Raw genomic sequence first — 56,163 nt, 5'->3', positions numbered from 1 at the left:
CATGTCGGTGGTGGCATGCTGCATGACTTCCCCATTCAATCGGGTTTCGAGTGTAAGAACTTCGTTTTCGCCTACCTCGCTGATATCGACCAGGCATGGGCCGAATCCGCCCGTGGCTTCGAAGTTCTTGCCGGGAGTCCACTGGGACGTGTGGGTTTGCCAGTCTCGCACGCTTGCGTCGTTATAGCAGGCGAATCCGGCGATATGCTGGAACGCTTTGTCTTCCGGGATGCGGCGCCCCTTCTTGCCGATGACGACGGCGATTTCGCCTTCGTAGTCGAGCTTGTGGGATTCGGGCGGCAGGATGATGGGCTGCCCATGCCCCACTTGCGATTGGGCAAGGCGCAGGAACAGGACGGGTTGCGCGGTGCGTTCGCGATTGGTTTCCCTGACATGGGCATCGTAATTCAGGCCCACGCAGAAGATCTTGCCGGCGTCGGCAACCACGGGACGGTAGGCTGTAATGTCTTCTATGGAAAAGTCGCCGGTATGCTGGCTGGCAAGATTCTGCAGCTTATCGAGGCCGTGTTGAAGCAGGGCTTCGCCGAGATCGGCCAGCCCGAGCCGGGCGCCCAGGTCAATGACGTGATCATTGATCTGGACGCCGAAGCCATTCGATTGCGCAGTCGCGAAACTGACGAATTTCATTTTGCCTCCTTTAATAATTATCTTATTGTGATAATAGCACTCGATTTATACGTCTATCAATGAGTTTTTTGCCAATAAATGTTATATTTGAATTTTTTGTCAATTTATTTTCCAGTGCTTTTTTATAAGTCACGCCAATGTCCAGTCTCTCCAAGATGCTTTCGATCCTCGACCTGTTTACAGTCGATAAGCCTGTCTGGTCTGCGGAAGGTATTTCAACGGTCATAGGCTGTTCGGCTCCCACCGGCTATCGTTATGTGCGCGAACTGGTCAGCGCGGGGCTTTTGCTGCGTCTGGGCACCGGGAGCTATTCGCTCGGCCCCCGGGTCATCACACTGGACTATCAATTGCGCATGGGCGATCCGTATTACCACGCGGGCCAGCCTCTCATGGCGGCGCTAGCCAACCAAACCGGATGCGATTGCGTCATGTCGCGCCTGTTCGACGACCAGGTTATCGACACGCATCGGGAAGCCGGGCCCGACGGCCTGCAGTTCGCATATGGACGAGGGCGCCCGCGCCTGCTGTTTCACGGGTCTGCGCCCAAAGTGATACTGGCCACTTTGCCGAAGGCCAAGCTGAAGCGCATTTACAGAGATCACGCCGATGAAATCATCTCGTCGGGCCTGGTTGCCGACTGGGATGATTTCTGGCGGATGCTGCAGCAAACGAAGAAAGCGGGGCATTATGTATCCAGGGGCGAACTGGAGCCCCAGCTCGGCTCGATTGCCGTGCCGTTTTTTGGCGATTCAAGCCAGGCCATAGGCGCATTGACCCTGGTCATACCGGTTCGACGGCTCGACTTCATGAATCACGAGAAGCTGCTGGAGCTGCTGCTTAAAGTGGCAGCGACATTGAGAGCGAATGTGCATGACAGTGCTTCGGCTACGCTATAGCCGTCCCGACGGCTTGCAATGCCTTGAGAGGGGCGAGCAAGTTTTGCACGGCATCTAGGCCACCGGCATATCCCATTAGGTAGCGGTCGGGCCGGATCACCGCCGCCTTTGCATTCGCTTCTTGCAGCCAAGCCCGGGCTTGCGGCGTATCGGCTTCAAGACAAACCACTCTGACGGGCAGGGGCGCGCACAATTCCCGCAGGCTTGAAGGATGGAAAGCCTCGGGCAGGCTGATGATTACAAAATGCTGTCCCACGATGTCGTCCATGAGCTTGCCGGATCCAAGCAGGGGTTGCCGTGACAACAGGCCGGCACCGTCTCGACCATTGTTGAGCAGGCTGCGCCCGAGCCTTAGATCGAGATTGGTCATCAGTTTGGGGTGTTCCGATAAATGCTTGTCGCGTTCCGCCACGGCCTCGGGCTCGCGCGCCTGAATCAGATTGCCCATTTGCACCGCCTGTTCAATATATTTCGCAGTATGGGGGCGACGCTCGGCTTGATAGGTGTCCAGCAGGTTTTCATGTAGCTGACCTCGGATGACGGCCCGCAGCTTCCAGGCAAGGTTGGCGGCATCGCGGATGCCCGAACAAAGGCCCTGTCCCAGAAAAGGCGGCGTCTGATGGGCGGAGTCGCCTGCCAGCAGCAAGCGCTTCTTGCGCCATTGATTGGCAAGCACAGAATGAAATGTGTAAACCACGCCACGCTCGAGATCGGCGTCCTGGGGGGTGATCCACCTCGACAGCAATGTCCAGATCTTCTCGGGGCGGACGATCTCGCCGGCGTCGTCGTCGGGTAAAAGCATGATTTCCCAGCGCCGCCGGTTGCCCACGCCTCGCACATAGGTGGTCGGCCTGGAGGGGTCGCAAAACTGGACAGTGTGATCGCCCAATACGTTCCAGGGGCGTTTCAAGAGCGCATCGAATACCAGCCAGCGTTCATGAAGACCCAGATCCTGCATTTCCGATCCGATAAAACGCCTCACGATGGAACGCGCTCCATCGCAACCCACTACGTATTTAGCTTGCAACGAATGCAGCTTTCCGCAGGACAGGTCTTCGTAGCGCAGCGTGACGTGACGTTCGGACTCTTCCAGCGAAAAGACGTCGCAGCGATAGTTTCTCTGAATTGAAGGAAGCTTCGGAAGAGCGAGGCTCAGGACTCTTTCCAGATCGGGTTGATGGAAGCGATAGCTGGCGTGCCAGCCCTGTGGCCCCACGTCCCAGGAGCGCGGCCAATCGACCAGCAGCTTGCCTTCGGCGTTGACGTACTTCATTCCCGGTGTGAGCAGGGTGTGCGGAAGTATTTCGTCGGCAATGCCGATGGCCTGGAACACCCGCATGCTTTCCCCGTCGAAGTGAACCGCCCGAGGCAGGGGATAATAAGAGGCCTCGCGTTCGAAGACGGCCACGGACAAGCCGAGCTTGCCGAGTAAGCCGGCCAGGGTGGCGCCTACCGGGCCCAGACCGACGATTGCCACATCCACCAGCATGTATTCCTCCTGATGAGCTATTTACTTGATTGCGGCGGGCAGCCATAGCGCAAGAACGGGAAATGCGAGCAGCACGCCCAGGCGCAGGAAATTGGCCAGCAAATAAGGCGTGACGCCTCGATAAATTCCGGTGAGGGGAATGCGCTTGTCGGCCACGCCATACACGACGAACACATTCATGCCCAGCGGCGGCGCCAGCATGCCGATCTCGATGAGCACCACATTGATCACGCCCCACCAGATCGGGTCGAATCCCCAACTGATGACAAGAGGCAGTACGAAGGGCATTGCGATCACCATGGCGGCCATTTCATCGAAGAAAGCGCCGGCAATGATGAACATCACCACGATGATGGACAGGGCCAGCCAGACGGGGATTTTCGAGTCGTGTACCGCTGTGATAAGCGCCTGGGGCGCCTGGGTTATCGCTGCGAAGTAGCCGAACAGCGAGGCGCCTATGATCAAGACGTAGATCATTGCCGAGGTCGCGGCCGTTCCGGTCATGACCTGGCGTATGCCGGCCAGGGTCAGCGTGCGCCTGAAAGCGGCGAACATGAAGGCCAGGGTGGCGCCCACCGCCGCGGCTTCGGTGGCGGTGAATACGCCGAAAGCCATGCCGCCCACCACCGCGATGGCCAGCAGGATCACCTGCCAGCTTTGGCCGGCCGCCTGCAGGCGTTCGGCCATGCTTGCTTTCTCGCCGACGGGGGCATGCTCCGGGCGCCAGCGGGTGTAAAGATGAATTGCGGTGAAATAGAACACAATGGCGATCGCCGCCGGCAGCAAGGCCGCGACATACATGGTGACGATCAGCTCCTGAGCGAGCACGGCATAAATCACGATCACCGACGAGGGTGGAATCAGTATGCCCAAGGTTCCGCCGGATGCGACGGTGCCGGCGGCGAAGCCGGGGTCATATCCCCGCCTGAGCATCGATGGCAGCGAAGCCTTGCCGAACGTGGCGGCGGTTGCGACGGAGCTGCCGCATACGGCCCCGAAGCCTGCACAGCCTCCGATGGTGGCCATGGCCAGGCCGCCACGCTTGTGTCCAAAAAGGGCGTACGCCAGTCGGTATAAGTCTTCAGAAAGACCCGCCACGTTGGCGAAGGCGCCCATCAGTACAAAGAGCGGGATTGTGAGCAGATCGAGCGAAGAAAATGTATTGGCGGCTTCAGAGGCCATCATGGCCAGCGCGGGCGGCCATCCCGCCAGCAATGCAAAGCCGCCTACGCCGGCTACGCCCATGGCTATGCCGATAGGGACATGGAACAGAACCAGCGCAAAGGTGACAGCCAGCCCGATTATCGTCAGCGTGACGGGATCGCTCATGCGCGTCTCCTGGCCTGGAGCCCGGGCCGGCCGATCGCTGTGCTCCTTGTGGGCGCCGGGCACATACTCATGCAGCCTCCTTTTCTTCAAAGAGGGTGGCCAGCGCAACCAGCGTGGTCAGCACGATAAAGGCGGCGACCAGCGCCCACCAGGGCCAGACCGGCCAGCGCAGGATCGCCATGACTTCGCCGGTGTTTTTCATGTCGATGGCGAAACGGATGCATTGCCAGGCCAGTAAGGCAAAAAAAGCGGTGGTCACGATGGCGCCGAACAGATTGAGCCCGCGATGGAATCTGCCGCCCAGCAAACGGCCAAGAAAGTCGATCATGATGTTGCCGCGGCTTGTCACGACGTAAGGCATGCAGGCGGAAAGCAGTACTGCCGCCATCAACGCGGAAACGTCGACCAAGCCCCGTATCGGACTGGCGAACAAGTAGCGCAGCAACACGTCCACAGTTGTCAGCATCGCCAGCCCCAACAGCCCAACCACCGCGCATGTGGCCAGCAGTTCGGAAAAAACGCCGGCTCGGCGGTGTAGTGTCGATGCGCTCATGTCTGCTCCTTTGCGTTGCCCTTCTTGCTCCCGTCCAGTGCGCTCAGAGGTCGGTTTTCATGCGAGCTTTTTGTTGGTGTCTCGATTTTATGAATTATCATAGGTTGAGATTGTTTTGGAAAAACCAACTTAGGTCAAGAGTGGTTTTTCAATGTGGTCCAACGGCATAACCTCTTAAACCACACGGTTTTTTAACGGGTTTTCCCCAGGTTGACGATGCTGTTAAAGAAATCTAGCCTAAGCTAAATTATCGTAATTTGATATTTCAGCTTATTGGATTACACATGAACGAAACCGCAACGAAGCAGGCCGCCAATGGGCGCCATACGCATCCGGCCAATCCGGTGACGCAACAGGATATCGCCGACTTCCAGCGCGATGGCGTCATCTGCCTACGCGGCATGTTCGGGCCCGAATGGTGCGACATGCTGCGGGATGCATCGCTCGAGGCCATGGAGAACGGCGCCGGCCGTGTGCGCGAACCCAAGACCGAACCAGGCAAGGGCCGTTTTTATTCAAATGTCTATCTATCGGATCTGGACGAGCGTTTTCGCCTGCTGCGCGATGCGTCGCCCGCCGCGGAAATCGCCGCCACGCTCCTGGAATGCGACAGCGTGCGTTTTTATTATGACCAGCTCTTCATCAAGACTCCGGGCACGTCCGCTCCCACGCCTTGGCACAACGATCTGCCATTCTGGCCTTTCCGCGGCAATGATCTGATCTCGCTCTGGATAGCTCTGAGCCCAGTGTCGGCTGAAACCAGCGGTGTGCAATATGTCGCCGGTTCGCATCGCTGGAACAAGATGTTCCGCGCCGTGACGCCCGACTACGACCCGCGGTTCCTGGACCCCGAGCTGGAAGAGTGCCCCGACTATGGGTCGCCCGACACCCCCTCGGCGGGCACGGTCCTGAGCTGGAATATGCAACCCGGCGATGTTCTCTGCCATCATCCATTGACGGTGCACGGCGCTTCGGGCAATGCTTCGGCAACCCAGACGCGCATCGGTCTGTCCATCCGTTATCTGGGCCGCGACGTACAGTGGGATCCCCGCCCCCACACCATGAAGCTGCGCCGGGCCCCCGAAGTGGCCCAGGGCGAGTACCCCGCCGACGACATTGCATTTCCCATCATCTGGGATCGCCGGCTCGGCCATCTGCAACCCGACGGCCCGGCCGCCTGAATTTCCGCGCGCTCTTGCATGCCCGGCCTTCCGGCTTTTCAACGGTATCCACAGACGAGACACTCATGAATTTTGCCCGTTTCACTCGCCGTAAATTACTTGGTGCTTTGGCCCTGGCAGCCGCGGCCTCCATGGGAACCGCCGCGTTGGCCGACACGGTCAAGCTCAAGCTTTCCAGCTTCGAGTCACCGCTGGGCAACATCACCTCGAACGTCTTGACGCCTTTCGCCCGCGATGCAAGCGCCGCCTCGCAAGGTGCGCTCCAGATCGATGTATTCGCCGGCGGCACGCTGGGACGCAGTCCGGCCCAGCAGCTCAAGCTGGTTACCGACGGCATTGCCGATATGGCGTGGGTCGTGCTGCCCTATACTCCAGGCCGCTTCGACGATGCGGAGGTGGTGGGCCAGCCTTTCATCACGACTAATTCAACCGAGGCAAGCGTAGCGCTGCATCGCATGTACGACAAGGGCATGCTGGGTGGTTTCGACGGCTTGAAAATGCTGGTCCTCGGAGTTACACCGCCCGTGACCATTCACGCCATGATGCCGGTGCACACACCGGCGGACCTTAAAGGCAAGCGAGTGCGGATTTCGGGCGACCTGCCCACCCGGCTGGTCGAGTCTCTGGGCGGCGCTCCGGTACAAGTGGGCGGGGGTCAGATCGCGGATGCGCTTTCGCGGGGCGTGGTCGACATGACGTTCAATAACTGGGGCTTCGTCAGCGACTTCAAAGTCGATGAAATCGCCAGGCATCATCTCGACATTCCGCTTGGCGCGGTCGCGGTGGGCGTCGTCATGCGTCAAGACCGCTATGACGCGCTGCCGGAGCAGGCTCGTGCCGCCATCGATAAAGTCAGCGGAGAACAGTTGGCCTACAAATTGGGGCAAGCCTTCGACAACCAGGATACCGATGTTCGCAAGCGCCTCAATGCTTCGTCCCGTAATAAAATCATCACGCCCACGCCGGAAGAGCTGCAAGCATGGCAACAAGCCGCCGAACCGATCAATGCGGCATGGCGGCAGGCCAAGCCAGACAACGAGCGCATCAATAATCTATTCGCCGAAGAGCTTGCCCGAGTGCGGGCGGACGGCGGCGCTGCGGCAAAAAACAATCAGTGATCGGGGCTAATCACCTTTCTTTTCGGCCTCGGATTCGGCCAGGGCGTTGGGCATGACGTGGCCGCATTCTTTGCAGGTGCGATGTTCTTCGGAATCGAAGAAGCGCCGGTAGGCCTTGCCGACCGGATCCACCGCATAATCGCTGACGGTGAATTCTTCTTCGTGTAGAAAGGCATCGCATTCCGGACAGTACCACTGGAAGCGGTCCACCTCGCCTTCGCGCCGCTTGCGTTCCAGTACCAGGAGGTGCGCATCGGGCGGGAAACGAGGTGAATGCGGTATGCCGGCGGGCGTGTGGATGACCGCGCCTTCGGGAAGCACGGCGATTTCTTCCTTGCCTTCGGGCGTGCGGTAATGCAGGTTCATCTGGCCCTTGATCATGTACATCACTTCATCAGTGGGGTTGATGTGGAACTCGCTGCGGTAGGACCGGCCGCGCGCAACGAAGACCAGCGACTCGGGCTGCTGCCACAGGACGCTGACATAGCGTCCTGTTTCGTCGAGCATTTTGCCTTCGCCTGGAAGCGAAACAATGGGCATTTTGTACATGGTGTCTCTTCTCTGTATGGAATGAGTGTTGCCAAGCAGCGGGCGATCAGCCCAGGTAGGCGACGCAGTCTACTTCGACCAGTACGCCCTGCCGGTGCGGCGTGCCGCCGGTGCATGTGCGGGTGGTTTTCTCGCCCTGCATGAACTCGCGGAATTCTTCATTGAAAGCGGGAAAGTCGGATACGTTGCGCAGGCATACGCGCATGTTCACCACGTTGGCGATCGTGGCGCCACCCGCTTCGAGCACCGCGCTGAGGTTGCCGAGCACCTGCCTCGTCTGCGTGCGGATGTCGTCGGAGACGACCTCTTTGGTGGCGGGATCGAGCGGCCCCTGACCCGACACGTACAGGAAGTCGCCCGCGCGGATGGCCTGCGCCAGCGGCGAGGGCGTGTTTTTGTCGGTGAAGCCCGTGGTGGGAGCAGCTTGGCTGTGGACGATGACTTTAGGCATGGGTATCCTCTGTTTGGCGGTCGATATTCCGACTTCGATAGCAAATTTTGTCGTTATATCGATTTTATAGGGAAAATCGATATTTCAATGTAGCCCAGAACATCTCCCTTGTCCACGATCGGCCCGCTTGGACGGCCGGTAAAATGGGGTCTTGTCATCCACTGCTTGAAAGAGGCCATATTGGCGGCGTCCGACGATGAAGGGGGCAAGCTCGATGCACAGTCTCTGGCGCCCCACCTGAAGCAGCTTCGTTCCGTGCTGGCGGTGTGTCGCGCGGGCAGCACGGCCCGGGCCAGCCAGGCGCTGCCATTGTCACAGTCTGCCATCGCGCGCGCCATACGCCAACTGGAAATCAGCCTTGGAGCGCCCCTATTCGAGCGTGGCGCGCGCGGCATGCTGCCCACCGCCGAAGGCCGCTTGCTGGCCCACCGCGCCGGCCGCGCCCTGGCTCAACTGGAACTCGCCGAGGCCGAGGCGGCACGACTCTCCGACCTGGGGGCCGGCGGCGGCTTCGAGGCGCGGCGAGGGCGCTTCTCGGGCGCATGTTCCCACAGGCATCTGCAGACCTACATCGCATTTTGCGAAGCCCACGGAGAATCCGCCGCCGCACGGCGCCTGGGCGTCAGCCAACCGGCGGTGAACCAGACGCTGCGCCAGGTCGAACATATGCTGGGCGTCAGCTTGTTCCAGCGCTCTTCGCGCGGCATGCGCCTGACCGAGAGCGGCGAAGCGGTGTTGCGGCGCGCCAAGCTGGCCGTGAACGAATTGCGTCATGCGCGGGAAGACCTCGGCGCCCTGCGCGGCAGCATGGGCGGGCGTGTCATCATTGGATCGCTGCCCTTGTCGGCCGGCGTGCTGGTGCCCCGTGCCGTCGACCGGGTGCTGGCGCGCCATCGCGATCTTCACGTGGCCATCGTCGACGGCACCTACGATGCCTTGCTGAATCAATTGCTGCATGCCGATGTGGACGTCATCGTGGGCGCATTGCGTCCCTGGGCCGCCGGCCCCGAAATCGTGCAGGAGACGCTCTTCACCGATACTTTGTCGGTGGTGGCGCGCCGGGGCCATCCGCTGCTGGCGGAGCCGCCGCGGAGCTTGCGCGATCTGGTGGACGCGCCATGGATCGCGCCGCTGGCGGGGACGCCGGCGCGCGAGGCCTTCGAGCGAGCCTTCGCGGCCGACGGCCTGCGCGCCCCGCAAGGGCTGCTCGAAGCCAACAGCGCTGTCGTCGTTCAGGCCCTGCTGGCGGACAGCGACCGCCTCGCCTTGCTGTCCCGCAGACAGATCGTGCGGGGCGTGTCGGCCGGGGTGCTCGCGGTCGTCCCGCTCGAAGTCAAGGACACGGCGCGGCAGATAGGCCTGACCATGCGGGCGGACGCCGATCCGGGGCCGGCGCTGCGCATGCTCCTGGACGAGATCCGCGTGTTGGCAAAAGACGGCTTATAAGTAAAACGCCTAGCTGGATGGGCAATGTCACTGGTGCGCGGCGGAAGGTTTTGACACACTGGCGTCACGAAGCAGCGCTTTATTGGTCAAACATCCACACAGGAACCCTTCATGAACGCAAGCACAGAATCCACTCCTCGCGCCGGGCTGGTCGTCAGCGCGCATTCGGCCGATTTCGTCTGGCGTGCGGCCGGCGCCATCGCCAGCCATGTGCGCCAGGGCTATCGCATGAAAGTCGTCTGTCTGTCTTTCGGCGAACGCGGCGAATCGGCCAAACTGTGGCGCAAGGGCGAGATGACGCTCGAAAAGGTCAAGGCCGCCCGCCGCGAAGAGGCGCAGAAGGCCGCCGACGTGCTGGGCGCCGAGATCGAATTCTTCGACCTGGGCGACTACCCCATGCGCGTCAGCGACGAGGCCCTGTTCCGCCTTGTGGACGTATACCGCGACGTGCAGCCGGCATTCGTGCTGAGCCACTCGGTGAAGGATCCCTATAACTTCGACCACCCCCTGGCCATGCACGTGGCCCAGGAGGCCCGCGTCATCGCCCAGGCCGAGGGCCACAAACCCGGCCAGAAGGTCGTGGGCGCGCCGCCGGTCTACGCCTTCGAGCCCCACCAGACCGAGCAGTGCGAATGGGTGCCCAACACCTTCCTGGACATCACCGACGTCTGGGACCTCAAGCGCCAGGCCATCGAGTGCATGGCGGGCCAGGAGCATCTGTGGGCTTACTACACCCGCGTCGCCCAGCAGCGCGGCGTCCAGGCCAAGCGCAACATCGGCATCACCGCCGCGCGCAACATCGAATATGCCGAGGGCTATATGCGCCTGACCCCGGCCGTCGTGGGAGACCTGTCATGATACGAGGCGTTGTCGTACGAAACATTCCCCGGGCTGACGTTGCCGATATTGCGATACTGCGCGAGGCCGGCGCGGCCACGGTGCACGAGGCACAAAGCCGCCTGGGCCTGCTGGCGCCCTATATGCGCCCCATCTGGCCGGGCGCGGCCATTGCGGGGTCTGCCGTCACGGTGCTGGTGGCGCCTTCGGACAACTGGATGATCCACGTGGCCGTCGAGCAGTGCCAAGAGGGCGACGTGCTGGTGGTGGCGCCCACCTCGGAATGCCTGGACGGCTATTTCGGCGAACTGCTGGCGACTTCGCTTGCCGCCCGCGGTGTCCGCGGCCTGATCATCGACGCCGGCTGCCGGGACGTCAAGGCGCTGAAGGAAATGGGCTTTCCGGTATGGTCCAAGGCCGTGTCGGCCCAGGGCACGGTCAAAGAAACCCTGGGCTCGGTCAATGTGCCCGTAGTGTGCGCGCAGCAGATCGTCAATCCGGGCGACGTCATCGTGGCCGATGACGACGGCGTGGTGGTGGTGCCGGTCGCCAACGTGGCCGAAGTCGTGCGCGCTTCGCAGGCCCGCCTCGACAAAGAAGCCGTTACCCGCAAGGCGCTGGCTTCCGGAACGCTGGGGCTGGACTACTATAAGATGCGCGAAAAGCTCGAGGCGAAGGGCCTGCGCTATGTCGACTCGCTGGACGAACTCCGAGGCCAATGATGCAAACCCGTATTCCCTGCGTACAGATGCGCGGCGGCACGTCCAAGGGCGCCTACTTCCTGGCGTCCGACCTGCCCGCGGAGCCCGGCTTGCGCGATCGGGTGCTGCTGGCCGTGATGGGGTCGCCTGACTCCAGGCAGATCGACGGCATCGGGGGCGCCGACTCCCTCACCAGCAAGGTGGCCATCGTATCGCCGGCCACGCGCGGCGACGCCGACGTCGATTACCTTTTCGCCCAAGTCCTGATCGACGAGGCGCGGGTCGATTACGGCCAGAACTGCGGCAATATGCTGGCCGGCGTCGGACCCTTCGCGATCGAGCTGGGCCTGGTCCCGGCCCAGGGCGAGACCACCCGTGTCAGCATACATATGGTCAATACCGGGCAGGTGGCCATCGCCACGGTGTCGACGCCCGATGGACGGGTGGAGTACGACGGCGACCAGCGCATCGACGGCGTGCCCTGCACGGCGGCGGCCATTCCGCTCGAATTCAAGGACACGGCGGGTTCGTCATGCGGCGCCCTGCTGCCCACCGGCAATGTGCGCGACCTCATCGACGGCGTCGAGGCCACCCTCATCGACAACGGCATGCCCACCGTGGTGCTGCGGGCTCAGGACCTGGGCCGAACGGGTTACGAAAGCCGCGAGGAACTCGATGCCGACGAGGAGCTCAAGGCGCGCATCGAGGCCATACGCCTTGCGGCCGGCCCCATGATGAACCTGGGCGACGTCGCGCGGCGCACGGTGCCCAAGATGTGCCTGGTCTCTCCTCCCCGGCAGGGCGGCGCGCTGAATACGCGCAGTTTCATTCCCTATGTGTGCCATGCCTCGATCGGCGTGCTGGGTGCGGTCAGCGCCGCATCGGCCGCGGTACTGCCCGGCAGCGTGTGCGACGGCGTGGCGCAGCTGCCGCCGGGCGACAGTCCCGTGCTGGGCATCGAACATCCCAGCGGCGAACTCAGCACGCAGATGCATCTACAGCGCGAGGGAGATGCCGTCACCATCACGAGCGCGGCCCTGATACGGACCGCCCGGTGGCTGTTCGACGGCCACGTCCACATACCCGGACGTATCTGGAACAAGGCCGGCTGACGTTGAAGGGCGCCAGCGGCGGCTGCTTCTTTTATAGTGTCAACGGCCTGATTGGAAAAAAGCATGGCAACAGAACAAATCGTTTTTCTTCCCGGCCTGATGTGCGACGCGGCGGTCTGGACACATCAGCAAAGCGGGCTCGCGCCGCGCGCCGAGTCCTTCGTGGCCGAATACCACGACGTCGACTCCCTGCCGGCCATGGCGGCCAAGGTGCTGCGCGATGCGCCCTATGACAGCTTTTCGCTGGCGGGCCATTCCATGGGCGGCCGTGTGGCGCTCGAGATCGTGCGCCAGGCTCCGCAGCGTGTGCGCCGGCTGGCGCTGCTGGACACCGGCTACGAGCCCCTGGCCCGGGGCGAACCGGGCCGGCAGGAGGAGGCCAAGCGCATGGCGCTGCTGAAGTTCGCCCGTGAAAACGGCATGCGCGAAATGGGCAAGACGCTTTGGGCGCCGGGCATGGTGCATCCTGATCACCTGGGCACGTCCTTGTTCGAAGAGATCCTGGCCATGATCGAACGGCGCACGCCCCAGCAGTTCGAAGCCCAGATCAAGGCGCTGCTGGCCCGGCCGGACGCCGAGCCGGTGCTGAGGTCGCTGTCCTGTCCCACTTATGTGATCTGCGGCCGCCAGGACGCCTGGAGCACCTACGAGCGCCATGAGGTCATGAACGGGCTGATTCCCGCGCCCTACGCCACCCTGGTGGCCATCGAAGAAAGCGGGCACATGTCCACCATGGAAAGGCCGGACGACGTGACCGCCGTGCTGGCGGAATGGCTCGACCGCTGAGTGCCGCGCGCACGTCCTACCGATTATCCGTCTGATGGGAACGCCATATGAATGAAACGATCGCCCCCTCCCTGCAAACCGTCGCCCTGGTGGGCTTCGGCGAGGCCGGGTTCTTGTTGGGCCAGGGCCTGGCCGAAGCCGGCGCGGCAGTCGGCGCCTACGACATCAAGGTGCATGACGCCGGCCACCGGCCGGCTTTGGAGCTGCGCGCCCAGCAGGCCGGCGTCGCGCTCCATGCCAGCCTGTCCGCCGCCCTGCAGGATGCCGACCTGGTCATTTCCGCCGTGACCGCCGGCTCGGCGGCCAAGGCGGCCGTCGAGGCGGCGCAGTGCCTGCGCGCCGGCCAGTACTTCCTGGACATCAATTCGGTGTCCCCCGCCACCAAGCAGGCCGACCGCGATGCGATCGACGCGGCGGGCGGCTTCTACGTCGAGTCGGCCGTCATGGCGCCCGTGCCCCCCTATGGCCTGAAGGTGCCCATGCTGCTGGGCGGGGCCCGCGCGGCGGAGTTGTCCGTAAGCCTCAATCAGCTCGGCCTGCGCACCAAGGCGGTGTCCACCCAGGTCGGCGTGGCCTCGGCCATCAAGATGTGCCGCAGCGTCATGATCAAGGGCCTGGAGGCGCTGACCGTCGAATGCATGACGGCGGCGCGCCGCTACGGCGCCGAAGAGGCGGTGTTGGCCTCGCTAAACGAAACCTTTCCCAGCATGGGCTGGACCGAGAACCTGCCCCACTATCTGATCAGCCGCGTCGCCGAACACGGCCGGCGCCGCGCCGCCGAAATGCGCGAGGTCATGGAAACCCTCCAGGACGTCGACGTCACGCCCCTGATGGCGCAGGCCACGGCTCAAAGCCAGGATGCGCTGGTCGACGCCATGGAGGCGGCGGGCCTGGCCTACGACACCGGGAGCGAGTTCGTCTGGCAGGAACTCATCGATCAGCTGAAGAAGGCCTGAGCGCCCGTCCTGGCCTACAATGAAAACAATCTTTGGAGACGCCTATGCCCGGCCTGCTTCCCGACGTCGATCCTGACGGCCTGCTCGAATATTCCGTCGTCTATACCGACCGCGCCCTGAACCACATGTCGAATGTTTTTCAAGGCGTCATGAAGGACATCTCGCGCACCCTCAAGCAGGTGTACGGCGCGCAGGCCGCCATCGTCGTGCCGGGCAGCGGCACCTTCGGCATGGAGGCCGTGGCCAGGCAGTTTGCCACCGGCAAGCGCTGCCTGGTCATACGCAACGGCTGGTTCAGCTACCGCTGGACCCAGATCTTCGAGGCCGGCTCTATTCCGGCCGAAGAAATCGTCCTCAAGGCCAGGCCGATCGAAGCGGGCGCGCAAGCGCCCTTCCAGCCGCCGCCCATCGAAGAAGTCGTCCAGGCCATCGCCCGCGACAAGCCCGATCTGGTCTTCGCCGCGCATGTCGAGACCGCATCGGGCATTCTGCTGCCCGACGACTATCTGCGCCAGGTCGGCGAAGCCGCCCGCGCCGCCGGCGCGCTGTTCGTGCTCGACTGCATCGCCTCGGGCACTGTCTGGGTCGACATGGGCGAAGCCGGGGTCGACGTCCTGATCACCGCGCCGCAAAAGGGCTGGACCGGTTCCGCCTGTTGCGGGCTGGTCATGCTCGGCGAGCGGGCCCTGGAACGGATAGGCGAAACCACCAGCACCAGCTTCGCTTGCGATCTGCGCAAATGGCTGCAGATCATGCAGGCCTATGAGCAGGGAGGCTTCGCCTATCACGCCACCATGCCGACGGATTCGCTGGCCGTGCTGCGCGACGCCATGGCCGAAGCCCAGGCGGAGGGCTTCGAGGCCCTGCGCCGTGCGCAGTTCGAGCTGGGTACGCGGGTGCGGGCGCTGCTGCGCGAAAAAGGCTTCAAGAGCGTTGCCGCCCCGGGCTTCGAAGCGCCCGGCGTGGTGGTCAGCTATACCGACGACGACGGCATCCAATCGGCGCGCAAGTTTGCCCAGGCGGGCATCCAGGCGGCCGCCGGCGTGCCGCTGCAGTGCGACGAGCCCCCCGGCTTCAAGACTTTCCGCCTGGGCCTGTTCGGCCTGGACAAGCTGCGCAACGTGGATCGCAGCGTCGACAACCTGGCAAGGGTGCTGGACCAGATCGTGGCTGCCTAGCACGGCGCAGGCAAGGCGGCTGTTGCCCGCCTGCCCGGCGCCCGATAGCCGCTTCTGTCGGCAAAAAATGTGCGGCCGGAAGGCCGCACATTGCATTGATATGGGTCAGCCGTCAAGCCGCCTTGCGCAAATGCCCCAGCTGGTTGTGGGGGTCGATCACGAATTTCCTGGGCGCGCCGGCGTCGAACTCGTGATAGCCGCGCGGGGCGTCGTCCAGGCTGATGACCTGCACGCCCACCACTTCGGCGATGTTGATGCGGTCCCACAATATGGCCTGCATGAGGGCGCGGTTGTACTTCATGACCGGGGTCTGGCCGGTGAAGAAGCTGTGCGACTTGGCCCAGCCGAGGCCGAACCGCACGCTTAGCGACCCGTGCTGGGCGGCCTTGTCGACGCCGCCCGGGTCTTCGGTGACGTACAGGCCGGGGATGCCGATTTTGCCCGCGGCGCGGGTGATGTCCATGAGCGAGTTCAGCACGGTGGCGGGCGCTTCGGTCTGCGAGCCCGAATGGCCGTGGCCGCGCGCCTCGAAGCCGACCGCGTCGATGGCGCAGTCCACCTCGGGGGTGCCCAGGATCTGCGCGATCTGCTCGCCCAGCGAGGCATCCTGGGAAACGTCGACGGTTTCGAAACCCACTTTGCGCGCATGCGCCAGGCGCTCGGGATTCAGGTCGCCCACGATGACCACCGCCGCGCCCAGCAGGCGGGCCGAGGCGGCCGCCGCCAGGCCCACCGGACCGGCGCCGGCCACGTAGACCGTGCTGCCGGGCCCGACTCCGGCGCTGACCGCGCCGTGGAAGCCGGTGGGCAGGATGTCGGACAGGCAGGTGAGGTCCTGGATTTTCTCGCGTGCCTGGTCCTTGTCGGGGAACTTGAGCAGGTTGAAGTCGGCATAGGGCACCATGACGTATTCGGCCTGGCCGCCTATCCAGCCGCCCATGTCCACATAGCCGTAGGCGCCGCCGGCGCGCGAGGGATTGACGTTCAGGCACACGCCGGTGTCCTGCTCTTTGCAGGTGCGGCAGCGCCCGCAGGCCACGTTGAAAGGCACCGAGACGATGTCGCCTTTCTTGAGGAATTCGACGTCGCCGCCGGCCTCGAGCACTTCGCCGGTGATTTCATGGCCCAGGATCAGGCCGGCCGGGGCGGTGGTGCGGCCGCGCACCATGTGCTGGTCCGAGCCGCAGATGTTGGTGGAGAGAACCTTGAGGATGACGCCGTGGTTGGCTTTCTTGCCCGCGGGGTTGACCAGTTCGGGGAAGGGGATGGATTGGACTTCGACCTTGCCTGGCTCGACGTAAGCCACACCTCTGTTTGATGCCATATCGTGCTCCTTGGTGGTGGAAAATGCCAAGCCGTCCGCGGGGGCGGGCGGCTCGTTTCGACGCTGCTGCTTCAAACTGGAAAACGGGGCGGGGCGCCGCCGGGGTCAACGCGATTCGGGCACCCTGCGCGTGGCCATGAACTCTTCGAAGGTTTCGCCGCGCATCATGGCATAGACCTCGAGATTGGTCTTGCGCACGACGCGCGCGAATTTTTCGATGACGAAGAAGCAGGCTCCGTACTGGACGAGGCCGAGCCAGTCTTCGTTGCGCACCAGGCTTTTCTCGGTGTCGTTCAGGCCGGCTTCTTCCATGACGGCCTCGGGGTCGGCCTTGTAGCGCTCGCGCCATTCGGCGCGGATCATGTTCCAGAGGAAGCGGTTGAGCTTGAGGGCCTTGTTGCTGGTGCGGATGTCGAAGGCATAGGTGCCCTCGATGTTTTCTATGCCTTTGAGTTGCGGATTCATGTGTTTGGCCTGCTCATGCGGATGCGTTGTCGAGGACCCGGCCGGCCGCCGCGGCGGCCGAGGGGGCGGGTTCTTCGCCTTCTTCGTACAGCGCGAGGGTCATGGCGGTGGTGGTGGCCAGGTAGTAGTTCAGATGCAGCCTGCGGATTTTCTCCGGCATGGCGCCCCGCATGGCCAGCCACATGATCTGCTCGACACTTTCGGCGCCGCCCAGGCGGACGAAGTCGGCATGCGTGAGTTGAGTGAGTTTTTCGGGTTCGAACTGCAGCAGGCGCAGGAACTCGCGGTCCCACTCTTCGTTATTGAAGCCGGTGCGCTCGCCGTGAATCTGATGCGAAAGCCCGCCCGTGCCCACGATGACCACCTTGAGGTCCTCGGGGTAGGACTCGATGGCGCGGCGCACGGCCTGGCCCAGCTTGTAGCAGCGCTTGGCGGTGGGCAACGGGTACTGCAGCACGTTGATGGCGATGGGCACCAGGGCGCCCGGCCAGTCGGGGTCGTGGGGCCACAGCAACGGCAGCGGCGACGCGCAGCCATGGTCGATGGGCTTTTCCTGGAAGATGGTGAGGTCGAATTCGTCGTTGACCAGGGATTCGGCGATATGGCACTGCAGGTCGACATTGCCCTTGATGTCGGGCAGGTTGCGCAGGCCGGCGCCCTCGTCTGCCACGGGGAAGCGTTCGCCCACGCCCAGTGCGAAGGTGGGATACATGTCGAAGAAGAAGGTGGTGGCATGGTCGTTGTAGAAGAAGACCAGCGCATCGGGCTTTTTCTCGGCCAGCCACTGCGCTACAGGCTTGTAGCCGTCGAACAGCGGGGCCCAGGCGGGATCGGCCTGGCGGCCTTTGTCGTAGGCGACGCCAATGGTGGGCACGTGCGAGGTGCCGATGCATCCGATTATCTTGGCCATGATGATGTCCTGTGTAGGGGTCGGGCGAACGGGTATCCGGCGCGCGGTGGCGACCGTACGATGATTATACTTTTTGGATCCCTAAAGTAGAACTTAGGGTTGATACTAGGCATTATCCATTATTTTGGGATCCAAAAAACGAGCCGATCTTGTTACTATTGGCACGATGGTTCGTGCTCGGAAGCGCCGGCATTTCGGGTTTGGACGCGGCCCCTGTGTTGCGGTTTCTTTCGGATGAGGCATATGGCTCAACAATCAACGGTTACCGTGCGCTTGCGCGAAATGATTCTTCGGGGCGAAGTGCTGCCCGGCGAACGCATGAAAGAAGCCGAACTCGCGACGCGCCTGGGCGTGTCGCGCACCCCCGTGCGCCAGGCCTTGCCGGCGCTGGCCCAGGAAGGCCTGCTGGTTCCCGCCGGCAAGCGCGGCTATTCGGTGCGCGCCTTTACCATGCAGCATTCGCTCGACGCCCTGAAGATGCGGTCCGTCCTGGAGGGGGTGGCGGCCCGCACTGTCGCCGAGCGCGGCGTCTCGAGCGTTTTCCTGTCCAAGCTGAAGGCCTGCCTGGCCGAAGGCGATGTGCTGTTCACCGAGCGCCGGCTTCAGGACGACGACGAATTGCGCTATGCGCAGATGAACGACCGTTTCCACGAGCTTATCGTCGAAGAGGCGGGCATCGCCTTGCTGAGCACTTTGATAGAGCGCTGCAACGTCGTGCCGTTCACCGCGCCGCTCAGCGTCGCGTTTTCAAGCACCAGCAAAGAAAAAATGTTCGATCTGCTGTTCTACGCCCACAGGCAGCACCACGCCATCGTGGGCGCCATCGAGGCTCGTCATGGCGACCGTGCCGAATTCCTGTTCCGCGAGCATGCCCATACCCAGGTCGAAAGCCAGACCATGAGTATGGCGGCGGGCCTGCAGGCCAAAGGCATGCAGGCCGCCTGAAAGGCCTTTAGGCATTAAACTTGAGGCCAATGGCGCCGCGCATCGCGGCGTTGAATGGCCACGCATGACAGATTCCGTACAAACCCCAGCGGCGGCGCGCCGCATCGCTCACCTGGACATGGATGCCTTCTATGCTTCGGTCGAGCTGCTGCGCTATCCGGAGCTGCGCGGCCTGCCGGTGGTGATCGGCGGACGCGGCGAACCGCCGCCGCAGCTGCCCGACGGCAGCCGCAGTTTTGCCCGCCTGGGCGGCTACGTCGGCCGCGGGGTCATTACCACCTCTACGTACGAGGCGCGCAAATTCGGCGTTTTTTCCGCCATGGGCATGATGAAGGCCGCCCGGCTCGCGCCCCAGGCCATACTGCTGCCGACCGACTTTGCCGCCTATCGCGACTATTCGCGCCGCTTCAAGCAGGCGGTGGCGCAGGTCGCGCCGCGCATCGAAGACCGGGGCATCGACGAAATCTACATCGACCTCAGCGATCACGAAGAGGCCGACGCGCAAGTGGGGCGTCGCATCAAGGATGCCGTCAGGGCGGCGACCGGCCTGTCCTGCTCGATCGCCATCGCGCCCAACAAGCTTCTGGCCAAGATAGGTTCAGAGCTGGACAAGCCCGACGGCCTGACGCTGCTGGGCATGGACGACCTGCCCCTGCGCATCTGGCCGCTGCCGGCCGCCAAGATAAACGGCATCGGACCGAAGTCGGCGCGCAAGCTGGCGGCGCTGGGCATCGAGACGGTGGGCCAGCTGGCCCGTGCCAGGCCCTCGCTGCTGCAGGAGCACTTCGGCCTGACCTATGCGCGCTGGCTCCTGCGGGTGGCCAACGGGCTGGACGAGCGGCCCGTCGTCACGCATTCCGATCCCAAGTCGATCAGCCGCGAAACCACGTTCGAGCGCGACCTGCACGTGGTCCAGGACCGCGGGCGCTTGTCCGACGTGTTCAGCCGCCTGTGCGGACAATTGGAAAGCGATATGCAGCGCAAGCGGGTCGTGGGCCGCACCGTGGGCATCAAGCTGCGCTTCGACGATTTTCGCACCGTCACCCGGGACATCACGCTGCACCATGACGTGGCCGATGCAGGCGCCATACGCGGCGCGGCGGGCCAGTGCCTGAAGCGGGTGCCCTTCGACAGCCGGATACGGCTTTTGGGCGTACGGGTGAGCAGCTTGCGGTCCGCGGAGGCGCAGAGCGCCGATGAGCCGTCGAGGCAACTGACTTTATTGGATTGAAGCTTGGCTTACGGCGTCTCAGAAACGGCGCAAAAGGCTATAATGTTATGTATACTGAATAATTAATAGACTAGGTGAACGCATCGCCATGACTGAGACATACCGCCTGGCCAGCGACAAAACGGACCACGAAAGGCCGGACCCTGCCGAAAAGAATAGCGATATCGACATAATAGGTGGCGGAGTGTGGTCGCGTCCGGGGTTTTTGATACGCCGTTTGCACCAGATCCATTACGCCATGTTTTTCGAAGAGTGTAAAGAAGGCGGCGTTACGCCGGTGCAATATGGCGTGCTTACCGTGCTGGCCCGCGAGCCCTGGCTCGACCAGACCGCCATCGGCTACGAGGTCGGCCTGGACCGCACCACGGCCGCCGACGTCATCAAGCGGCTCGAAGAGAAAGGCCTGGTCGAGCGCCGTATCAATCGCCTCGATCGCCGGTCGCGCCAAGCCGCCGTCACCGAAAAAGGCCTGTCCATGATGGGCGAACTGCAAGAAAGCATGGCCCGCTCGCAGCGCCGCTTGCTGCAGCCCCTGTCGGCCCGCGATCAGAAAATCTTCATGTCCCTGCTGCTCGAGCTGGTCGAGGCCAACAATCAGTATGGCCGGGCAGCCTTGAAAGCTCTCTAGAGCCTCCCTGGGGTTTACCAGAATAAGCACCGAATCAGCGCTCTTTCCCGTATGCATCGGGAAAATTTGTCAGTATACTTACAGATATTGGTCTCGCCCGGCGACTTTTGCAGCGGTTCGCCCGGCGGTCCATTCCTTTTGAATTCTCTGTTTGCCGCGCGGCCCGGGCCTTTCCGTCGTTCCCACGATAAAGGGGGCCTTGAGGCAGACACAAATTTTTGATCAGCATACTGATAAAAGGCGGTGCCACGCCTTTCCGTTTTGATCCCTGATAAGGAGTATTGCAGTGAGCCGGATACGCAAGATCGCTTTTGAAGAGCACTTCACCGCGGTGGGGTTTGGAGATTATTCCAAGTCGTTCGTCAGCCAGATAGACCCCGAGGTGGCGGCCGATCTGGGCCGGCGTCTGGCCGATTTCGACGAGATGCGCCTGCAGGAGATGGACAAGGCGGGCATCGACTACGTGATTCTTTCCCAGACCGGCCCGGGCGTGCAGGTCGAGAAGGACACAGCGGTGGCAATTGCGCGCGCGAAGGAGAACAACGATTTCCTGGCCCAGCAGATCGCCCGCCATCCGACCCGCTACGGCGGCTTCGCCACCCTGCCCATGCAGGATCCTGAAGCGGCGGCCGACGAACTCGAGCGGGCCGTCAAGGAACTGGGCTTCAAGGGCGCCCTGGTCAACGGGCACACCAACGGGGTGTACTACGACGGCCCCGAATACGACGTATTCTGGGAGCGTGTCCAGGCGCTGGACGTGCCTTTCTATCTGCATCCCTTCGATTCCTACGGCATGCCGCACGCCTACACGGGCCATCCCGAGATGACGGGCGCCACCTGGGGCTGGGGCGTGGAAACCGCCTCGCACGCGCTGCGCCTGCTGTTCGGCGGCGTGTTCGACCGCTTCCCCGGCGTCAAGCTCATTCTGGGCCACATGGGCGAAGGCCTGCCCTTCCAGCGCTGGCGCTTCGACAGCCGCTTCGCGGTCTATCCCTGCGGCGTCACGCTCAAGCGCAAGCCGTCAGAATATATCGGCACTAATATAGTGATTACTACATCCGGAGTCTGTTCTTCTGCTACGCTTATGGGTGCCATCGGCGAAATGGGCGCAGAGGCGGTGATGTTCTCGGTGGATTATCCGTACGAGTCCAGCGCCGTGGCGGCTGATTTCATCGAGCAGGCTCCCATGGACGACGCCACGCGGGCACTGGTGTGCCACGGCAACGCCGAGCGCCTGTTCAAGCTTTGATCGAGTTGGTTGGAGAACAAACATGAGCACCTATCTGTACGGCGCCAACGTGCATGCAAACGGCATACGGCAGCACTATCTGCGCTACGGCGGAGCCGAAGGCGAGCGCGCCGGCCGCGATGCCGCCATCATCATTCCGGGCATCACCAGCCCTGCCATCACCTGGGGTTTCGTGGGCGAGCGCTTCGGCCGGCATTTCGACACCTACGTGCTGGACGTGCGTGGACGCGGCCTGTCCGAGGCCTCCGATACGCTGGACTACAGCCTGGACGCGCAGGCGGCCGACGTCGTCGCCTTTGCCGAGGCCCTGGGCCTTCAGCGCTATGCCCTGGTGGGCCATTCGATGGGCGGCCGCATTGCCTTGCGCGCCGCGCGCAGCCATCCCAAGGGCCTGACCCGCATGGTGCTGGTCGATCCGCCCGTGTCGGGGCCCGGCCGCCGCGCCTATCCCTCCAAGCTGCCCTGGTACGTCGATTCGATGGCGCTGGCGCGCAAAGGCTGTGACGCCGACGCCATGCGCGAATTCTGCCCCACCTGGACCGAAGAGCAGCTTGCCCTGCGGGCCGAGTGGCTGCACACTTGCGACGAGCGCGCCATTTTGGCGAGTTTCGACGGCTTCCACACCGACGATATCCATGTCGACTTCCCCGAGGCCAAGGTGCCCGTCCTGCTGATGACGGCCGAGCGCGGCGACGTGGTCCGCGACGAGGACGTCGAAGAAATCCGCGGGCTGCTTTCGTCCGTCGAGCACACTCGGGTTCCCGGCGCCGGGCACATGATCCCCTGGGACAACGAAGAAGGTTTCTACAGTGCGTTCGGCACTTTCCTGGGCGCGTCGCTGACGCCCAAAGCCTGAGCGCAAGAATATTCTTACTAGGAGAACACCATGGCTGTAAGTGACTACCAACTGCTTGAGGCCTGGCAACAAGTCCTGAAGCTTTCGAACCTGGAAAAGGGCCAGACCGTCACCATCCTGACCAGCACCTCGACCCACCCGCAAACGCTGGCCATGGCGCAGATCGCGGCCCAGTCGATGGGCGCCATCGTCAACCGCCTGGACCTGCCCCCGGTCAATGCCGAGAAAGCGCTCAGCCGCGACCCGCTGGCCTACCTGGGCACCACGCCGCTGACGGGCAACCCGGCGGCCATCGCCATGCTCAAGGCCAGCGACCTGGTGCTGGACCTGATGACGCTGCTGTTCTCGCCCGAGCAGATCGACATCCTGAAAAGCGGCACCAAGATCCTGCTGGCGGTCGAGCCGCCCGAAGTGCTGGTGCGCACCGTGCCCACCGAGGCCGACCGCGCCCGGGTCAAGGCGCACAGCGCGAACCTGGCCAAGGCCAAAGAGATGGCGGTGGTTTCCGATGCCGGCACCGACATCCGCTTCCCGCTGGGCGAGTTCCCCGTCATCAGCGAATACGCCTTCGTGGACGAGCCCGGACGCTGGGACCACTGGCCCAGCGGCTTTTGCTTCACCTTCCCCAACGAGGGCGGCAGCAACGGCACCATCGTGATCGACAAGGGCGACATCCTGCTGCCGCAAAAGTGCTACACCAGCGACAAGATCGTGCTGACGGTCGAGAACGGCTACGCCACCAAGATCGAAGGCGGCGTGGACGCCGAGCTGCTGCGCGAATACATGGCTTCGTTCGACGACCCCGAGGGCTACGCCATCTCGCACATCGGCTGGGGCCTGCAGCCGCGCTGCCATTGGTCCACCATGCTGCTGTACGACCGCGAGCAGTCCATCGCCATGGACGCCCGCGCCTACGAGGGCAACTTCCTGTTCTCGCTGGGGCCCAACAATGAAGCCGGCGGCAACCGCACCACCGCCTGCCACATCGACATCCCGCTGCGCAACTGCACCGTCAAGCTCGACGGCCAGGACGTGGTGCGCAACGGCAAAGTCATCGAACCCGAGGGCTACGCCAAATGAGCCAAGGCAACGATGTGCAAACCTATGCGCGCCAGGGTTTCGGCACGCGCTTCGAGCTGAAGGCCCCCGTGGGCCTGCTCATCATCGACTTCGTCAACGGCTTTGCCGATCCGGCGGTGTTCGGGGGCGGCAACATCAAAGAAGCCATTGCCAACACCGTTCCGGTGCTGGCCGAGGCACGCAAGCGCGGCTGGCCGGTGGCGCACACCCGCATCGTGTTCGCCGATGACGGCGCCGACGCCAACATCTTCTGCCTCAAGGTGCCCAGCATGCCCGGGCTGAAAGAGCACGAGCCCAACAGCGCCATCGTGCCCGAGCTGACGCCGGCTCCCGGCGAGCTCGTGGTGCGCAAGACGGTGCCGTCGGCCTTCTTCGGCACGTCGCTGGCCGCCTGGCTGGCGCAGCGCGGCGTGCAGACGCTGGTGGTGGCGGGTGCGGTCACCAGCGGATGCGTGCGGGCCAGCGTAGTCGACGCCATGCAGTACGGCTTCCGTCCGTTGGTGCTGTCCGATTGCGTGGGCGACCGCGCCATCGCGCCGCATGACGCGAACCTGTTCGACATGGAGCAGAAATACGCCACGGTCATGCCGCGCGACGAGGCGCTCGAGGCCTTGGACAAGGTGGAGAAGGTCTGATTACTGGCTCTCGGCGTGGTTTTGCTGCGTCGAGGTTTATTGGACTGGGCGCCGGGCACTTTTTTGAGTGTCCGGCGCTTTTCTTTTTGGTGCTGGTTTTTTTGCGGGATTTTATTGGTTTCTAAAGAGCCGTTGGGTTGGATTTTAAAGAGTTACTGGATTCTAGAGGACCACTGGATTGGGTTCTAAAGCGCCGCTGGAGGGAAAAGGTATTTTCCCGGGCGGTCGGGCGGTCCGAGGCAGCGCCCTCCAACGCCCGGGAAAATGCCTTTTCCCTCCAGCGGCTCAGGTTAGGGCAAGCCATACAGGCCCGGGTTTTATTGTCAGGCCGGGAGTTAGGTAGTGATTCGCCCATCGAGGCCCTGAATCGTGGCTGGCCCCAAATGCGAGCTGGCGGGGGTGGCACTGCTTTTGGCCGGGCGTTGGAGGGCGCTGCCTCGGTCCGCCCGACCGCCCGGCCAAAAGCAGTGTCACCTCCGCCGGCGTTTAAGGACTCATAACGGTGGCTCGTCCATCAGCTACCCCGAAGCGAAGCGCGATAAACACGGCATACAAAAACAAGGTACACGAAAGTAGGGTACACAAAAAAACAAGACACACGAAAAAACAGGCTCGAGAGAGTTGTTCCCTCGAGCCTGTTTGTTTGACCGGATGGATCGATCAGACGGGATAGACCAGATCGTTGGCCAGAATAGTCGTGTGATAGATCACCTGCCGTTCCTTGAGCAGCAGCTTGTCTCCGGACCGAACGAAGGTGTCGTAATAGCGGCCCGCCAGGTGCATGGTGGAAGGGCTTTCGACCAGGGTCTCGATCAGCAGGAAGTTGGCTTCGGCTTCGATCTCGCCGTTTTCGGCCTGGTCGACGATGCGGGTGTTGGTGACGATGTGCAGGTTGTAGCGCGGCGCGAACATCTGCGTGCGGTTGATGGCCACCGCGCGGTCGTGCATCATGTCGCGGCCTTCGGCATAGACCAGGCCCACCGGCAGCCCCAGGTCGGCGTTCTCGCGCGCGGTGATGCGGTAGATGGCGTCTTCGGTGAAGAACTCGGGCCACATCTCGACCTGGCCGCCGTCCAGCACGGCGCAGTATTCGGCATTGAAGGCCTCGACTTCGACCAGAATGTGCTGCGCTGTGGCGGCATCGAGCCGGGAGGGTTTGTAGGCGTATTTGTTATTGACTGACTTTTGCATTTAAAACCCCATCACGCTGCGATAGTACTGGTACATGGCGCGGATCGACGCCTCGGAAATCAAGGTGGTGGATGTCCCGACCTTGCCGGAATCGAGCTTGAGCACGTTGAGATCGGTGGTCGAGCGGCGCACGCCCTCTTGCACGAACTTCATGGCTTCGTTGTCTTCGAGGCCGAGGAAGCCCGAGGGCCCCATGAGGTTGCCTTGGCGCAGGCGATGGCGGGTCATTTCTTCGGTGTCGTCCTCGTAGCCGAACATGGTCCATTGCATGATCATGCTGTGGGGGCCGTTGGGAACGATCTGGCGAACGCCGAGCGTGTTCATTTCGCGCTGCACCATGAGATTGGGCCAGATGGTCTGCATCGTGACCGACCACGGGGAGTCGAACTCTTTGACGTATTCCAGGAAGCGTTCGTCGCGCAGACGCAGGCCTTCGTGGAACGAGCGCATTTCTTTCTTGGTGTCTTCGCTGACCTGGGCGTACTTGTCTTCGGTTTTCGCCGAGCCCATGTAGCCGTGGCGTCCATGGACGCTATCCGAAAGCATGGTGGACTTGTTGCCGGCGACCAGAAGCCCGAACACCACCAGGAAGGAGTGCAGCAGCGTGGCGTGATAGGGATCTTTCAGATTCTCGTGGTACATCTTCCAGTTGCAGGGCAGCTCGTTGCGGTAGTAGCCCAGGATCTTGAGCGGCTTGCCGGGAAATATGACCTTGAAGTCTTCCAGGATTTCGGGGGTGAGGTACTCTTCGATCGGTTCGACCTTGTCGGAATACGAAGCAAAGATAACGCCATTGAGCGTCGTGACGTTCAGCTTGCGCAGGCCGTGGTCGGCATTGCGGAAGTCCTTGGGCATGCCACCCTCTTTGTTGACGCCGCGCTTGAACGGAATGCCCTGCAGGTCTCCCTTGAGGGTGTAGGACCACTGGTGGTACGGACAGACGAATTCGTTGGTGTTGCCGTGGCTTTCGCGGCAGAACTCGGCGGCGCGGTGGGCGCAGCGGTTCTCGAAGACATGGATGGTGCCGTCTTCGGCGCGCGACACGACCACCGGCACCGGGCCGACGAAGGAGCGCTTGTAGTCGCCGCTGTTGGGAATTTCGGCTTCGAGCGCGACGAAGTTCCAGGTGTCGCCCTGGAAGATGCGCTGCATTTCGAGATCGTAGACTTCCTGGCTGGCATAGACCCAGTCAGGGATGTAATGCAGGCCGTCTTCCGGCCATACGCACTGAGACAGGGGCAGGTCTTTGGTCGCCCCGGTCTGTCCTATGACGGTTTGTGATTGGTACATGAAAACACTCCTGTGGAATCGTTTTGGTCAGCCCACGGCCGACGCGAGCAGTGCCTTGGCGTAGGCTTTCATCGTGGCGGACGTATCGCTGAATCCGGCGGCATCGACCTCGAGCCCGCGCTCCAGTACGGGACGCAGGGCGCGCAGGTCGCCGCCGGCATTGACGGCCAGCGCGTGGCGGGGAATGGAGCCCTCCAGCCCCAGCATGATGAACTTGGGGCTGGCGTCGGCGGGGTCCATGCCGCCGCGCAAGACATACTGCAGGCCCGCCCGCGGCAGGCCCAGCATCTGGATGTTGCACTCGAACTGATCGGTCCAGAACCAGGGGAAGGCGGCGGGGGGCGCGTCTGCGTCCAGCATGGCGCAGGCGGCGATGCGGGCCTGTTCGTTGGCGTTCTGCCAAGACTCCAGGCGCAGCGCGCCATGCCCTTCATGATGCTGGCTGGTGCAGTCTCCGGCGGCGAAGATACGTGGATCGCTGCTGCGGCACTGCGTGTCGACCTCGATGCCGCCATTGGCGCCATTCAGCTGCAGGCCGGCCGAGCGGGCCAGGTCCGTAGCGGGGGTGAGCCCCACGGCGACCACGACCAGATCGGCGTCCAGCAAGCTGCCGTCGGACAGCGAGACGCGCACCGCATCGGCGGGAAGCTGCAGATCGTTGATGGACTGCCCCAGATACAGCGTGGCGCCCGAGGCGGCGACGCGCGCCTGCAGCCAGGCAGAGAAGGCATCGGGCACGACGCGGGCCAGTACGCGCGAGGCGGTCTCGACGATCGAGACGTCGACCCCCATGCCGCGCGCGGTGGAGGCGATCTCAAGGCCCAGGAAGCCGGCGCCGATAATGACGGCGCTGCGCGCCTTGCGCAAGGCGTTGCGCAGCCGGCGGGCATCATCGAGAGTGCGCAGATAATGGACCTGCGGCGCGTCGGGCGACAGCTCCGGCAGCTGGCGCGCCGTGCCGCCCGTGGCGAGCAGGCAGCGGTCGTAAGCCACGGCAGAGCCGTCGGACAGCAGGGCCTGCCCGGCGGCGGGATTCAGCGAAACGACCTCTGTGCCCAGGCGCAGGTCGATGTCGCGGGCCGAGAAAAAGTCTTCTTCCTTGACGCTGATGCCGGGCTCTTCGGCTTCGACGGCGGCCAGCACCGCCTTGGAAAGGGGCGGCCTTTCGTAAGGGGCGTGGGCTTCGTCGCCCACCACGGTGATGCGGCCCTGGTAGCCCTGGTCGCGCAGCGTGGCCACGGCCACGGCGGCGGCCTGGCCGGCTCCGATGACGAGTATCGATGAAACAGCGCTCATGGTGCGTCCTGTTGGCTGGCGGTGGGCGGGCGGTTATAGTGCGACGAGGATGTCTTCGCCCTCGGTCTTGACCTCATAGGTCTGTATGTCTACGGTGGCCGGCGCGCACATGGCCTTGCCGGTGCGAAGGTCGAACTGGGCCTGGTGCAGGGGGCATTCGACGCAGCCGTCTTCGATGTAGCCGTCGGACAGCAGAGCGTATTGATGCGTACAGACGTTGTCGGTGACGAAGTATTCGCCTTCGGTATGGTGCAGCGCCAATTGTTTGCCGTCCACCTCGATAGCGAGGGATTCGTCTTCGTCGACCTGCCCGACCTGGGCGATTTTGATCCAGTTAGCCATTATTTATCAAGTGTACTGAGTAATAGGAAGTATGCTGAGCAATATAGTCAGTATGCTGCATATTATAGCCCGGCTGTATTAGGGTTTTCACTTAAAGTCGCGAAAAATCGATTTTTGGCGTTATCATGACGACCCTTGAGCGCCCTGTGCGCCCGCTTTCGGTGCATGGTGCCCTTTTTCGATGCATATTGAAAGCCGCTATCCGCCGAGCCTTACCCGTTTGGCGCCAAGACTGAATTTCTTCGTCTTCGGGCCGCAGGAGCCGTCTCCCAGAGGCCTTTGCCAATTCGCCCGGATTGGCATGATTGTTGCGAATGATCGCACAAGCCCCGTTATAGTTTCCGGAACATTCTTGGTATTTTCCCTCGTTGACATGTCCCCAGTTGTTCAGCACACTAACAAATCGCTCAGCGTGCTGACGACTATTTGTACCGGTCTTTCGCGGCCGGTGCAGGGCCACGGAGCAGCAGGGTGGAGGCCGGTTTGTGCCAGAGCATCGGGCCGGGGCGTAAGCCGCGAGGCTACGCCTGCAACCGCCGGAAAAATGTCGATATACCGACGAACAATATCCAATACAAACAGGAGCAGCAAATGCAACGACGTCGCTTTCTTACTCAGGCCGCCGCGGCGGCCGGTGCCGGTCTGGCCGCAGCAAGCCTGCCGGCAGCCGCCCAAGGCACTCCCTCCGTCCGGTGGCGCATGTCCACCGGCTGGCCCAAGAGCCTTGACGAAATGTACGGTTCCGCCGAAGAGCTGTGTCAGCGCGTCAGTGAACTGACCGAAGGCAAGTTCGAGATCCGTCCTTTCCCGGGCGGCGAGCTGGTGCCCTACGCGCAGAATATGGAAGCGGTCGGCAACGGCACGGTCGAATGCAACCACGTGCTGGCCACGGCCCACATCGGCACCAACACCGCGGTGGCGTTCGACACCGGCCTGTCCTTCGGCATGAGCGCGCGCCAGCACAACGCCTGGGTTCAGCACGGCGGCGGACTCGAGCTGCTGCGCGAAATGTACAAAAAATACAACGTCGTCAACTTCGTCTGCGGCAACGTGGGCGTGCAGATGGGCGGCTGGTTCCGCAAAGAGATCAAGTCGCTGAAAGACATGGAAGGCCTCAAGATGCGCATCGGCGGCATCGGCGGCATGGTGCTGACCAAGCTGGGCGCCATCCCTCAGCAGATTCCCCCCGGCGACATCTACCCCTCGCTCGAAAAAGGCACGATCGATGCGGCCGAGTGGATCGGACCCTACGACGATGAAAAGCTGGGCCTGAACAAAGTCGCGCCCTACTACTACTCGCCGGGCTGGTTCGAAGGCAGCGCCTCGATCACCACCATGGTCAACGCCAAGGCCTGGGCCGATCTGCCCGCGCCGTTCAAGGCTGCTTTCGAATGCGCCTGCAACGAGCAGACGCTGCGCATGCTGGCCGCCTACGACGCCAAGAACCCTGCGGCCCTGCGCAAGCTGGTCGCCGCGGGCGCCAAGCTGGGCTTTTTCCCGAAAGACGTCATGGACGCCGCTTACAAGGCTTCGCAAGAGCTCTGGAAGGAGCTATCGGACAAGAACGCCGATTTCGCCAAGATCTATCCCGAGTGGCGCAAATTCCAGGAAGCCGAAGTGTCGTGGTTCCGCGTGGCCGAAAGCGCGCTGGACAACTACACGTTCAATGCGGTGAGCCGTTCATAAAGTAGCTAAGCAGTACTGTAAACAGGCAGGTTCAAGTCATGAAAGTTTTAGAACATCCGGCAAGGACGGTAAAGCCCCAGGGCATAGGGGCGCGCGTGCTTCGCAAAGAAGACCAGCGCCATCTGCAGGGCAAGGGCAACTTTATCGGCAATATGACCATGCCGGAGCTCAACGAGGTCGCCTTCTTGCGCAGCCCGTTGGCCCATGCCCGCATCACGGACATGCGCGTGCCCAAAGAGGCCTTGGGCCGCGTCTTCCTGCGCTCGGACATGCCCGACGCGCTGGACATCGTCGCGGACTCCACCTTGCCCAGCTATCAGGTGTCGGCCATGCCGCCGCTGGCGCATGACAAGGTGCGCTATGTGGGCGAACTGGTGGCCATGGCCTTCGCGCCCACACGGGCCGAGGCAGAAGACCTCACCGAGCTGGTCGAAGTCGATTATGACGACCTGCCTGTTTACGTAGATTCCGAGAGCGCCATGCGGGCGACGGGCGACCTCATCCACGACGAGTGGAAGGACAACGTTTTCGTCACCCTCAAGGCGGACACCAATTTCGAAGAACTGGCGGCTCAGGCCGAGGTGGTCGTCAACAAGAAAGTCAGCCTGGGACGTCAATGCATGCTGCCCATGGAAGGCATGGCCGTGCTGGCATACTGGGATCATCAGGCAGACCAGTTGGTCGTCTACGCCGGAACCCAGGTACCCCACCTGGTCCGCACCGGTCTGGCCGAGTTCCTGGAGCTGCCCCAAGAGCAGGTGCGCGTCATTTCGCCCGACGTCGGCGGCGGCTTCGGCTACAAATGTATTTTGCAGCGCGAAGAACTCTGTGTCGCCTGGCTGGCCAAGACTTTCAAGAAGCCCTTCCGCTATATGGAAGACCGCCGCGAGCACCTGATCGCGGGCGCTGTCACGCGCGAGCACGAATACGAGATCACCGCCTACGCCAACAAGCGCGGCAAAGTGCTGGCCCTGGAAGCCACCATCACCATCAACGGCGGCGCCTATTCCGTCTGGCCGTTCACCACCGGCCTTGAAGCGGGGCAGGCGGTGGGCAATCTGCCCGGGCCCTACGCCTTCCGCGGCTATCGCTGCACCACGCGGGCTGTCGCGACCAACAAGCCGCCGTTCATGCCGTACCGCGGCGTGGCGCGCACAGGGGTGTGCTTTGCCATCGAACTGACCATGAACGCAATAGCCCGGGAAGTGGGGCGCGAAGACTGGGAAGTGCGTTTCGAGAACCTCGTCACGCCCGAGCAGATGCCTTACATCAACGTCACTAACAAGCATCTGGACGGCGGCGACTATCCCGCCAGCCTGCGACGCGCCCTCGAAATGGTCGATCTCGAAGGCGTGCTGGCCCGCCAGAAAAAGGGCGCGTCGGACGGCCGCCTGATCGGCGTGGGCGTCGGTACGTATACCGAGCAGTCGGCGCATGGAACCTCGGTGTTCGCATCGTGGGGCACTCCCCTCATACCCGGTTTCGACCAGGCATTCGTGCGTGTCACGCCCGACGGGGGCCTGGAGGTCCGCGCCGGCATCCATTCGCACGGCCAGGGTATGGAAACCTCGTTTGCGCAGATTGCGAACGATATCCTGGGCATCGATTTTTCGCGCATCAAGCTCGTTCATGGCGATACCGATCGCACTCCCTACTCCAGCGGGACGTATGCCTCGCGCTCGCTCGTCATGTCGGGCGGCGCCGTGGCATCGGCCTGTAAGCAGCTGCTGCCGCGCATGCGCAAGATCGCGGCTCACCTGCTGAAGTCGGGCGACGCCGCCGCGCTCGAGTTCCGCGATGGGAAGTTTTTCGTCGCCGGGCCGTCCCAAGATGAAAACGACCCCCTTGGGGGGCAGCAAGCGGGCGACAGCCCGCGTGGCGTGGGGGCATTCCCCGCCGGCGAGGCAAGCGTCTCCATCGCCGACGTGGCGCAAGCCTGGTACCTCAAGCCCCATCTGCTGCCCGCGGACGTGGACACTGGCGGTCTGGAGATCAGTGTCGGCTACAAGACCAAGGTCGACACCGGCGCCTTCACCTACTGCAGTCAGGCCGCCGTGGTGGCCGTAGATCCCCAGACGGGACAGATAGAAATCCTGGATTACGTGGTGGTGGAAGACTGCGGCATCATGGTCAATCCCATGATCGTCGAGGGTCAGTGCATCGGCGGCATCGCCCAGGGCATCGGCACCGCGTTCTACGAAGAAACGCCTTACGACGAGTTCGGCCAGCCGCTGGCTTCCACACTGGCCGACTATGTCATGCCGGGCGCTACCGAAGTGCCCAACATCCGCTTCGATCACTTCGAGACGCCCTCGCCCAACACCGAATTCGGCGCCAAAGGGGTGGGCGAAGGCGGCGGCATCGCCCCGCCGGCAGTGCTGTTCGGCGCGGTCAACAACGCGTTGCAGAGCCTCGGAGTCGAGATGACCCAGACGCCGCTTACGCCGCATCGCCTCTTGACGGCCATCGAAGCAGCACGGCATGCAGGCGAGAACACGTCGACGGGTACGACAGGAAAGTAGGATGAAAGCAGCTAAATTCGAATACGAGCGCGTGGACAGCCTGGCCGCCGCGCTGGATCTCCTCCGCGACGAAAGCGTCGTGGTCAAGGCAATGGGGGGCAGCCAGTCGCTGGGGCCCATGTTGAATCTGCGGCTGGCGCGTCCGGCCAAGGTGGTCGACGTATCGGGCCTGCCCGAGTTGCGCGCCGTCACTGAAGTCGACGGCCGCCTCCGCGTCGGCGGCGCGGTCACTCACGCCGAGATCGAAGACGGCGTCTTCCCGCTGCTGGCCGGCCACATGATGCAAAGCGTCGCCGAGCGCATCGCCTACCGCGCCGTGCGCAACCGCGGCACGCTGGGCGGCAGCCTGGCGCATGCCGATCCCGCCGCCGACTGGGTGCTGGCCACCACGGCCCTGGGCGCGCAGGTCGAAATCGCGGCGCCGGGCGGCAACAGCCGTATGGTGAACATGCCCGAATTCATGATCGGCGCCTACACGACCGAGCTGGGCGCCGGCGAACTCATCGCCGCCGTGCACGTGCCCAAGATGAACCCCGGCGCGCGCTGGGGCTATTACAAGTTCTGTCGCAAGACGGGCGAGTTCGCCGAAGCCAGCTGCTCGGCCTTTTTCGACCCATCCACACAAACGGCGCGCATCGCCGTGGGCGCGCTGGACGGCGCGCCCCAGCTGCTCGACGAGCTGGCGGCCCGCGTCGCCGAGCAAGGGGCCGCGGCCATCGACCGCGACGCCATCCATGCCGCCGTCAAGGCCATCACCCCCGAAAAATCCGAAGTGGACCGGGGCTTGTTTGTCACCGTGGTCGAGCGCTGCCTGCGCCAGGCGCTGGACGCGTAGAGGTTATTGCACATGTCTGAACTATCAATGGAAGTAAACGGGCGCAAGGTGACGGGAGACGTCCCCGCGCGCACGCATCTGGGCGATTTTCTGCGCGACAAGGTTCGCCTGACGGGCACCAACCTGAGCTGCGAACACGGCGTATGCGGGGCCTGCACCGTGCTGGTCGACGGCAAGCCGGTGCGTTCCTGCATCACGTTCGCCGTGGCCTGCGAGGGCAAGCAGGTCACCACGATCGAGGGCTACGACAACGATCCCATCATGCGCCGCCTGCGCGAAGCCTTTCACGAGAAGCACGCCCTGCAGTGCGGCTTCTGCACGCCGGGCATGTTGACCACCTCGCGCGACATCGTATTGCGCCTGGCCGATGCCGACGAGCGCCGAGTGCGCATCGAGCTGTCCGGCAACATCTGCCGCTGTACGGGCTACCAGGGCATCACGGCCGCTGTCATGTCGGTGCTCGAGGCGCTGCGCGAACAGCCCGATCCCGAGGTCGACGCCCTGCGCCGCGCCGCGGCCGAGGGCAAGGCGGCCCTGCCCGAGCCGGCCAAGGCCGAAGAGTTCGCGGGCTTCACGGCGGTGCAGCGTCCCGTCGCCAAGCCCGCCGCGCCTGCGGCCGCGGCCGCAAGCGCACAAAGCGCGGCTCCTTCCCAGGCTGCCGCGGGAGACAAGGCCGGCAAGGGCTCCAGCATCCAGGGCGGCTTCGACGTGCCCTTCCCTGCGTCCCGGGTCTGGGAGTTCATGTCCGATCTGCCCGCCGTGGCCGGCTGTCTGCCGGGCGCCGCCATTGAAGAACAGGTGGGCGACGAGGTCAAGGGCAAGATTTCCATCAAGTTCGGGCCGATGGCCGCCGCCTTCAAGGGCGCGGCCAAGCTCGAGCGCGACGAGGCTGCGATGTCGGCCGTGTTGCGCGGGGCGGGCCAGGACACGCTCAGCCAGTCCCGCGCCAAGGGCGACGTCAGCTATCGCGTCGTGGCGGTTTCGGACCAGGCCTCGCGCGTCGAGGTCGATTTGCTGTATTCCCTGCAAGGGCCTTTGGCGCAATTCTCGCGCTCGGGGCTGGTGCAGGATTTCGTGCGCCGCATGATTGCCGAATTTGGCCGCAACGTGGCCAAGCGGCTGGATCTTCCGGAGGGCGCTGAACCGGCTCCACAGGCCGAATTCAGCCCATTCAAGATGTTCATGAGCGTTCTTTGGGATCGCATCAGGCGGTTTTTTGGCGGCAAAGCCTGACGCTCCTTATTCAACACAAGCCCATCCTTACAAAAATCTAGGGAGTGATGATGAAGAAATTTCTATCCAAAGCATGGTTGAAGGGCGGTCTGGGGCTGGTCGCTTTTGCGATGGCCGCTTCGGCGGTCGCGCAGCAGAAGCTCGAGCCCCTGTCGGTCCGCCTTGACTGGACGCCCTGGGGCATCCATGGCGCCTTCCATCTGGCCAAGAGCAAAGGCTGGTACGAACAGGCCGGCCTGGACGTCAAGCTCGAGGACGGCAACGGCTCGGTCACCACGGTGCAGATCGTGGGCTCCGGAGACAGTTTCGACGTCGGCCATGCCGCGCTCGCATCGATGATGATCGCACGCGACAAGGGCCTGCCGGTCAAGGCCGTGGCGCCGTTCGCGCGCCGCAGCGATATCGGCGTGCTGGTGCCTCAGGATTCCGACATCAAGGGCCCGGCCGACCTCAAGGGCAAGAAGCTCGTCTACACCGCAGGTTCGCTCGAAGCGCCCTTCATCGACGCCTTCCTGGCCGAAGGCGGCATCAAGCGCAGCGACCTCGAGCTGCTCAACGTAGAAGCCGCCGGCAAGGTCACGACCTATGCCGTGGGTCGCGCCGACGCGGTCGTGTCGACGATTCCTTTCGTCATCGCCTCGGTGTCCGAGCGCCGGCCCTCGCGCGCCATATCCTTTGCCGACTACGGGCTCAACATGCCCAGCTTCGGCATTTTCGCCAGCGAGGAAAAGCTCAAGACCAAGCACGACCAGATCTCGCGCTTTGCCAGCGTGACGGCGCGGGCGTGGCAGTACATCTATGACGGCCATCAGGACGAGGCGGTGAAAGCCATCATGGAGCAACGGCCCCAGGCGCGCCTCGATGCCAAGATCCTGCGCGGCCAGATCGATGCGCTGTACGAATACTTCGGCAAGCCCGCCAAGGGCGAACGCATCGGCGTGCCGGTTCCCGCCGACTGGGACGAGGCCGTCAAGACCCTGCGTTCGGTCGACGTGATCAGCGACAAGCTGCAGGCGGCCGACTTCTATGCCACCGACCTGGTGCATCCCGAGAAGTACGACGAGATGGTGGCCAAATGAGCGTGTCGGCCGTTCATGCCTTGAACGTCTCCAAACAATACCCGGGCGCCCGCGGCGTCCAGGCATTGTCAGGAATCACTGCCGACATCCCCGCGGGCCGCTTCGTCAGCATCCTGGGGCCCAGCGGCTGCGGCAAAAGCACGTTCCTGCGCTGCGTCGCCGGGCTCGAGAACATCACCGGCGGCGAGTTGCAGGTCAACGGCTCTGAAGTGCACGGCCCGCCCGACGGCATCGGCATGGTGTTCCAGCGCGATGCCCTGCTCGAGTGGCGCAGCATCCGCAAGAACATCCTCCTGCCGGTGGAGTTCGCCAAGAAACGGCCCGAGGATTACGCCGGGAAAGTCGGCCAGCTGCTCGACCTGGTCGGGCTGAGCGACTTCGGGCATTGCTATCCGCGCGAGCTGTCGGGGGGCATGCGCCAGCGGGCGGCCATCTGCCGCGCGCTGGTGGACGATCCCAACCTGTTGCTGATGGACGAGCCCTTCGGCGCGCTGGACGCCTTCACCCGCGACCAGATGAACTTCGAACTGCAGCGCATCTGGATGGAAACCCGAAATACCGTGCTGTTCGTCACGCACGGCATTTCCGAGGCGGTGTACCTGGGCGACGTGGTCATGGTGTTTTCACCCCGTCCCGGCCGGCTCATGGAAACCATCACGATCGACCTGCCCCGCCCCCGCCCGCTGTCCGTGCGCGAGACGCCCGAATTCGGCCGCCATACCGCGCACATTCGCGGGCTGTTCGAGGAAATGGGCCTCATCAAGGAGGGCGCATGAAGTCCGCACTCAACAATCTGGGCATGGGTGCGGCCGGCACGCTGTCCCTCATCGTGGTGTTCGCCGTATGGGAGATCCTGTGCCGTGTGCTCGACGTTCGGGACATCATGCTGCCGCTGCCGTCTCGCATCTTTGCTGAACTGTGGGCCGACCTGCCGTGGTATCTGAGCCATTCGCTCTACACGCTATGGACCACGCTGGCGGGCTTTGTGCTGTCCGTGGTGGGCGGTGTCCTGATCGCCGTGGGCCTGGTGGGTTCACGCCTGTTCGAACGTTTTTTGTATCCGCTGATCATCGGTTTCAACAGCGTGCCCAAGGTGGCATTGGCGCCGCTGTTCGTGGTCTGGCTGGGCACGGGCGCCGAGCCCAAGATCGCCATCGCCTTCCTGATCGCCGTGTTCGCCATCATCGTCGACACGGTCCATGGCCTGCGTTCGGTACCCACCGACGTGACCGACCTGGGCAAGGTGCTGCGCGGTTCGGCCTGGGATTTCTTTTTCAAGGTCAAGCTGCCCTGCGCCCTGCCTTCGATGGTGGCGGGCATGAAGGTGGCCATGTCGCTGGCTCTGGTCGGCGCCATCGTGGGCGAGTTCGTGTCGTCGCAGCGCGGCTTGGGCTACATCATCATGAGCGCCCAGGGCACGTTCGACACCGTCCGTGTGTTTGCCGCGCTGTTCATTCTTGCCGTCATGGGCCTGGCGTTGTACGGACTGCTGGCCTGGCTGGAAAAGAAAGCAACACCCTGGAGACAGGTTCACGGTGATTGATATGGTTTTTCACCGATGACACAACGGGCCCACAAGGCCCGTTGTTCGGTACGCGCTACTTAAGGGGAACACATGCGCAGTCTACTTGCTTTATCGCGCTCGATCGACGCGCTCAGCCGACTGGTCGGCAAAGCCGTCGGTTGGGTGATTCTGGTGGTCGTGGTCATCAGCGCCACGAACGCCGTCAGCCGCAAGGCGTTCGACATGAGCTCGAACGCTTGGCTCGAACTTCAGTGGTATTTGTTCGGCGCCATTTTCTTGCTGGCCGCCGGCTATACCTTGCTCAACAACGAGCACGTCCGCGTGGACGTCCTGGCCTCCAAACTGTCGGAGCGCGCCCAGATCAAGATCGAGATCTTCGGCGTGCTGTTCTTTCTGCTGCCGGTGTGCTGCCTGGTATTGTGGATGGCCATACCCATGTTCATCGATTCATACGTCAGCGGCGAAGTGTCGTCCAACTCGGGCGGCCTGATACGGTGGCCGGTCAAACTGCTGGTGCCCGTCGGCTTTGCACTGCTCATTCTCGCCGCAGTGTCGCATTTGATCAAATGCATCGGCTTCCTGGCGGGCGCCTGCCCCAACCCTACGGTCAAGCTCCACGCCAGGACCGCCGAAGAACAGTTGGCCGAAGAGATCGCGCGGCAAGCCGCCCTCCAGGCAGAAGAAAACACGAAGAAGGGCCCCTGAACCATGGAATTCCTCATCGCGAATATGGCGCCAGTAATGTTCGCCACGCTGATCATCTTTCTGCTGCTGGGGTTTCCGGTTGCTTTTACGCTGGCTGCGCACGGCCTGTTGTTTGGCCTGATAGGCATCGAACTGGGTTTCTTCACGCCGGCGCTGTTCCAGGCCCTGCCGTTGCGCATCGTCGGCATCATCTCCAACGACACGCTGCTGGCCATTCCCTTCTTTACCTTCATGGGGTTGATACTGGAACGATCGGGCATGGCCGAAGACCTGCTCGAGACCATCGGCCAGCTCTTCGGACCCATGCGGGGCGGCTTGGCCATCGCGGTCGTGGTCGTGGGCACAATGCTGGCAGCCACCACCGGCGTGGTGTCGGCCTCGGTGATCTCCATGGGCCTGATCTCGCTGCCCATCATGCTGCGCTACGGCTATGACCGGCGGCTGGCCTCGGGCGTCATCGCCGCCTCGGGCACCTTGTCGCAAATCATTCCGCCCTCGCTGGTGCTGATCGTGCTGGCGGACCAGCTCGGCCGCTCCATCGGCGACATGTATCGCGGCGCCATCGTGCCCGGCTTCATCCTGGTGACCCTGTACATTGGCTACGTCATCGTCCTGGCGCTGTTCAAGCCCAAGGCGGCGCCGGCGATTCCCGCCAGCGCAAGGGCCTATATCGAGCCCAACGGCAGCCATGGCACGCGTTCGCTTCTGGTGCTGATGCTTCTGGCCGTGGCGGGCGCGGTGCTGATCGACGAATGGTTCATCGCCGAAGGCGCCGCCATCGACGAAGCGATCGTGATCGGCGTGCTGCTGTGGGGCATGATCGCCTTCGTGCTGGCCGTGGTCAACAAGGTGCTGCGCCTGGGCCTGCTGTCCCAGATCGCCGAGCGCGTCACCTTCGCCATGATTCCGCCCTTGGTGCTGATCTTCCTGGTGCTGGGCACGATCTTCCTGGGCATTGCCACGCCGACCGAAGGCGGCGCCATGGGCGCCGTGGGCGCCATCATCATGGCCCTGCTGCGCAAGCGACTGTCCCTGGCGCTGCTCAAGCAGGCCATGGACACCACCATCAAGCTGACGTCTTTCGTGATCTTCATTCTGGTGGGTTCCACCATCTTCACCCTGACCTTCCGCGGCGTGGACGGCGACCTGTGGGTCGAGCATCTGCTGGTGGGCCTGCCGGGCGGCGAACTGGGCTTCCTGCTGTTCGTCAGCCTGTTCACCTTCCTCATGGCCTTCTTCCTGGACTTCTTCGAGCTGGCCTTCATCATCGTGCCGCTGCTCGGGCCGGTGGCGGACAAGATGGGCATCGACCTGATCTGGTTCGGCGTGCTGCTGGCAGTCAATATGCAGACCTCCTTCATGCATCCGCCCTTTGGCTTTGCACTGTTCTACCTGCGCTCCGTCGCGCCCAAAGAGGACTACAAGGACAAGGTTACGGGTAAAATCATCGCCAAGGTGCGCACGGTGGACATCTACTGGGGTTCAGTGCCGTTCATCTGCATCCAGTTGATCATGGTGGCCATTGTGCTGGCTTTCCCCGGCCTGGTCACTCACTACAAGTCCGGCGCGAGCGACGTCGATCCCAGCACCGTAGAGATCAACATCCAAAGCGACTATGGGTCCGGAGGCGTATATGGCAGTGACAACGCAATGCCCAGTTTCGACTGATGCCACTGCGTGACTGGGTTGCCGCCCTGGCCATCATACTGGCCTGGGGCGTCAACTTCGTCGTCATAAAATGGGGGCTGGACGAGATCCCGCCCTTTTTGCTGGGCGGCCTGCGCTTCGTTCTGGTGGCGCTGGCCGCCTTCTTCATTCCCCGGCCCGCCGTATCGTGGCGCGTGCTGCTGCTGCTCGGCATGACCCTCAGCTTCGGCCAGTTCGCCTTTCTGTTCACGGCGATGACGGTGGGCATGTCCGCCGGGCTGGCCTCGCTGGTGCTGCAGTCGCAGGTGTTCTTCACCGTGCTTCTCGCGGCCGTGGTGCTGGGCGAGCGCATACGGCCGCACCATCTGCTGGGCATGATGGTCGCCGCCGTGGGGTTGGCCCTGATCGAACATGGCGCGATAGGCGGCAACGTCACCCTGCTGGGCTTCGTGCTGACGTTGGCGGCCGCGCTGAGCTGGGCCTGCGGCAACATCGTGGTCAAGTACGTCGGTAAGGTCGATATGTTGAGCCTCGTCATCTGGGGCGCGCTGATACCGCCTATTCCCTTCTTCATCATGTCCTGGCTGTTCGAGGGGCCCGCCGTCATCCGCTCCACTTTCGAGAGCATGACTTGGAAAGGCGTGGGCGCCCTGTTCTACCTGGCGCTGATGGCAACCACCCTGGGCTTTGTGTTGTGGGCCCGTCTGCTGGCCCGCCATCCGGTCAGCAAGGTGGCGCCCCTGAGCCTGCTCGTGCCCATCGTGGGCCTGCTTTCCGCGGCCATATTGCTGGGCGAGCAGCTGCATCCGCTGCAGTGGGCGGGCGGGCTCATCGTGCTGGCCGGACTGTCCGTCAACCTGCTGGGGCCGCGCATGCTCAAGGCCTTGCGGGCCTTGCGCTAAAATCTGCGTTTTATCTCGTCCCCTGCCGGTCCTGGACGGGGCATCTTCGGAGCAATCATGAAATTCGATCAGTCGGGCGTCGACGCGCTTATGGAAATCACGGCTCGTCCGGAACTCGTGTTTGTGCGAGGGGAAGGCTCCTGGCTCGAAGATCACACCGGCAAGCGCTATCTCGACCTCGTCCAGGGCTGGGCAGTCACTTGCCTGGGGCACTGCCCGCCTGCGCTGGTGGAAGCCATTACCGAGCAAGCCAAGCTGCTCATCAATCCTTCGCCGGCCTTCTACAACCAGCCCTCCATGGACTTGGCCAAGCGCATCGTGGGCGCGTCATGCTTCGATCGCGTGTTCTTCGCCAACAGCGGCGCCGAGGCCAACGAAGGCGCCATCAAGCTGGCGCGCAAGTGGGGCCGCGTAAAGCGCAATGGCGCCTACAAGATCATCACCTTCGAGCACGGCTTCCATGGCCGCACGCTGGCCACCATGTCGGCCTCGGGCAAGCCGGGCTGGGATACGCTGTACGCGCCCCAGGTCGAGGGTTTTCCCAAGGCCCGGCTCAACGACCTGGATTCCGTCAAGGCGCTCATCGACGACCAGACCGTGGCCGTCATGCTCGAGCCGGTGCAGGGCGAGGCGGGCGTGCTGCCGGCGTCGAAAGAATTCATGAGGGCTTTGCGCGAGCTTGCCACGCAACACGGGCTGCTGCTGATCGTCGACGAAGTGCAGACCGGCATGGGCCGCACGGGCAAGATGTTCGCCTACCAGCATTCGGACATCACGCCCGACATCATGACCCTGGCCAAGGGCATAGGCGGCGGCGTGCCGCTGGCGGCGCTGTGCGCCCGCGAAGAGGTCTGCGTGTTCGAGCATGGCGACCAGGGCGGCACCTATAACGGCAACCCGCTCATGACGGCGGCCGGCATCGCGGTGTTCGACACCATCAATGCGCCGGGCTTCCTCGATTCGGTGAACGAGCGGGCGCAACAGCTTTCCACCGGCCTGCTGGCGCTGTCGTCCAAGTGGGGCATGAAGGGCGAACGGGGCCTGGGCATGCTGCGAGCGCTCATGATGGACCGCGCCGACGGCGCCGCCATCGTCGAGGCCGCGCGCAATCGCTCGCCCGAGGGCATGTTGCTCAATGCGCCGAGGGCGGACGTACTGCGCTTCATGCCGGCGCTCAACATCAGCGCCGACGAAATCGATCTGGCGCTGGCCTGGCTCGACGACATCATCGCCCGGGTGCGGGCCTAGAGTCTGCGCGGCCCGGCCTCGCGCCGAACCGCCCTGTCAGCAAAGCTAAAAAAGCGCTTGCCGGATCGACCGGCAAGCGCTTTTTCGTAGCGCCATATCTGTATCTCAGCGGGCCTTGGCGACCTGCCGCCAATGATGCAGCAGCGGCTCGGTGTAGCCGTTGGGCTGGTCCAGACCCTTGAAGACCAGATCGGAGGCGGCCTTGAAGGCGACCGAGTCGTTGAAGTTGGGCGCCATGGGCCGGTACAGCGGGTCGCCGTGGTTCTGCTTGTCGACCACCGCCGCCATGCGCTCCAGCGTCTGCTGCACCTGTTCGCGGGTGACGATGCCATGGTGCAGCCAGTTGGCCATGTGCTGGCTGGAAATGCGCAGCGTGGCCCGGTCTTCCATCAGGCCCACGTCGTGGATGTCGGGCACCTTGGAGCAGCCCACGCCCTGGTCGATCCAGCGCACGACATAGCCCAGGATGCCCTGCGCGTTATTGTCGAGCTCTTGCTGGATTTCCTCGGCCGACCAATTGGTGTCGGAGGCCACCGGTATGGTCAGAATCTTTTCGAGCAGCGGTTCGGACTTGCCTTCCATGCCGCGCTGGATTTCCTGCACATCGACCTGATGGTAGTGCAGGGCATGCAGCGTGGCGGCGGTGGGCGAGGGCACCCAGGCGGTATTGCCGCCCGCCTTGAGGTGGCCGATTTTCTGCGCCAGCATGTCGGCCATGAGATCAGGCATGGCCCACATGCCCTTGCCGATCTGGGCGCGTCCGCGCAGGCCGCATTCCAGGCCGGTCTGGACGTTGTTGCGCTCGTAGGCGTCGATCCAGACGCTGCGCTTCATGTCGCCTTTGCGGATCATGGGGCCGGCCTGCATGGAAGTATGGATTTCGTCGCCAGTGCGGTCCAGGAAGCCGGTGTTGATGAAGGCGACGCGCTCCACGGCTTGCGCGATGCAGGCCTTGAGATTGACGCTGGTGCGCCGTTCTTCGTCCATGATGCCCATCTTGAGCGTGTTGGGTTGCAGGCCGAGCAGCTTCTCGACGCGGCCGAACAGCTCGGTGGAAAAGGCCACTTCGGCCGGGCCGTGCATCTTGGGCTTGACGATGTAGATGGAGCCCGTGCGCGAGTTGCCCTTGCGCTGCAGGTCGTGCATGGCGGCCAGGGAGGTGACGACGGCGTCCAGGATGCCTTCGGGCGTTTCGTTGCCGTTCTCGTCGAGCACCGCCGGGTTGGTCATGAGATGGCCGACATTGCGGATCAGCATCAGGGAGCGGGCCGGCAGGGTCTGCTCCCTGCCCTGCAGGTCGGTATAGCGCCGATCCGGATTCAGCGCGCGGGTAAAGGTCTTTCCGCCCTTGCTGATTTCTTCGGCCAGGCTGCCCTGCATGAGGCCCAGCCAGTTGCGATAGGCCAGCACCTTGTCTTCGGCATCGACGGTGGCGACGGAATCTTCGCAGTCCATGATGGTGGTGAGCGCGGCCTCGAGCAGGACGTCCTTGATTCCGGCGCCGTCCTGGCCGCCTATGGGATGGCTCTTGTCGATCTGGATCTCGAAGTGCAGGCCGTGGTGGCGGAATACCAGGGCTTCGGGCGCCCGAGGGTCGCCGCGATAGCCCAGCAGCAGCGCGGGGTCGGCCAGGCCCGTGGAGGCGCCGCCGGAGAGCTCGACCTGCAGTGCGCCTTCCAAGACCCGATAGGCGACGGCGTCGCTGTGCGAGCCCTGGGACAGGGGAATGGAGTCGTCCAGGAAGCGGCGGGCGAACTCGATGACCTTGGCGCCGCGTTCGGGGTTGTAGGCGCCGCCGCGGGTGGCGCCGCCGTCTTCGGAGATGGCATCGGTGCCGTACAGCGCATCGTACAGGCTGCCCCAGCGGGCGTTGGCGGCGTTCAGCGCGTAGCGGGCGTTGGTGATGGGCACGACCAGCTGGGGGCCGGCCTGCTGGGTGAATTCGAGGTCGAGCCGGTCGGTGCGCACCGTGACGGTGGCGGGGGCGTCCTGCAGATAGCCGATCTTGCGCAGGAACTCTTGGTAGGCGGCTTGATCGGAGACAGGGCCGGGGTTGCGCCGGTGCCAGTCGTCGATCTCGGCCTGGAGGCGGTCCCGCTCGGCCAGCAGGGCGCGGTTGCGGGGCGCCAGCTCGTGCATCAGTTCGTCGAAGCCGGCCCAGAAGGCGGCAGCGTCCACGCCCGTGCCGGGCAGGGCTTCGTTCTGGATGAAATCATAGAGGGGCGTGGCGACCTGGAGGCGGTGGCTGCGCGTTCTTTGAGTCATGGCGTTTTCCTGTGGTAAGGGAATTCATGTTGCGGCAACAGTGTCCCGCTACGATGTTTAGCAGTAGTATGGACTTCGCGCCTACTGCGCTCAACCGCCGCCCGGTTAAAGGACTTTATACTTTTTAGTATGTAATTATTTTGCTTTACCGCACTTAATTGCCAAAATCATTTGAAGGAGCAGGCGTCATGAAACGCGTACAACGTGTCGGCGCAGCGTCGGCATTACTGCTGCTGGAGGGCTGGACCGCGGCCAAGGACCGCGACGCCCTGCAAAAAACCTATGTCTTCAAGAACTTCAACGAGGCCTTCGGCTTCATGACCTGCGTCGCGCTGCAGGCCGAGAAGCTCGACCACCATCCTGAATGGACGAACGTCTACAATCGAGTGGAAGTCACTTTGACGACCCACGACGCCGACGGCGTCACCGAGCGTGACGTGGCCCTGGCGTCTTTCATGGATCAACTTGCCTGAGCGGCTTGCATGCCGGAGTACGAATGTCCGACCCCCTGGGTTTCCTGGGCCCCACGCTGACGCCCCCCTTGATGCCCTATACGGGCTTTCGCGACGCCGACGAGGCGGTTGAGCGCCTGATCGAGATCTACGAGCGCAACACCGCGTTCATACGCAAGGCGTTCGATGATTACGTGCAGGGCCGGCTGGTGCCGGGCCAGCGGGTCAGGGCCTGCTATCCGGCCGTGCGCATCAAGGTGGGCACCTATCAAGAAGTCGACAGCCGCCTGTCGTATGGCCATGTGGTGGAGCCCGGCACCTATATGACCACCGTGACCCAGCCCCGGCTCTATAGCAACTATCTGCGCGAGCAGATCGGCCTGCTGCTGGAGAATCACGGGGTGCCGGTCGAGATCGGCGAATCCGACATCCCCATTCCCCTGCACTTCGCCTTCAACGAGGGCGAGTACGTGGCCGCACACCACTCCACCGACCTGGGCAATGTGCTGCGCGATCATTTCGACGTGCCCGACCTCAGGGTGACCGATGACGCCATCGTCAACGGCACCTGGCAGGGGCGGCGCGGCGAACCCGAGCCGCTGGCGCCCTTCACCGCGCCCAGGGTGGACTACTCTCTGCACCGGCTGCAGCATTACACCGCCACGGCGCCCCGGCATTTTCAGAACTTCGTCCTGTTCACCAATTACCAGTTCTACATCGACGAGTTCTGCCAATGGGCGCGCGAGATGCTGGCGCGGGGCGAGGGCGGCTACACGGCGCTGGTCGAGCCGGGCAACGTCATCACCGAAAGGGGCGATGCCGGCAAACCCAGCGGTCCGGCGCTCAGCCGGCTTCCCCAGATGCCGTCCTATCACCTGATGCGCGAGAACCATACGGGCATCACCCTGATCAATATCGGCGTGGGGCCGTCCAATGCCAAGACGATCACCGACCACGTTGCGGTGCTGCGGCCTTCGGCCTGGCTGATGCTGGGGCATTGCGCGGGGCTGCGCACGACGCAAAGGCTGGGCGACTACGTGCTGGCGCACGGCTATGTGCGCCAGGACCATGTGCTGGACGACGACCTGCCGCTATGGGTGCCGGTGCCGCCGCTGGCCGAGATCCAGGTGGCGCTGGAACAGGCCGTGGCCGAGGTGTCGGGGCTGTCGGGCTGGGAGCTCAAGCGCATCATGCGCACGGGCACGGTGGCCAGCATAGACAATCGCAACTGGGAGCTGCGCGACCATGAAGAGCCCGTGCAGCGCCTGTCGCAATCGCGGGCGATTGCGCTGGACATGGAGTCGGCCACGATTGCGGCAAATGGGTTTCGGTTTCGGGTGCCCTACGGTACTTTGCTGTGTGTGTCCGATAAACCGCTGCATGGCGAGTTGAAGCTGCCGGGCATGGCCAGCGATTTTTATCGCCGGCAGGTTTCGCAGCATCTGCATATCGGGATCCGGGCGCTTGAAAGCTTGCGGGAGATGCCGCCGGCGCGGTTGCATTCGCGCAAGCTGCGGAGTTTTTTGGAGACGGCGTTTCAGTGACGGGTCTTTGCGCTTCGGTTTTTTTTGTAAAGAGCTCTTTGATAAAGGGCTCTTTACTTTTGTGCGGGGCTGTCGCCTGGGCTCGTAGGTATTTGCTTTGGGCTTGCAGGCCTTGGCTAGGTTCGCAGGCTTTTGTCTGGGTTCTTGAGCGGGTGAGGGCGGGCATGTGCTGCGCAGTCCGCATCATGCGGCCCTTCGAGCTTCCCGAATTTCGCTTGTGTGGTCGGGCGGCGGCAGAACTCAACCTCGCCGCTACGCGGCTCGGGATTCAGACAGGCTGGCGCCGAAATCCCCCGTCCACACAAGCGAAATTCGGCGCACGCTGAACGGACTGCGCAGTACATGCCCGCCCTCACCCTTGGGGTTTGCCATTGTTGGCTTACCGCTTACCGCGGTCCTTTTGGGTGCTCTATTTTTGGACCTGGTCGTCCTTCTTGTTGTGCTTCTCGGTTTTCTTCTTGCTGCCGCCTTTTTTCTTGTCTTCTTTCTTCTTGTCTTTCTTCTTCTTTTCGGGCCCGGCCTTTTCCTGGGGCGCGGGTTTTGCTTCGGACGGGGTTTTCGCCTCAAGCGCTGCTTTCTTCTTGGACGTGGATTTCTTCTCGGGCAGGGCCAGCATGGTGCCCCGGCAGTTTTCACTGCCGCACAGGCATAGATACTGGGCGCGCAGCTTCTTGGTGATCTTGCCCTCCATGACCAGGCCATAGTCATAGAAGAGTTCTTCGCCCTCGTCGATGTCGCGCAGGGCCATGACGTAGACCCTTGTGCCGCTGGCGTTCTCTTCGGTTTCGCAATTGGGCGCACAGGAGTGGTTGATCCAGCGTGCGTCGTTGCCCTTGTCGCCGCCGTCGATGACCTTGCCGCCGCTCAGCGAGAAGTAGAAGGTGTGGAACGGGTCGTCGGGGTTGGCCGGATGCCTTTCGTCGGCCTGCTCGGGCGTGATGCGGGTGCCGGTGTATTCGATGATGCGGGTGCCGGCGGGGATGTCGCGTGCGGCGAAGACGCCGTTGCCGTGCAGCGGCGAGCGCCGCACGGTATGCCAGGGCAGTTTGGTTTTGCTCATGCGGAGTGTCAGAACGGAGGGTCGAGGTCGTCGGCCTGGGTCGCTGCCTTGGCGGCAGCTGCCTTCTTGGCGGCCGATTTGGCGGGCGCCTTCTTGGCAGCGCTTTTCTTGGCGGCGGTCTTGGTAGCCTTCTTGGCCGCCGTCTTGGTGGCGGTTTTGGCGGCTGCCTTGGCAGCAGTCTTGCCGGCGGTTTTCCGGGCCGACTTTTCGGGCCGGGGTTCGAATTCGAAACTGATCTTGCCGTTGGCCTGCTTGACGAGATAGGCCTTGAACTTGCGATTGGTGCGGCTGGAGACGAAGCCGTCCAGCAGGTCGGTCTTGCCTTCGGACAGCAGCTTGGAGACCTGCTCGGGCGAGATTTCCTGCTGGAGGATGATCTTGCCGGTGCGGAAGTCGCAGGTCTTGTCCGGCCCGACCGATTTCTCGCAGACGTAGTTCATGCCGTGCTCGAAGACGCGCGCGCCGCATTTGGGGCATGCGCCCAAGGGCGTCTGGGCCGAGAAGTCGACCGGCTCGGCGTTTTCGTCGTCGTTCTGGCCGAAGTCGAATTCCAGCTTGTATTCGTCGGTAATGCGCAGCAAGGCCGAGAAAGGACGGCCCATCTTGCTGATGAAACCGGTGAGAGGGCCCAGCGTGCGCTCCTTGAGCAGGGTCTCGACTTCGGGGATTTCGAAGGTGCGCCCGCCCGGATGCTTGCCGATGGAAAAATCGCATTGGGTGCAGGCATAGCGGCGGTAGTTTTCCTTGACCACGCCGCCGCACTTGGGGCAGGGCGTCTGCAGGGTGGCATAGTCGCCCGGAACCGTATCGCGCTCGTACTCTTTGGCGCGCTTGACGATGACCTGCGTCATCTTGGCGATCTCGCGCATGAAGGTGTCGCGGTCGAGTTGGCGCTGTTCGATCTGCTTGAGGCGGTGTTCCCACTCGCCGGTGAGTTCGGGCGAGGTGAGCTCGTTGACGCCCAGGCCGGACAGCAGCGTCATGAGCTGGCGCGCCTTGGCGCTGGGGATCAGTTCGCGCCCTTCGCGCCGCAGATAGCCTTCGTTGAGCAGGCCCTCGATGATGGCGGCGCGAGTGGCGGGCGTGCCCAGGCCGCGCTCGGACATGGCCTCGCGCAGGGCTTCGTCGTCGACCAGCTTGCCCGCGCCTTCCATGGCGGACAGCAGCGTTGCTTCGGTGAAGCGCGCGGGCGGCTTGGTGGCCAGTCCTTTTGCCTCGATGTCCTCGGTGTGCACGGTCTCGCCCTCGGCGACCGCCACGAGCGTCGTGTCGTCTTCCTGCTTGTCGCGGCCGTAGATGGCCAGCCATCCCGGCGACACCAGCACCCTGCCCTCGGTCTTGAAGTGATGGCCCGAGACCTCGGTGATGCGGGTGGTGACGCGGAACTCGGCGGCGGGAAAGAAGACGGCCAGGAAGCGGCGGGCCACCAGTTCGTAGATCTTGCCCTCGGCGTCGCTGAGCTCGCGCGGCACCTGCAGGGTGGGAATGATGGCGAAGTGATCCGACACCTTCTTGTCGTCGAAGATGCGCTTGTTGGGCTTGATGCGGTCGGTCTTGAGCAATTGGCCGGCGAACGGGCGCACGCTGGCCGCGGCGGAGGAGCCTTCTTCAGCCAGGGCCTGCACCGTATTGCGCACGGTGGCGACGTAGTCTTCGGGCAGGTAGCGCGAGTCGGTACGCGGGTAGGTCAGCGCCTTGTGGCGTTCGTACAGGGTCTGGGCCAGCGCCAGCGTGGTCTTGGCCGAGAAGCCGAAGCGCGAGTTGGCCTCGCGCTGCAGCGAGGTAAGGTCGAACAGCGCCGGCGACATCTGCGTGGCCGGCTTGGATTCTTCGGTAACCGTGCCGGGCTTGTCGCGGCAGGCGGCCACGATGCTTTGCGCCGCGGCCAGCGACCACAGCCGCGAATCGCGCTGTTCGCTGTCGTCTGTCTTTTTGAACTTGGGGTCGAACCAGCGGCCGTTGTAGAAGCCCGCGGCGGCCACGAAGCTGGCGTGCACTTCCCAGTAGTCGCGCGGCACGAAGCTGCGTATGCGTTCTTCGCGCTCGGCCACGATGGCCAGTGTGGGAGTCTGCACCCGCCCCACCGGAGTCTTGAAGAAGCCGCCGTCCTTGCTGTTGAAGGCGGTCATGGCCCGGGTGCCGTTGATGCCGACCAGCCAGTCGGCCTCGGCGCGCGAACGGGCGGCGGCCTCGAGCGGCTTGAGGGAATCGTCGTCCCGCAGCGAGGCAAAGGCCTCGCGGATGGCGGTCTGGGTCATGGAGCGCAGCCAGAGCCGCTTGACGGGTTTTTTGACGCCCGAATACTGCACGATGTAGCGGAAGATCAGTTCGCCCTCGCGGCCCGCGTCGCAGGCGTTGATGATGCTGTCCACATCTTTGCGCTTGAGCAGCTTGACGAGCAGTTTGAGGCGTTCGGCCGACCTTTTGTCGGCGGGCCCCAGTTCGAACTGGGGCGGAATCACCGGCAGATGGGTGAAGCTCCATTTGCCGCGCACCGGGTCATTGGGCGCCACCAGGGTAAGCAGATGGCCGACGCTGGAGGCCAGGACATATTGCTCGCTCTCGAAATAGTCGCCCTCGCGCGTAAACCCCCCCAGGGCGCGGGAAATATCCAGGGCGACCGAGGGCTTCTCGGCAATGATCAACGATTTAGTCATGGTGTTCCAGGGCGCAGCAATAGCGCGGATAATACGGGGGGACAGCGGCTCAGCGCAAGTTCACCGGTAGAAAACAGTGGGTCAATATATCAAATGTTGAAGCGGGCGGCCCATCGGGGCACCGCCTCGGCCCAGAAGTCCGCCACCCCGGCAAGCGGCGGCAAGGGGTCGAAGCCCAGGTGCCGCCAGGCCTTCTCCAGGGCCGCCGGCGCATTGCGGCTGTCCAGCGGCGGGGCGTGATTCTGCTTGGACAGCTTGTGTCCGGCCTCGTCCAGCACCAGGGGCACATGCATGACCCGCGGCGCTTGCAGGCCCAGCAGGCGCGCCAGGACGCGCTGGCGCGCGGTGGAATCGAGCAGATCGGCCCCCCGCACCACGTCTGTGACGCCTTGATCGCCGTCGTCGATGACGACGACGAACTGATAGGCCCACAGGCCATCCGCCCGTCTGATGATGAAGTCGCCTACTTCCCTGGCGACGTCCTGGCATTGCGGCCCCAGCCATCGGTCCTGAAAACGTTCCGCGCCCTGTGGCATGCGGACTCGCCAAGCACGGGGCCGCTGTCCCGGGGCGAGGCCCTTGCTGCAGGTGCCGGGGTAGGCGCCCGCCGCGAGCTGCTTGCGCGTGCATGCGCAGCCGTAGACCAATCCCTGTTCGAGCAGGCGATCGAAGACCGACTGGTAGCGGCTCAGGCGCAGCGACTGCCAGGTGGGCGGCGCGTCCCAATGCATGCCCAGCGCTTCGAGCTGGCCCATGATGACGCGGTCCGCGCCCGGCACCGTGCGGGGCGCATCGATATCTTCCACGCGCAGCAGCCATCGGCCCGAATGGGCGCGCGCATCGAGATAGCTGGCCATGGCCGCCGCGAGCGACCCGTCGTGCAGCGGCCCGCTGGGGCTGGGGGCAAAGCGTCCCACATAGCCGTCCGGCGTATCGGAGGCTGCAACCATGATTTGTGCCCGCCTTGACAGGCCCCGGGCTTAGTGGGACAGACGCGTGCGGTCGTCCGTCAGGAGCTCTTCGAGGACGAGGTGGTCGACCTCGGCCTCCTGGCTCCAGAGCACCATGAGGGCGATGATCTTGATTTTTTCGAGCGGCACGGGCGATTCGTCGGCGGCCAGGGCGCGATCGATGAGGATTTCGCGCAGCGCCGCGGGCAGGACCCCGGAGCTTTCGAGAAAGCTGATGAAACCGATCGCCTCGGTGCCTAGCGCCTGATACTCGATGTCGGTGTAGACGCGCCGGCTGTCGCCTTGCGGGGCCTGGGCCAACTGGACGCATTGCTCGGTGGTTTGCGCCAAGCCATACAGCCATCCAAGGGCTTCGTCGATGTCCTCGTGCTCGAAGCCGACGGCCGCCAGCTTATGGGCCAGAGTGTCTGCATCGGGACAGGATTGCGGCGTGTAATAGTTTTCGAATAGATAGACGAGAATGTCGAACATAAGCGATTGGGTTGCCCTTTACAGAGTCCACGATGGAAAGTTGGCCGGTAAAGTCAGAAATGACTGTACGCCGATTTGTCAGGGCAGGCAACTTCTGTTTTAACTGAAATTGCAACGGGCCTGCCGCCGCGCGGCAGGCCCGTTGCTTTGCTTTATTTTACGGCTTATTGGAGGGCGCAGGCCCGCCGCCCGTTACATCATTTCGATCGCCATGGCCACGGCCTCGCCGCCGCCGATGCACAGCGATGCCACGCCCTTCTTGCCGCCGGTCTTGCGCAGCCCGCCCACCAGGGTGGCCAGCAGGCGTGCGCCGGATGCGCCGATGGGGTGGCCCAGCGCGGTGGCCCCGCCGTGGATGTTGACCTTGGCATGGTCCAGCTTGAGGTCGTTCATGGCGGCCATGGTCACCACGGCGAAGGCCTCGTTGATCTCGAACAGATCGACGTCGTCGTTCTTCCAGCCTGTCTTGTCGAATAGCTTCTGCATGGCTCCGACGGGCGCGGTGGTGAACCATTCGGGCTCTTGCGAATGCTGGGCATGGGCCACGACGCGCGCCAGGGGCGTGACGCCCAGCCGCTTGGCGGTCGATTCGCGCATCAGCACCATGGCGGCCGCGCCATCCGAGATGGACGAGGCGTTGGCCGCCGTGACGGTGCCGTCCTTCTTGAAGGCGGGCTTGAGCGTGGGGATCTTTTCGGGCATGGCCTTGGCCGGGCCCTCGTCGGTATCGATGACCGTGTCGCCCTTGCGGCCCGCCACGGTGACCGGCGCGATTTCCCATTTGAAGCTGCCGTCTTCGGTGGCGGCGCGCGCGCGGCGCAGGGACTCCAGCGCGAAGGCGTCCTGCTGCTCGCGGCTGAAATCGTACTTGCCCGCGCAGCTTTCAGCGAACACGCCCATGGCGGTGCCGCGCTGGTAGGCGTCTTCGAGGCCGTCCAGAGCCATGTGGTCATAGACGGTGGAGTGGCCGTAGCGATAGCCCTGGCGGCCGCGCAGCAGCAGGTAAGGCGCATTGCTCATGCTTTCCTGGCCGCCGGCGACGACGACGTCGGCGCTCTCGGCCTTGAGCAGGTCGTGCGCGAACATCGCGGCCTTCATGCCCGAACCGCACACTTTATGGATGGTGGTGCAGCCGACGCCCTGAGGCAGGCCGGCGCCCAGAGCCGCCTGGCGGGCCGGGGCCTGGCCCTGGCCGGCCTGCAGCACATTGCCCATGATGACTTCGCTGACGACGTCCGGCGAGATGCCGGCGCGCTCGATGGCAGCCTTGATGGCGACGGCGCCCAGTTCGTGAGCCGCCAGGCCCGACAGGCTGCCCATCATGCCGCCCATGGGTGTGCGGGCGATGGAAACGAGTACGATGGGATCGGACATGATTTTGCTCCTGATACGTTAATGATTATGGCTGATGCGTTGCTGCGGCCCCTTCGGCGCGCCCGCCCAGGCGGCGGCTGTCGTCGTAGGGGAAGATGTCCTCGATGCGGCCCTGGATGACCCGCTCGCGGCAGGCCTGCCACCATTCGGCATCGAGCAGACAGGCGTGATGCTTGAGGAAAGCCGACCGCACCCTTGCGTTACCCAGCAGAAAGCGCTCGAATTCCTCGGGAAAGACGTCGTTGGGCCCCACCGGATACCAGGGCTCGGCGGCCAATTCGGCCTCTTCATATGGGGCCGGCGGGATGCGGCGGAAATTCATCTCGGTCATGCGCTGGATTTCGTCGTAATCATAGAATACAACACGTCCGAGGCGGGTGACGCCGAAGTTCTTGAACAGCATGTCGCCGGGAAAGATATTGGCCGCCGCCAGCTCGCGTATGGCGTCGCCGTATTGGCGCACGGCGTCCTCGAGCGCAGCGTCCGAGGCGCGCACGAGATAGATGTTGAGCGGCGTCATGCGGCGCTCGATGTACACATGCCGCAATATGATGGTGTCGGGCGTTTCTTCCAGCAGGCCGGGCACCTCGCGGCGCAGCTCTTCCAGCAGCGCGTCCGAAAAGCGTTCGCGCGGCAACGCCACCTGCGAGTATTCCCAGGTGTCGGCCATGCGCCCCACCCTGTCGTGCTTCTTGACCATCTGGTACTTGCGCTTGACCGTGGCGCTGTCCATGTCGGGCTTGGCGATGCGGTCGCGGATGAGCTTGAAGACGTAGGGGTAGGAAGGCAGCGTGAACACCGCCATGACCAGCCCTTTTATGCCGGGCGCCAGATCGAAGGCGTCGCGCGAATGGGCCAGATGATGCAGGAAGTCGCGGTAGAACAGCGTCTTGCCCTGCTTCTGCAGGCCGATCGTGGTGTAGATCTCGGCCTTGGGCTTGCGCGGCAGCAGCGTATTCAGGAAATGCACATAGGCCGAAGGCGCTTCCATGTCGACCAGGAAGTAGGCGCGCGTGAAACTGAACAGGGTGCTGAGATCGTCGATCGAATACAGCAGCGCATCCAGTTCCACGTGCCCCGACGGCTGGCGCAGCAGGGCGATGGCGAAGGGATGGATGGCGCCCTGGTTGACCAGGCGGCCCACCGCATAAGCCCCTTTGTTGCGAAAGAACAGCGAGTTCAGCACGTGGATCTGGCAGTCGGGGGCGATGCGCTGGCCGGCCTCCCGCGACAAGGTGGCGCGCAGTCGGGCCACGGCCATGCGCGCCAGGGCCCGGACGTCGCGCGGCAGGTCGGCGAAGGGCGCCGCCAGGCCGAAGTCGGCCATCATGCGGATCAGAGAGGCTTCCAGGCCTTCTGTGGCCGGATAGTACACGCGGTATGAGGGCAGCCGGCTGTCGATGTAGTCGGTGGCCACGGCGGGCCGCACGAACATGAAGTCGTTGTTGAAGTAATCGCGGTGCAGGATGCGGCAGGACACCGAATTGAAGAAGGTCTCGGCGCATTCGGGCTGCCGGTGGCCGGCCAGCAGGCCTATGTAGGCGCTTTTTGCCGCCCGCCAGAAGCGCAGCTGGGGGCCGGTGAGCTCGATCTCGGCGCTGGCGCCCTCGGGACTTGCCTCGCTGCCCTTCAGGGCGGCGTTGAGCATGACCGAGCATTCGCGCACCCGCGTGTCGTAGTATTCGATCCGCTCGCGCGACAGCTGCTGGATGGCGCGCCAGTCGCCCGATTCGAACAGCGACTTGGCCCGCTGGGCACCGTAGCGGAACAAGGCATAGTGGCGATCGAAGCCCGTCAATATCGTTTGGGCCACCTCGTGAGGCGACAGCCGCTGACGCGAAACCGGTTCGATATGCTGGTGGTCGCCGGTATATATCATGACTCGTTTATAGTACGGTAGCGGCCGCCGTTACGGAAATCACTACAACCTGCGGCCGGGAGTATGGAGATATTTGATGAACCCTAACGAACAGAAGCTGACGTACCCCTGGGGCGACACCCTGCCCCAACCCGGCCAGGCCGTTGCCATCGGGGACGGAGTGCGTTGGATTCGCATGCCCCTGCCTTTCGCCCTCGATCATATCAACCTTTGGCTGCTGCGCGATGAAATCGACGGGCGCCAGGGCTGGACGGTGGTCGATTGCGGCGTGGCCCGCGACGAGGTCAAGGCCCTGTGGGAAGACGTGTTCCAGAACGCCCTCGAAGGGCTGCCGGTGCTGCGCGTGCTGGTCACCCACATGCATCCCGACCACCTCGGGCTGGCGGACTGGATCTGCCGCAAATGGGATGCGCCGCTGTGGATCAGCATGACCGAATACATGACGGGCCGCCTGTGGTCGCGGCCGCCCGTCGGCAACCTGGCCGAAGGGGGCGTCAGCGGCCAGGCCGCGGTCGATCACTTCGTCCGGCATGGGCTGGTCGATGCGTCCGCCAAAGAGCAGATTCTGCAACGCGGCAAGTACTACCCCAGCCACGTGCCCGACGTGCCGGCGCGTTTCCGCCGCATCATGGACGGCGACCGCATCGCCATCGGCGGCCGCGACTGGCGGGTCATCGTCGGCTACGGCCACTCGCCCGAGCATGTGTCGCTGTACAGCGATACCTTGCGCATGCTGATCTCGGGCGACATGGTGCTGCCGCGCATCTCGACCAACATCAGCGTGTTCGACTTCGAGCCCGAGGCCAACCCGCTGCCCTTGTACCTGAAATCGCTGCGCGGCTATGACGGACTGCCGGCCGATACGGTGGTGTTGCCTTCGCACGGCCGGCCGTTCCAGGGCCTGCACGAACGCATCGCGCAGCAGCATGCGCACCATGGCGAGCGGCTGTCCGAGGTGTCGACGGCGTGCCGGGCCTCGCCCTGTACGGCGGCGGACATCGTGCCCATCATGTTCAAGCGCGAACTCGATGCGCACCAGCTTGCCTTCGCCATGGGAGAGGCTTTGGCGCATTTGCATGCCTTGTATTACGAGGGGCAGTTGACGCGGGAGATCGGGGCTGACGGGGTGATTCGCTTCAGGGCGGTGGATCGTTGAGTTTAGGCATTATGCCGCCGTCTGAAATTCGGACTGTGGGTACTTTATTGCCTTGATCGGCCGCCGGAGTGGCGCCGTTATTATTCTAATGTGAGGCTTTTTTGCGTCCTTAAGCGCCGCTGGAGCGGGGAGTATTTGCGCCGGGCGGTCGGGCGGACTGTCGTGGTCAAGTTTTCGTGGACACCGTTTTAGGTGTATTGGCCTTCAATCCAGCCTCGTAGTGGGCTGGAGTCAGATAGCCCAGCGCTGAGTGCAAGCGCTGGGTGTTGTAGAAGTTCTC

51 protein-coding genes (1 of these 51 only partly in view) are annotated in these 56,163 nt (G+C 63.5%); 31 read left to right on the top strand and 20 right to left on the bottom strand.

Annotation, left to right across the window (positions count from 1 at the left end):
- On the bottom strand, nt 1-648 hold the 5' portion of the coding sequence (locus tag CSC67_RS03930) for a fumarylacetoacetate hydrolase family protein (protein WP_118993245.1). 198 nt of this gene lie to the left of the window's left edge; the window shows 648 of its 846 coding nt (coding positions 1-648); its start codon is at nt 646-648; its stop codon lies beyond the left edge, outside the window.
- Nucleotides 649-785: 137 nt separating this feature from the next.
- Between CSC67_RS03930 and CSC67_RS03925 the strand changes: the two genes are divergently transcribed.
- Complete coding sequence (locus CSC67_RS03925) at nt 786-1,544, top strand: IclR family transcriptional regulator (RefSeq protein ID WP_245220116.1); 759 nt, start codon at nt 786-788, stop codon at nt 1,542-1,544.
- Here the strand turns inward: CSC67_RS03925 and mhpA are convergent.
- The 3 genes from mhpA to CSC67_RS03910 all read right to left on the bottom strand — a co-directional run bounded on the left by mhpA (nt 1,534) and on the right by CSC67_RS03910 (nt 4,915).
- Entirely contained in the window at nt 1,534-3,033 is a 1,500-nt protein-coding gene (gene mhpA, locus CSC67_RS03920) for a bifunctional 3-(3-hydroxy-phenyl)propionate/3-hydroxycinnamic acid hydroxylase MhpA (RefSeq protein WP_118993243.1), read from the bottom strand. The two genes, CSC67_RS03925 and mhpA, sit on opposite strands and share 11 nt — an antisense overlap.
- Before the next feature lie 21 nt (nt 3,034-3,054).
- On the bottom strand, nt 3,055-4,362 hold the full coding sequence (locus tag CSC67_RS03915; protein ID WP_118993242.1) for a TRAP transporter large permease: 1,308 nt from the start codon (nt 4,360-4,362) through the stop codon (nt 3,055-3,057).
- Nucleotides 4,363-4,429: 67 nt separating this feature from the next.
- Nucleotides 4,430-4,915 (bottom strand): TRAP transporter small permease, encoded by a 486-nt coding sequence (locus CSC67_RS03910; protein ID WP_118993241.1) that lies wholly within the window; start codon nt 4,913-4,915, stop codon nt 4,430-4,432.
- A gap of 284 nt (nt 4,916-5,199) precedes the next feature.
- Here CSC67_RS03910 and CSC67_RS03905 point away from each other — a divergent pair, with 284 nt between their 5' ends.
- Both CSC67_RS03905 and CSC67_RS03900 read left to right on the top strand, forming a co-directional pair.
- Complete coding sequence (locus tag CSC67_RS03905; protein WP_118993240.1) at nt 5,200-6,096, top strand: phytanoyl-CoA dioxygenase family protein; 897 nt, start codon at nt 5,200-5,202, stop codon at nt 6,094-6,096.
- A 65-nt stretch (nt 6,097-6,161) separates the two neighbouring features.
- The gene (locus tag CSC67_RS03900) at nt 6,162-7,214 is read left to right on the top strand and encodes a TRAP transporter substrate-binding protein (RefSeq protein WP_118993239.1); all 1,053 of its coding nucleotides are present in this window, start codon (nt 6,162-6,164) and stop codon (nt 7,212-7,214) included.
- Between the two features lie 6 nt (nt 7,215-7,220).
- Here CSC67_RS03900 and CSC67_RS03895 read toward each other — a convergent pair whose 3' ends face one another.
- On the bottom strand, nt 7,221-7,721 hold the full coding sequence (locus tag CSC67_RS03895; RefSeq protein WP_245220115.1) for a 3-hydroxyanthranilate 3,4-dioxygenase: 501 nt from the start codon (nt 7,719-7,721) through the stop codon (nt 7,221-7,223).
- A gap of 88 nt (nt 7,722-7,809) precedes the next feature.
- Nucleotides 7,810-8,214, bottom strand: a complete 405-nt coding sequence (locus tag CSC67_RS03890) for a RidA family protein (RefSeq protein WP_118993237.1) — start codon at nt 8,212-8,214, stop codon at nt 7,810-7,812.
- 108 nt (nt 8,215-8,322) lie between these two features.
- Here CSC67_RS03890 and CSC67_RS03885 point away from each other — a divergent pair, with 108 nt between their 5' ends.
- The 7 genes from CSC67_RS03885 (at nt 8,323) to CSC67_RS03855 (ending at nt 15,230) form a co-directional block, all read left to right on the top strand.
- Nucleotides 8,323-9,660, top strand: a complete 1,338-nt coding sequence (locus CSC67_RS03885) for a LysR family transcriptional regulator (protein WP_118993236.1) — start codon at nt 8,323-8,325, stop codon at nt 9,658-9,660.
- 111 nt (nt 9,661-9,771) lie between these two features.
- Nucleotides 9,772-10,518 (top strand): PIG-L deacetylase family protein, encoded by a 747-nt coding sequence (locus CSC67_RS03880; protein ID WP_118993235.1) that lies wholly within the window; start codon nt 9,772-9,774, stop codon nt 10,516-10,518.
- Entirely contained in the window at nt 10,515-11,219 is a 705-nt protein-coding gene (locus tag CSC67_RS03875) for a 4-carboxy-4-hydroxy-2-oxoadipate aldolase/oxaloacetate decarboxylase (RefSeq protein WP_118993234.1), read from the top strand. Before CSC67_RS03880 ends, CSC67_RS03875 begins: the two co-directional genes overlap by 4 nt.
- On the top strand, nt 11,219-12,310 hold the full coding sequence (locus CSC67_RS03870; protein WP_118993806.1) for a 4-oxalomesaconate tautomerase: 1,092 nt from the start codon (nt 11,219-11,221) through the stop codon (nt 12,308-12,310). The genes CSC67_RS03875 and CSC67_RS03870 overlap by 1 nt, the downstream gene beginning before the upstream one ends.
- 63 nt (nt 12,311-12,373) lie before the next feature.
- Nucleotides 12,374-13,096, top strand: a complete 723-nt coding sequence (locus tag CSC67_RS03865; protein WP_118993233.1) for an alpha/beta fold hydrolase — start codon at nt 12,374-12,376, stop codon at nt 13,094-13,096.
- Between the two features lie 47 nt (nt 13,097-13,143).
- Nucleotides 13,144-14,052, top strand: a complete 909-nt coding sequence (locus CSC67_RS03860; protein ID WP_118993232.1) for a DUF1932 domain-containing protein — start codon at nt 13,144-13,146, stop codon at nt 14,050-14,052.
- Between the two features lie 44 nt (nt 14,053-14,096).
- A complete protein-coding gene (locus CSC67_RS03855) occupies nt 14,097-15,230 on the top strand; it encodes an aminotransferase class V-fold PLP-dependent enzyme (protein WP_118993231.1) in 1,134 nt (377 codons plus the stop codon).
- Nucleotides 15,231-15,342: 112 nt separating this feature from the next.
- Here the strand turns inward: CSC67_RS03855 and fdhA are convergent, their stop codons facing one another.
- The 3 genes from fdhA to CSC67_RS03840 form a co-directional block, all read right to left on the bottom strand.
- Nucleotides 15,343-16,554 carry a formaldehyde dehydrogenase, glutathione-independent gene (gene fdhA / locus CSC67_RS03850; RefSeq protein ID WP_118993230.1) on the bottom strand — a complete coding sequence of 404 codons (1,212 nt, stop codon included), beginning with the start codon at nt 16,552-16,554 and terminating at the stop codon, nt 15,343-15,345.
- Nucleotides 16,555-16,659: 105 nt separating this feature from the next.
- Nucleotides 16,660-17,019 carry a protocatechuate 3,4-dioxygenase gene (locus tag CSC67_RS03845; protein WP_118993229.1) on the bottom strand — a complete coding sequence of 120 codons (360 nt, stop codon included), beginning with the start codon at nt 17,017-17,019 and terminating at the stop codon, nt 16,660-16,662.
- A gap of 13 nt (nt 17,020-17,032) precedes the next feature.
- Complete coding sequence (locus CSC67_RS03840; RefSeq protein ID WP_118993228.1) at nt 17,033-17,929, bottom strand: gallate dioxygenase; 897 nt, start codon at nt 17,927-17,929, stop codon at nt 17,033-17,035.
- A gap of 243 nt (nt 17,930-18,172) precedes the next feature.
- On the opposite strand from CSC67_RS03840, the gene CSC67_RS03835 reads away from it, so the two are divergent.
- The 7 genes from CSC67_RS03835 to CSC67_RS03805 all read left to right on the top strand — a co-directional run bounded on the left by CSC67_RS03835 (nt 18,173) and on the right by CSC67_RS03805 (nt 24,553).
- Nucleotides 18,173-18,874, top strand: a complete 702-nt coding sequence (locus tag CSC67_RS03835) for a GntR family transcriptional regulator (RefSeq protein ID WP_245220114.1) — start codon at nt 18,173-18,175, stop codon at nt 18,872-18,874.
- Nucleotides 18,875-18,938: 64 nt separating this feature from the next.
- The gene (dinB, locus tag CSC67_RS03830; protein ID WP_118993226.1) at nt 18,939-20,105 is read left to right on the top strand and encodes a DNA polymerase IV; all 1,167 of its coding nucleotides are present in this window, start codon (nt 18,939-18,941) and stop codon (nt 20,103-20,105) included.
- Nucleotides 20,106-20,193: 88 nt separating this feature from the next.
- Nucleotides 20,194-20,733: a MarR family winged helix-turn-helix transcriptional regulator gene (locus CSC67_RS03825; protein WP_118993225.1), complete on the top strand. Its 540-nt coding sequence runs from the start codon at nt 20,194-20,196 to the stop codon at nt 20,731-20,733.
- 286 nt (nt 20,734-21,019) lie between these two features.
- A complete protein-coding gene (locus CSC67_RS03820) occupies nt 21,020-21,982 on the top strand; it encodes an amidohydrolase family protein (protein ID WP_118993224.1) in 963 nt (320 codons plus the stop codon).
- Nucleotides 21,983-22,004: 22 nt separating this feature from the next.
- Nucleotides 22,005-22,838 carry an alpha/beta fold hydrolase gene (locus tag CSC67_RS03815; protein ID WP_118993223.1) on the top strand — a complete coding sequence of 278 codons (834 nt, stop codon included), beginning with the start codon at nt 22,005-22,007 and terminating at the stop codon, nt 22,836-22,838.
- A 30-nt stretch (nt 22,839-22,868) separates the two neighbouring features.
- Nucleotides 22,869-23,918, top strand: coding sequence for a 2,5-dihydroxypyridine 5,6-dioxygenase NicX family protein (locus CSC67_RS03810; protein ID WP_118993222.1), 1,050 nt, complete (start codon nt 22,869-22,871; stop codon nt 23,916-23,918).
- Entirely contained in the window at nt 23,915-24,553 is a 639-nt protein-coding gene (locus CSC67_RS03805; protein WP_118993221.1) for an N-carbamoylsarcosine amidohydrolase, read from the top strand. The genes CSC67_RS03810 and CSC67_RS03805 overlap by 4 nt, the downstream gene beginning before the upstream one ends.
- Nucleotides 24,554-25,213: 660 nt before the next feature.
- Here the strand turns inward: CSC67_RS03805 and CSC67_RS03800 are convergent.
- From CSC67_RS03800 to CSC67_RS03785, 4 genes are read right to left on the bottom strand one after another with little or no spacing between them, the layout of a single operon-like run.
- Nucleotides 25,214-25,744 carry an aromatic-ring-hydroxylating dioxygenase subunit beta gene (locus CSC67_RS03800; protein ID WP_118993220.1) on the bottom strand — a complete coding sequence of 177 codons (531 nt, stop codon included), beginning with the start codon at nt 25,742-25,744 and terminating at the stop codon, nt 25,214-25,216.
- Nucleotides 25,745-27,034, bottom strand: coding sequence for an aromatic ring-hydroxylating dioxygenase subunit alpha (locus CSC67_RS03795; protein ID WP_118993219.1), 1,290 nt, complete (start codon nt 27,032-27,034; stop codon nt 25,745-25,747).
- Nucleotides 27,035-27,061: 27 nt separating this feature from the next.
- Nucleotides 27,062-28,330 carry an NAD(P)/FAD-dependent oxidoreductase gene (locus CSC67_RS03790; RefSeq protein WP_118993218.1) on the bottom strand — a complete coding sequence of 423 codons (1,269 nt, stop codon included), beginning with the start codon at nt 28,328-28,330 and terminating at the stop codon, nt 27,062-27,064.
- A gap of 33 nt (nt 28,331-28,363) precedes the next feature.
- Nucleotides 28,364-28,672 (bottom strand): non-heme iron oxygenase ferredoxin subunit, encoded by a 309-nt coding sequence (locus tag CSC67_RS03785; protein WP_118993217.1) that lies wholly within the window; start codon nt 28,670-28,672, stop codon nt 28,364-28,366.
- A gap of 591 nt (nt 28,673-29,263) precedes the next feature.
- Between CSC67_RS03785 and CSC67_RS03780 the strand changes: the two genes are divergently transcribed.
- The 11 genes from CSC67_RS03780 (at nt 29,264) to CSC67_RS03730 (ending at nt 42,054) form a co-directional block, all read left to right on the top strand.
- Entirely contained in the window at nt 29,264-30,358 is a 1,095-nt protein-coding gene (locus CSC67_RS03780) for a TRAP transporter substrate-binding protein (protein ID WP_118993216.1), read from the top strand.
- 38 nt (nt 30,359-30,396) lie between these two features.
- The gene (locus tag CSC67_RS03775; RefSeq protein WP_118993215.1) at nt 30,397-32,880 is read left to right on the top strand and encodes a xanthine dehydrogenase family protein molybdopterin-binding subunit; all 2,484 of its coding nucleotides are present in this window, start codon (nt 30,397-30,399) and stop codon (nt 32,878-32,880) included.
- A 1-nt stretch (nt 32,881) separates the two neighbouring features.
- Nucleotides 32,882-33,715: an FAD binding domain-containing protein gene (locus CSC67_RS03770; RefSeq protein ID WP_118993214.1), complete on the top strand. Its 834-nt coding sequence runs from the start codon at nt 32,882-32,884 to the stop codon at nt 33,713-33,715.
- A gap of 12 nt (nt 33,716-33,727) precedes the next feature.
- Nucleotides 33,728-34,948, top strand: coding sequence for a xanthine dehydrogenase family Fe-S subunit (locus CSC67_RS03765; protein WP_425337626.1), 1,221 nt, complete (start codon nt 33,728-33,730; stop codon nt 34,946-34,948).
- Between the two features lie 47 nt (nt 34,949-34,995).
- Nucleotides 34,996-36,027, top strand: coding sequence for an ABC transporter substrate-binding protein (locus CSC67_RS03760; protein ID WP_118993212.1), 1,032 nt, complete (start codon nt 34,996-34,998; stop codon nt 36,025-36,027).
- Nucleotides 36,024-36,803, top strand: a complete 780-nt coding sequence (locus CSC67_RS03755; protein ID WP_118993211.1) for an ABC transporter ATP-binding protein — start codon at nt 36,024-36,026, stop codon at nt 36,801-36,803. Before CSC67_RS03760 ends, CSC67_RS03755 begins: the two co-directional genes overlap by 4 nt.
- The gene (locus tag CSC67_RS03750) at nt 36,800-37,570 is read left to right on the top strand and encodes an ABC transporter permease (RefSeq protein WP_118993210.1); all 771 of its coding nucleotides are present in this window, start codon (nt 36,800-36,802) and stop codon (nt 37,568-37,570) included. The genes CSC67_RS03755 and CSC67_RS03750 overlap by 4 nt, the downstream gene beginning before the upstream one ends.
- Nucleotides 37,571-37,642: 72 nt before the next feature.
- Complete coding sequence (locus tag CSC67_RS03745) at nt 37,643-38,257, top strand: TRAP transporter small permease subunit (RefSeq protein WP_118993209.1); 615 nt, start codon at nt 37,643-37,645, stop codon at nt 38,255-38,257.
- Nucleotides 38,258-38,260: 3 nt separating this feature from the next.
- Nucleotides 38,261-39,925 (top strand): TRAP transporter large permease, encoded by a 1,665-nt coding sequence (locus CSC67_RS03740; protein ID WP_118993208.1) that lies wholly within the window; start codon nt 38,261-38,263, stop codon nt 39,923-39,925.
- Entirely contained in the window at nt 39,925-40,806 is an 882-nt protein-coding gene (locus CSC67_RS03735) for an EamA family transporter (protein WP_118993207.1), read from the top strand. The genes CSC67_RS03740 and CSC67_RS03735 overlap by 1 nt, the downstream gene beginning before the upstream one ends.
- 57 nt (nt 40,807-40,863) lie before the next feature.
- Nucleotides 40,864-42,054, top strand: coding sequence for an acetylornithine transaminase (locus tag CSC67_RS03730; protein ID WP_118993206.1), 1,191 nt, complete (start codon nt 40,864-40,866; stop codon nt 42,052-42,054).
- Nucleotides 42,055-42,159: 105 nt separating this feature from the next.
- On the opposite strand, the gene CSC67_RS03725 is transcribed toward CSC67_RS03730, so the two are convergent.
- On the bottom strand, nt 42,160-44,319 hold the full coding sequence (locus CSC67_RS03725; RefSeq protein ID WP_118993205.1) for a malate synthase G: 2,160 nt from the start codon (nt 44,317-44,319) through the stop codon (nt 42,160-42,162).
- Nucleotides 44,320-44,507: 188 nt separating this feature from the next.
- Here CSC67_RS03725 and CSC67_RS03720 point away from each other — a divergent pair, with 188 nt between their 5' ends.
- Nucleotides 44,508-44,792 carry a 4a-hydroxytetrahydrobiopterin dehydratase gene (locus CSC67_RS03720; protein WP_118993204.1) on the top strand — a complete coding sequence of 95 codons (285 nt, stop codon included), beginning with the start codon at nt 44,508-44,510 and terminating at the stop codon, nt 44,790-44,792.
- A 71-nt stretch (nt 44,793-44,863) separates the two neighbouring features.
- Nucleotides 44,864-46,315, top strand: coding sequence for an AMP nucleosidase (locus CSC67_RS03715; protein ID WP_245220155.1), 1,452 nt, complete (start codon nt 44,864-44,866; stop codon nt 46,313-46,315).
- Nucleotides 46,316-46,724: 409 nt separating this feature from the next.
- On the opposite strand, the gene CSC67_RS03710 is transcribed toward CSC67_RS03715, so the two are convergent.
- From CSC67_RS03710 to aceK, 6 genes are all read right to left on the bottom strand, one after another.
- Nucleotides 46,725-47,375 carry an SET domain-containing protein gene (locus CSC67_RS03710; RefSeq protein WP_118993202.1) on the bottom strand — a complete coding sequence of 217 codons (651 nt, stop codon included), beginning with the start codon at nt 47,373-47,375 and terminating at the stop codon, nt 46,725-46,727.
- An 8-nt stretch (nt 47,376-47,383) separates the two neighbouring features.
- The gene (locus tag CSC67_RS03705) at nt 47,384-50,032 is read right to left on the bottom strand and encodes a DNA topoisomerase III (RefSeq protein WP_118993201.1); all 2,649 of its coding nucleotides are present in this window, start codon (nt 50,030-50,032) and stop codon (nt 47,384-47,386) included.
- Nucleotides 50,033-50,121: 89 nt separating this feature from the next.
- The gene (gluQRS, locus tag CSC67_RS03700; RefSeq protein ID WP_118993200.1) at nt 50,122-50,982 is read right to left on the bottom strand and encodes a tRNA glutamyl-Q(34) synthetase GluQRS; all 861 of its coding nucleotides are present in this window, start codon (nt 50,980-50,982) and stop codon (nt 50,122-50,124) included.
- Between the two features lie 30 nt (nt 50,983-51,012).
- Nucleotides 51,013-51,474, bottom strand: a complete 462-nt coding sequence (locus CSC67_RS03695; RefSeq protein ID WP_118993199.1) for a Smg family protein — start codon at nt 51,472-51,474, stop codon at nt 51,013-51,015.
- A gap of 192 nt (nt 51,475-51,666) precedes the next feature.
- Nucleotides 51,667-52,848, bottom strand: coding sequence for an acetyl-CoA C-acyltransferase (locus CSC67_RS03690; RefSeq protein WP_118993198.1), 1,182 nt, complete (start codon nt 52,846-52,848; stop codon nt 51,667-51,669).
- Between the two features lie 25 nt (nt 52,849-52,873).
- Nucleotides 52,874-54,727 (bottom strand): bifunctional isocitrate dehydrogenase kinase/phosphatase, encoded by a 1,854-nt coding sequence (gene aceK, locus CSC67_RS03685; RefSeq protein ID WP_118993197.1) that lies wholly within the window; start codon nt 54,725-54,727, stop codon nt 52,874-52,876.
- Between the two features lie 76 nt (nt 54,728-54,803).
- Here aceK and CSC67_RS03680 point away from each other — a divergent pair, with 76 nt between their 5' ends.
- A complete protein-coding gene (locus CSC67_RS03680) occupies nt 54,804-55,883 on the top strand; it encodes an MBL fold metallo-hydrolase (protein WP_118993196.1) in 1,080 nt (359 codons plus the stop codon).
- Nucleotides 55,884-56,163: the final 280 nt, after the last annotated feature.

It is taken from the genome of Pusillimonas caeni (genome assembly GCF_003545815.1).
GTDB classification, from domain to species: domain Bacteria; phylum Pseudomonadota; class Gammaproteobacteria; order Burkholderiales; family Burkholderiaceae_B; genus Pusillimonas; species Pusillimonas caeni.
This window is presented reverse-complemented; position numbering and strand designations above follow the sequence as displayed.

Bases quoted from the DNA above. Each gene is read 5' to 3' on its own strand.
- CSC67_RS03915 (WP_118993242.1), bottom strand. From the start codon at position 4,362: ATGAGCGATCCCGTCACGCTGACGATAATCGGGCTGGCTGTCACCTTT.
- CSC67_RS03715 (WP_245220155.1), top strand. From the start codon at position 44,864: ATGCCCTATACGGGCTTTCGCGACGCCGACGAGGCGGTTGAGCGCCTG.
- CSC67_RS03795 (WP_118993219.1), bottom strand. From the start codon at position 27,034: ATGTACCAATCACAAACCGTCATAGGACAGACCGGGGCGACCAAAGAC.
- CSC67_RS03725 (WP_118993205.1), bottom strand. From the start codon at position 44,319: ATGACTCAAAGAACGCGCAGCCACCGCCTCCAGGTCGCCACGCCCCTC.
- CSC67_RS03870 (WP_118993806.1), top strand. From the start codon at position 11,219: ATGCAAACCCGTATTCCCTGCGTACAGATGCGCGGCGGCACGTCCAAG.
- CSC67_RS03790 (WP_118993218.1), bottom strand. From the start codon at position 28,330: ATGAGCGCTGTTTCATCGATACTCGTCATCGGAGCCGGCCAGGCCGCC.
- CSC67_RS03835 (WP_245220114.1), top strand. From the start codon at position 18,173: ATGGCTCAACAATCAACGGTTACCGTGCGCTTGCGCGAAATGATTCTT.
- CSC67_RS03780 (WP_118993216.1), top strand. From the start codon at position 29,264: ATGCAACGACGTCGCTTTCTTACTCAGGCCGCCGCGGCGGCCGGTGCC.
- CSC67_RS03900 (WP_118993239.1), top strand. From the start codon at position 6,162: ATGAATTTTGCCCGTTTCACTCGCCGTAAATTACTTGGTGCTTTGGCC.
- CSC67_RS03770 (WP_118993214.1), top strand. From the start codon at position 32,882: ATGAAAGCAGCTAAATTCGAATACGAGCGCGTGGACAGCCTGGCCGCC.
- CSC67_RS03680 (WP_118993196.1), top strand. From the start codon at position 54,804: ATGAACCCTAACGAACAGAAGCTGACGTACCCCTGGGGCGACACCCTG.
- CSC67_RS03910 (WP_118993241.1), bottom strand. From the start codon at position 4,915: ATGAGCGCATCGACACTACACCGCCGAGCCGGCGTTTTTTCCGAACTG.
- CSC67_RS03925 (WP_245220116.1), top strand. From the start codon at position 786: ATGTCCAGTCTCTCCAAGATGCTTTCGATCCTCGACCTGTTTACAGTC.
- CSC67_RS03810 (WP_118993222.1), top strand. From the start codon at position 22,869: ATGGCTGTAAGTGACTACCAACTGCTTGAGGCCTGGCAACAAGTCCTG.
- mhpA (WP_118993243.1), bottom strand. From the start codon at position 3,033: ATGCTGGTGGATGTGGCAATCGTCGGTCTGGGCCCGGTAGGCGCCACC.
- CSC67_RS03730 (WP_118993206.1), top strand. From the start codon at position 40,864: ATGAAATTCGATCAGTCGGGCGTCGACGCGCTTATGGAAATCACGGCT.
- CSC67_RS03785 (WP_118993217.1), bottom strand. From the start codon at position 28,672: ATGGCTAACTGGATCAAAATCGCCCAGGTCGGGCAGGTCGACGAAGAC.
- CSC67_RS03710 (WP_118993202.1), bottom strand. From the start codon at position 47,375: ATGAGCAAAACCAAACTGCCCTGGCATACCGTGCGGCGCTCGCCGCTG.
- CSC67_RS03735 (WP_118993207.1), top strand. From the start codon at position 39,925: ATGCCACTGCGTGACTGGGTTGCCGCCCTGGCCATCATACTGGCCTGG.
- CSC67_RS03705 (WP_118993201.1), bottom strand. From the start codon at position 50,032: ATGACTAAATCGTTGATCATTGCCGAGAAGCCCTCGGTCGCCCTGGAT.
- CSC67_RS03905 (WP_118993240.1), top strand. From the start codon at position 5,200: ATGAACGAAACCGCAACGAAGCAGGCCGCCAATGGGCGCCATACGCAT.
- CSC67_RS03765 (WP_425337626.1), top strand. From the start codon at position 33,728: ATGTCTGAACTATCAATGGAAGTAAACGGGCGCAAGGTGACGGGAGAC.
- CSC67_RS03860 (WP_118993232.1), top strand. From the start codon at position 13,144: ATGAATGAAACGATCGCCCCCTCCCTGCAAACCGTCGCCCTGGTGGGC.
- CSC67_RS03875 (WP_118993234.1), top strand. From the start codon at position 10,515: ATGATACGAGGCGTTGTCGTACGAAACATTCCCCGGGCTGACGTTGCC.
- CSC67_RS03690 (WP_118993198.1), bottom strand. From the start codon at position 52,848: ATGTCCGATCCCATCGTACTCGTTTCCATCGCCCGCACACCCATGGGC.
- CSC67_RS03880 (WP_118993235.1), top strand. From the start codon at position 9,772: ATGAACGCAAGCACAGAATCCACTCCTCGCGCCGGGCTGGTCGTCAGC.
- gluQRS (WP_118993200.1), bottom strand. From the start codon at position 50,982: ATGGTTGCAGCCTCCGATACGCCGGACGGCTATGTGGGACGCTTTGCC.
- CSC67_RS03775 (WP_118993215.1), top strand. From the start codon at position 30,397: ATGAAAGTTTTAGAACATCCGGCAAGGACGGTAAAGCCCCAGGGCATA.
- CSC67_RS03825 (WP_118993225.1), top strand. From the start codon at position 20,194: ATGACTGAGACATACCGCCTGGCCAGCGACAAAACGGACCACGAAAGG.
- CSC67_RS03720 (WP_118993204.1), top strand. From the start codon at position 44,508: ATGAAACGCGTACAACGTGTCGGCGCAGCGTCGGCATTACTGCTGCTG.
- CSC67_RS03750 (WP_118993210.1), top strand. From the start codon at position 36,800: ATGAAGTCCGCACTCAACAATCTGGGCATGGGTGCGGCCGGCACGCTG.
- CSC67_RS03815 (WP_118993223.1), top strand. From the start codon at position 22,005: ATGAGCACCTATCTGTACGGCGCCAACGTGCATGCAAACGGCATACGG.
- CSC67_RS03890 (WP_118993237.1), bottom strand. From the start codon at position 8,214: ATGCCTAAAGTCATCGTCCACAGCCAAGCTGCTCCCACCACGGGCTTC.
- dinB (WP_118993226.1), top strand. From the start codon at position 18,939: ATGACAGATTCCGTACAAACCCCAGCGGCGGCGCGCCGCATCGCTCAC.
- CSC67_RS03855 (WP_118993231.1), top strand. From the start codon at position 14,097: ATGCCCGGCCTGCTTCCCGACGTCGATCCTGACGGCCTGCTCGAATAT.
- CSC67_RS03805 (WP_118993221.1), top strand. From the start codon at position 23,915: ATGAGCCAAGGCAACGATGTGCAAACCTATGCGCGCCAGGGTTTCGGC.
- CSC67_RS03740 (WP_118993208.1), top strand. From the start codon at position 38,261: ATGGAATTCCTCATCGCGAATATGGCGCCAGTAATGTTCGCCACGCTG.
- CSC67_RS03695 (WP_118993199.1), bottom strand. From the start codon at position 51,474: ATGTTCGACATTCTCGTCTATCTATTCGAAAACTATTACACGCCGCAA.
- CSC67_RS03840 (WP_118993228.1), bottom strand. From the start codon at position 17,929: ATGGCCAAGATAATCGGATGCATCGGCACCTCGCACGTGCCCACCATT.
- CSC67_RS03755 (WP_118993211.1), top strand. From the start codon at position 36,024: ATGAGCGTGTCGGCCGTTCATGCCTTGAACGTCTCCAAACAATACCCG.
- CSC67_RS03865 (WP_118993233.1), top strand. From the start codon at position 12,374: ATGGCAACAGAACAAATCGTTTTTCTTCCCGGCCTGATGTGCGACGCG.
- aceK (WP_118993197.1), bottom strand. From the start codon at position 54,727: ATGATATATACCGGCGACCACCAGCATATCGAACCGGTTTCGCGTCAG.
- CSC67_RS03760 (WP_118993212.1), top strand. From the start codon at position 34,996: ATGATGAAGAAATTTCTATCCAAAGCATGGTTGAAGGGCGGTCTGGGG.
- fdhA (WP_118993230.1), bottom strand. From the start codon at position 16,554: ATGGCATCAAACAGAGGTGTGGCTTACGTCGAGCCAGGCAAGGTCGAA.
- CSC67_RS03845 (WP_118993229.1), bottom strand. From the start codon at position 17,019: ATGAATCCGCAACTCAAAGGCATAGAAAACATCGAGGGCACCTATGCC.
- CSC67_RS03745 (WP_118993209.1), top strand. From the start codon at position 37,643: ATGCGCAGTCTACTTGCTTTATCGCGCTCGATCGACGCGCTCAGCCGA.
- CSC67_RS03800 (WP_118993220.1), bottom strand. From the start codon at position 25,744: ATGCAAAAGTCAGTCAATAACAAATACGCCTACAAACCCTCCCGGCTC.
- CSC67_RS03895 (WP_245220115.1), bottom strand. From the start codon at position 7,721: ATGCTCGACGAAACAGGACGCTATGTCAGCGTCCTGTGGCAGCAGCCC.